The sequence below is a fragment of the Streptomyces sp. CB02009 genome (genome assembly GCF_001905825.1).
GTDB lineage: Bacteria > Actinomycetota > Actinomycetes > Streptomycetales > Streptomycetaceae > Streptomyces.
Genome location: NZ_LIVV01000013.1, coordinates 57672 through 114569, shown reverse-complemented (window position 1 = coordinate 114569; position 56898 = coordinate 57672). Strand labels below are relative to the sequence as shown.

Sequence of the window (56898 nt, the reverse complement as noted above, 5' to 3'; positions counted from 1 at the left end):
GGCCAGGGATCCTCCTCTTCGTGGTCGCAGCTGGTCTGGTTGTCCTCGCAGGCGTACGCGGTGTACGAGGCGGTCACCGCCGGCACGGCGGTGAGCACGGTCGCGCCGAGGGTGGCGGCGACCATCATCTGGCGGAGCTTCACGGTTTCTCCGGTCTGCAGCGGATCGGATGGGCGGCTCACAGCCTCTCCGGCTCGCTGACCCGGTCGCCTCCGTAGAAGTACGCAAGTCATTACGCAAACGGTGGGTGGTGACAGCCGGGCCAGGGCCGCAATCTGGCGTCCCCGGCCTCCGCACGTGCCGTTGCCCAGGCGACAGTAGTGGGGCGCCCGAGCGCGGTACCGCCGTCGCGTGGGCCTGGAACTCCCCCGTCTGCTGACCGGCCTCGTGGCCGCCGGACAGCCGTTGACCCCACGACGTCCTGGCCACCACCGCTCACGCCTCCAGCAAGTGCAGAACCCGGTCCCTCGACCATCTCCGCACCGCTCTGGTCACGTACCAGGTTCTGGCGAGTACGACAGGCTCACCGCGCCGCCCGCATCGAACCCCGCCTCGCTTGCCCGACGGCTGGGGACGCGTCCCGCCCACCCACGTCCGGCCCGCCGCCGACCCCGGCGGCGGGCCGGAGGACTCTCACCGGAACGCGGTGGCGTTCTGCTCCGCCCACTGGGCGAACGTGCGCGCCGGCCGTCCGGTCACCTTCTCGACGACGCCGTTCGGGGTGTTGTACTCGACCGGCGGTTCGGCGAACACCTCCAGCTGGAAGTCGATCATGTGCTCCGGCACGCCCTGCGCCCGCATCGCCTCACGCGCCTGGTCCGGGGTCAGTTCGACGAACTCCACCTCACGGCCGACCGCCGAGCCCAGCGCGGCGATCTTCTCCCGCAGCGAGATGCGCTCCGGGCCGGTCAGCAGGTACTCCTCCCCCGCGTGCCCGTCCTCCAGCAGCGCCGCCGCCGCCACCGCGCCGATGTCCCCCTCATGCACCATCGCGGTGCGCGAGTCCCCGTACGGCCGCTCGACCCGTCCCGCGCGCACCTCGTCCGCCCACTCCAGGGCGTTGGCCATGATCTCGGTCGGCGCCACCACGGTCCACGCGAGACCTGACGCCCGCACGGCCGGCTCCAGAGTCGACTCCGACCAGCCGGCGAGCATGGTGACCCGGCGCACCCCAGCGGCCTCGATCATCGCCACCAGCTCCCTGCCGTTCTCCAGCGGGGCGTAGCCGTCGCCGCCGAAGTTGATCAGGTGCACGGCTGCCACGCCGTCCAGCGCCGACGCGAGCGACGCCGCGTCGGTCAGGTCACCCCCGACGACCTCGACCCCCGGACCGAACATGGCCTCCCCAGGCCGCCGGGTCAACGCCCGTACCGGCGCCCCGGCCTCCCGCAGCGCTCCCACGACCTGCCGCCCGACCGTACCGGTCGCACCCGCCACCAGAAACGTCATGCCGACTCCTCGAATCCTTCGCCACCGGCCTCTCCGGCCACACCCACACCTTGGCCCACGATGCGGACAGCTACGGTCCTCAATGGATCCTGTCGGCCAGCCTCCGTCGGCCGCACGACGGTCGGCTCATCACCGCGACCGGCAACAGCGGCTTCAGCACAACCCCCTGCTCGTCGGCATGGTCCCCTCACCCCGCACCCAGATCATCGCGATGCGGTACGGGGAACAGCGAGTGAGGATCGCCCTTGACCTGGGCAACCACCGGCCCCTGGTCCTCCTCACCAGACACCAGCGGCCGTCCGCCGGCGCAGCGCGAGCCGGCTCGAACAGTGGCTCCGGAACCGTCAGCTCCGCTGGTGCAAAGCCCTGGTCCGCACCGCCATGGAGGCTGCCGAACGGCAGCACACCACCAGCGATGCCGGAGAGAAGACGATCGCCGCCATGAGCCACATCACCTGCTGCTCGGAATTACGCCGGCACCACGAGCGCAAACAGGGCCGAGGACATGAAACAGTCCCAAGCAGGCCTGGCGCCGACCCGGCGACGGAGCAACGTGCTGTGGGCGCTACTCCGGGGCCAGCGACACTACGAACTCACGCCACCTGAGGCGACCGCCCCATAGGGTCTCCCGCCAGTGACAAACCTGATCATCGACGAGAGCCGACCTCTCAGGGATGATCCCATCAGCATGGACCGATGACGCTGAGGAGCCCCTGTGATCACGCAAGGAGTACAGGTCACAGACCGGTGCAGGGCCTGCGGAGGAACGACGACCGTCGATGTCGGTCAGTTCTTCGACGAGGGCATGCTCTGCTGGGGCACCGAAGGACGATGCGCGGACTGCTCGGACGGGTGGTGCGAGCAAGACAGCGGACCCGTCACGCCCGAGAACATTCGACAAGCCCTGCTGCAAGCACACGGGGCGGCGCGGCTTCGCCTGTCCGGAGACGTGCCAAGCCTCGTTCCGGTGCTGCAGGCGCTGCGCAGCGCACGGGAACTGTCCCTGGGCGAAGCACGAACGCAGGCTACGCAGCTCGTCGAGACCGGTCTCATCGGCACGCTCGTCGAGATGGAGATCCTGGCAGTTCAACTTCGGAAACGAGCCATCCAGGTAAGCGTTGAACCAGCGGCATCACCCCGCCCGGACGACAACCGCAACGGCTAGACACCGACATTGAGAAGTCTGGATAGCCCGTTCACCGGGCTCAGCCCTCGGTAGTTCGGCACGCTGGTGACGGCTCTGCGCCACGAGGGTGCCGACGCTGTCCGCACGGGCCGACCCTGCGGTTAAGCTGCTGGTCGGGGCGGTGCGGCCCGGCCGCGGCGCCCGAAGCGACGACCGCGAAAAGAGCGACCATGACCACCACGGCACGCGTGACCACACAGCACGAGGACGGCCGGGTCCGCGTCACCCGCTGGGACTTCGAACCCGGCCAGTCGACCGGCAACCATGTGCACGCCTACGACTACGTCGTCGTCCCCGTCACCGACGGGCGGACGCGTGTGATCACCCCCGACGGGCGCAGCACCCTCTCGGAGCTCAGGGCCGGTGAGTCCTACGCGCGGTCGGCCGGCAGCGAACACGAGGTCGTCAACGCCGGCACCGAGCCGCTCGCCTTCCTCGAGATCGAGCTCAAGTAACCCCTTAGCGGGATCGAGCTGCCCCCACACACGGAGACGCCGCGTCGGGACACGCCCGTATAGAGGCGCCGTATCGAGCGACTCACGCACCGGCGCCACGACGAGCGGCCCGTGCGGAAGCGCCGTGCCCCAGCTCCGGGGAGGAGGGAGGCGGACATCGTGCACAGGATCTGGACGTGCGTGACCGCTCCCCGGAGGAGCGCCCGGCGCCGGCGGAGGGCGGCGTTCGTCCGCCGGGCCACATCCGACCCCCACAGGCACGGTCAGGCACAGCGCCTCCTTCGCAAGCTGGCGCGGCACCGCTGACGGCCGCTCCCCCGGCCCGGCAGGCCGGTCCCACGACGCCCCGCGCCACCAACGGTGCCGGGCGTCGCCGTGTGCGGACGACGCGAGCTGCCCGCGCTTCGTCATCGCCCGCCCGCCGCCATTCGGCGCCTCGGCACCGGCCACTCGCGCGGCGGCCGCGCGCCGGGCCTCAGCGCATCGAGGCCGGCGGGTCCGGGACCGGGAGGGTGCGGCTGTAGGCGTCCAGCGCCGCGAACAGGCCGGGAGCCAGCCAGTCCTGGCCGGTGTCGTCGACCCGGCAGCCCGCCGACCGCAGCCGGTCCGCGATCTTCCGACGGCAGGCCGGATCGGCGTCCAGCCGGATGAAGTTGCGACCGCCCAAGTCGGTGACCTCCCGCTGGTCCCCGGCCTTCACGATGACGGTGCGGTCCGGATACGCGGCCAGCGCCATGCCCAGTTCGAGGAGCACGTTGGGGCGGGCCTGCAGACCCGTACCGGTTCCGTCACCGCCGTCCCCGCCCAGGCCCGGGTGCAGGTTCACCACGTCGTCAGGGGTCATCAGGACCAGAGTGGCCTGGGCGCGGCGGACCGCGTGGCCGATGACCTCGCCGAGGTAGGGCGCGGCGCTGCCGGTCCCAGCGACCAGGGTCTCCCATTCCAGCGGCCTCAGGTCCAGCGCGCGGAGAAACGTGAACACGGCGTCGCGCGCCTGGTCGTCGCGGCCGTGGACCACGAACACGGTGCGGGCGACATCCCCGTCTGCGGGGTCCTGCCGACCTGCGGGTGGCGCACCGGCCGGGGCAGGCGCGGAGCGGGACGCCTCGGGTCGGGATCGACTCGGGTGTGGGTGGGACACGGTGTCGGGTGGCTCGGATCTGTTCGGGTGCGGGTCGGACGTCGCTCGGGGCAGCCCGGGCGGGGTGGGAAAGGGCTCGGGTGGCGGGGCGGGCGGCGGGGGCAGCAGGGCGAGGGCCTGTTCCGCCTGGGACGCGGTCAGTTCGAGGTAGTGGGCCTCGTCGTCGACCCGGGCGAGGAACCAGTCGGCCAGCTGCCGGTCGTCGGCGAACGGCCCAGCCCCGGCGAGGACCATCGGCCCCCGGTCGCGCAGGGTCTCGGCCATGTTCGCGGCGGCGATCGTCCCGGTGCGGTGCAGTTCCCTGAGGGAGATCGCGAGGACGGCGGCCGCGGCGCGCCGCCGGGCGAGCAGCCCGGCCGTGCGGTCGAGGGCTCCGGGCCTGTCGTCCGGCGGCCCGGGGTCGACGTCCGGCAGCCGCACGTCACCGGTGTCGCGTTCGAACACCCTCAGTTCGTAGCGGAGTTTGGCGGCGTGGAGCAGGTAGCGCGCCAGCCGCGGCAAGGCGAGGTCGCCGCGGGACCAGGTCCAGGCGCTCAGCAGGTCGTCGTCCGCGGTGTCCGCGGCGAGGTGCAGGCGGCGTTCGGCCCGTGCGTCGTCGCCGGGACCGGGCTCCCAGAGGGTCACGCCCCGGTCCAGAGCGACCACGTCGGTGCCTGGCGGCACGGGGGCCTGGCCGGGTGCGGCCCGGCACAGGTGGAGCCGGGCACCACCGAGCAGGGCACCGGTCCGGCCACCGCTGACTACGTCCCAGAGCGCGTCGAGCCGGTCCGGTCCCGGCGCCCAGGGAAGGCCGACCGGATCGTGCGGGACAGGCCGGTTCGACGGGTCGACGGTTGATCCGCCCGGGGCGCGCATGGCCCCCGGGGCGAGGGCGGCCGACAGGACCAGCACGTCGTGGTGACGGCGCAGGACGGCCTGGAAACCCTCGTCGGGGCACTCCTGGGTGGCCAGGGGCTCCTCGGCCGGCCCGCCGGCCGTCCGGGGCGCCGGACCCGGCGGCTCCTCGGGCAGGTCGTGCGGCAGGCCCACGCCCGGGATCGGCCGGTCCATCCGGAACAGCGAACGGGCCGCCGACCAGATACCCCGCAGGCCCTCGTAGGCCGCCGCGGCATCCGGGCCCTCGCAGGGCGCGTACAGGTGGACGATCAGCCGCGGTTCCTCTACAGCTCCGGAGCCGACTTCGGATACTCCGGAGCCGACTTCGGATCCGGCTCCAGATCCAGATCCGGCTTCGACTTCGGCTTCAGCTCCAGCTCCAGCTCCAGGTCCGGCTTCGGTCCCCGCCCCGCGTGCAGGGCTCATCCGTCCCTGCCCTCCTCGGGACGGCCACCCGCCGCCGGCCGGGCCTCGGCACCGGACGTGCCGGTGGAGTCGGGGGCGGGGGTGGTGAGCTGGTGGACCAGGTGGTTGACGCGTTCGCGGATACGGGGCGGTGCGGGGAGCCCGGGGGCGGCGGCGCCGGCTCCGGCCCGTAGGACGCGGCCCGGTCCGGCCGCCAGCAGGGCCGCGAACGCCCGCTGGCCGGCAGGCGTATCGGGACTGCCGCCGGCTGCCGCCAGCTCGTCGAGGGCCCGGCCGACCGCCTCCCATCCCTCCGGGGAGAGCCGCCAGCCCAGGGTGCCGGACAGGACGGCGGCCACGGGGCTCGGGACCTGGCGCGAGTATGGGACCCGGCCCGGCGCCGGGTTCGGGCCTGGTTCCGCGGATGGGCGGTGGCCAGGCGTCGGGTTCGAGTACCGCTGCGGGAACTGCTCGGGGTGCTGGTCCGGGTTCGGCACGGTGTCTCCGGTTTCCGTCGGGCTCACGGGGCGGCCAGTGCGGCGGCGATCTGCGGGATGCCGATGCGGTCGAGCACGGGCTGGGGAAGGACGATGGTCAGGGCGGGGCAGAAGCGGCCCCTGCGGGAGGCCGCCACGAAGGACTCGACGATCATTCGCAGCAGGTCCTCGTGGCGGGTGCCGTCCAGACGGGCCAGTCCGGAGCCCACCAGTGGGAGGGCCACCGGCATCAGCTGGCCGTGGTCCCGCAGCGCCTCCCACAACCGGTCGAGGCCGTGGGCGAGTTCGGGTACCGAGGAGCGGGCCACCAGATCGTTGCCCATCCGGCTGTAGGCGACGCCGAAGACCCGGACGCCCGGGAGTCGGAGGACCGCGACCGTGCCGAGCGGGTAGCGGACGAGCTTGCCGCGCCGCTTGTCGGTGCGCGACTCCTTGGCGACCGGCTCCACGCCCCGCAGCGCGACACGCAGGTCGCGGTCCAGCCTGGCCCGGTCCCCGCCGTACAGACGGCTGACCAACTGCCCTTGCACACTGGACTGGTTGATGACGATGTCGAGGTCGGTGGCGGTGTCGAAGGTGTCGGTGAATCCGACCACCAGATGAGTGTCCCGCTGGGTCAGCAGGTCACCGCGGGCGATGACGACGGAGACCGCGGGATCGTCGAACTCCCGCCGCAGCAGGCCGCGGTGTCGGGAGCGGACGCGGGAGCGGAGTTCGGCGACCGTGGCGGCGACCTCCCCGTCCCCCGGCAGATCGGCCGCCAGGTCCTCGGCCGTGCGCAACGCCTCCGGCACCCGGCCGAGTTCGAGGTTGACGCGGAGGAGTGCGCGGCGTGCCTCCAGCCGGACCCGGCACAGGTCCGCGATGCCCTGCCGGGCGAACGGCAGCCGCTCCACGGCCATGAGGGGCCTCCCCCGCCACAGGGCGAGCGCGCTCTCCAGCAGGGAGGCCTCGGTCACCGCGTCCGCCCGCTGGGCCAGCGCCACCAGGTCGCGGAAGTGGTGGGCGTCCACCCGCTCCCTCGGCAGATCCAGCCGGTACGCCGACACCGGGCCGGGTTCCGTGCTGACGACCGCCCGATGGGCCCCGCCGCCGGTGTCCCGGGACAGGGCCTGGCGTAACTGCACGATCCGCTTCTGCACGCTGACCCGGTCGGCACGGCCGACCGGCCCGGGCCCGGCCTCCCACACGTCCCGGTAGAGCTCGTCGACGGTCACGGCCTCGCCGTCGGCGAGGAGCAGTCGGGCGAGCACCGCCAGCGCGGTCGGCGGCACGGCCACCTCAGCACCGTCCACCCGCAGCCGGGTCCGGCCCAGCACTTCCACGTCCACCCCGGCACTCATGACGCCCTCCCCGGGATCGGAAGCGGACCGGAAGCGGATCGGAAGCACGACGGGGATTTCACCGGAAGCACTGCCTGGGGTCTCCTTGCCGACCGGGGGATCGGCGCACGAACAGGGCTGCGCCGACGTGAAGGGTGGGAACGAACGCATGACTGCACACGACAGGGGCGCTGCCGGGACCGGCAGCATCGGCCTCCCGTCACTCAACTTGGTTGAAAGACTACCAAGTTGGGCGCTCCGTACCGGGGATTCCACAGATCTACGCCCATCGGGGGACGGGCGTCCCTCCGCGGGCGGCGTACTGCGCCGGCTCGCGGCCCGGCTCCAGGAACGCCTGCTGGGCGGCACCTCCGTCTCCCTGGGCCCGACCCGCGCCGGATACGCCCTCGCGATGGCCCTGTGGTGCCTGGCGGGGGTCGTCCTCATCGGCGCGGAAACCCGCTTCATGGGGGCCTGGGAGGACGAGCTGCGCAGCGCCGACCGTGTCCCGGCGGTCCCGGGCCAGGTGCTGACCGTGCCGAGGACCGGGGAGTACGGCCTGTACGCGGACGGACCGGCCGGGTCCGCCCTGCCGGAGCTCGTCGGGCCGCGCATCGCACTGGTACCGGAGAGGAAGGGCGCGAAGCCGCCCCGCCTCATCTACCGGTACGACGTCGCGAACGGCGTCGCGTACGCCGTCCGGGACGGGGCGGGGCGGCTGCGGCAGGGCCGGATCGTGGAGAACGGCAAGCGGATCGAGGCCGGCCGGTACGCCCTGCGGATCGGCACGGGGCAGCGGCCGGGCACCGAGCTGCTGATCGCCTCGCGACCGAGCCAGCGGATCGGGGCGGCCGCCTTCGGCGGATCGCTGGCGGGCGGCTGCGCGGTGGCCGCCGTGGTGCTGGCCGGGGTGACCTGGAGCCGTCGGCGGAACGGCCGGCGGCGTCTGTTCGGCTCCGGTGCCGGGGCGCCGGTCCGGCCGGCCCTGACGGTCCTGCTGCCGTCGGCGGCGGCGCTGGCCGCGCTGATCGGCGTGGCCCTGGGAACGACCACGGGCTACGGCTCGTACTCGCTGGTCCAGCACTTCCCGCTGCCCCCGCTGTACGTGGTCGGCGGCGCCCCGGTGCGCGACGTGGCGGTGGTGGCACTGCTGATGGCGCTCGTGCCCTGGCAGCTGTTCCGGCTCGCCCGGCACCTGCGGTCGGCCGGGCGGGCGCCGGCCTCGGCCCTGGCCTGCACGGCGGCCGTGTTCGCGGTGCCCGCCGTGGTGCTCCTCAGCATCCTCACCCTGATCGAGCCGCTGGGGCGGTGGGCGGCATGAGCGACTCCCGCCTCTCCGGGCCCGTCGACCCGTCGGACTCCTCGACACCCTCCTCCGGAGCGACCTCTCCTGCGGACGACACGACCTCTGCGGGCGCCGCGGCCCCTGCGGGCGCCATGACCCCTGCGGGCGCCACGGCCCCTGCGGGCGATCACAGCTCAGGGCCGCACACCGGCTCCGCCGGGACCACGAGCACCACGGCCCCGACGACCGGCTCCGCCACCCCGGCGACCGCACCACCCGTACCGCCCGTCCCGCTCCAGGCGGCGCCGGGACCCGTCCCCGGCCGGCAGCAGGCGCCCCGCCCGTACCCGGGGGCCGTGCCAGGGCAGGGCCCTCGGGCCGGCGAAGGGGCGGGAGCCACCGGGACCACGGACGCCCCGCCGCCATCGACGGACCCGAAGCGGCGCCAGCGGCGGACCTGCAAGCGCCCCGGGACCAAGGCCGTCGCGACTCTCGCCCTGGCCGGTGTCCTGCTCGGCGCCGCGGGCTGCCTGCTGCCGTGGACCGCCGGCCCGGATGCCGACCTCGTCCCCGCCGGCGCCCATCCCACCGTCGGCGTGGTCGGCCTGGGTACGACCCTGGGCTGGGCGGGCGGTGACGCCCGCGTCTCCCTCCTGCTGCTGCTCCTCGCCTTCCCGGCGGTGCTCGCCTGGTACCTCGGCTGGTGCGGCGTCCGCCAGCGGATCAGCGGGGCGGCCGCCGGCCTCGCCGCCCTCCTGTGGACCGTGACGGCCCTGGTCTCCGATCCCGACCCCGCCACCTGGGAGGGCGCGCCGCTCGACGTCTCCCTCGGTCCCGGCGGCTTCCTCACGGCGGCGGGCGCGGCCCTGGTGGTCGCGGCCTCCCTGACGGCCCGCCGCGACCCGCTCAGCGACTTCCTCGCCACGGCCCGGCGGGTCCACTCCCTGTGGCTGCGCGGGGACCGGGTCGAAGCCGTACGGCGGAGCCAGGCCCTGCTCGCGCGGGGCGACCGCACCCTCGGGGACCGTGATCCGGACGTACGGAACCTGTGGTTCGTCCACGCCCTGATGCTCGCCGAACTCGGCGCCGCCCCCCAGGCCGTACGGTCCGCGACCGTGGCGGCGGCCCGCTGGGTGGACCGGGACCGCGCCCGCGAGCACGAGCGCGCACGGGGTCGGGCAGCGGGCACCCCGGGCCCGCGGTGGCTGGTAGCCCTGCACCGCGACGGCGGCACGTACACGACCTGGGCCGTCCTGCTCAATACCGACGCGGTGCCGGTCCTCCTCGGCGAGGCGGCCCGGGTCCTCGTCGCGGAACCGGGCCCGATGGCCCTGCTCCGGGAGGCCCTGCCCGAGATCCAGGCCGCACTCGCCGCGGAGGCGACCGCACATCTGCCCGCGCAGTCCGCGTAGTCCGCACAGTCCGCACAGTCCGCACGATGAGGAGAAGATCATGGACTGGGGAAACCTGTTCGACAAGGGAATGCAGTTCGTCCAGCACGCCACCTACGCGGCGTTGGTCGAGAGCTGGCTGCGCGCCGACGACGAGACGGCCCACGCGATGGTCGCCCGGTACGCGGAGGCCAGCCCGGCCGACGAGCGGGCCCGTCTGGAGGAGGCCCTCATCACCCACGGGACCACCCACTTCGACCTCCAGGCCCGCGCCCGGATGATGCGCTTCTACGGCACCTTCAAGGTCGTCGAGATGCTCTGCCACGGCGGTCTGCGATGAGCGGGGTCCTCCGGAGCGAAGGGACGGAGGACGCCCGTGGGCGAGAGCCGCTGGGATGAGGACGAGGCCATGTCCCAGGAGATGCTGGTCTGGCAGATCAGGCAACGCGCCGAGGCCCTCGATGACGTCGCCGTGCTGGACCGGGCGACCGAGCTCGCCGCGACGCTGGTGGACCACACCCCGGTCGGGCACGAGCGGCGCCGGCTGAGGCTCGCCATGGGGGCCGAACTGCTGGTCCTCCGCTTCGAGTGGGCCGGCCGGTCCCCGCACGACCTGGAGGTCGCGTGCGAGATGGCCGCCCTGATCCCGGAGGCCCCGCCCGGTGAGCTCCGGCTGGCGCCGTACATCCTGAACGTCCGCGCACAGGCGTGGTACATGCTGGGCAACGCGCGCGGAGACACCGCGGCCCTGAGGCAGGTGCTCCAGGTCCTGGACGAACCGCGGCCGCCGGCCGTCCTGGACGCGGGCCACCAGCAGCTGTTCGACGCGCAGGCGTGCAGCCTCCGTGGGCTCGCGGAGCTCGCCCTCTTCCGGCACACCGGCGAGGGCGGCCTCCTGGAAGGGGCGGTCGAACACGCGCGCAGGGCCGTCGAGACCTTCCCCGAAGCGAGCGACCTCCCGGTCGATCCGGGGCCGGCCCGGGCGGTGCTCCGGGTCAACCTCGGTGAGACTCTGCGGTACCGGCACCACCAGAACGGTGCCGAGAGCGATCTGACGGACGCGTTCGACGCCCTGACCCGTGCGCTCGGCGAGCTGCCGGTATCCCACCCGGCCCTGGCCATCGCCCTCACCAACCTGGGCGGGATCCTCCAGGCCGCGTACCACGCCCAGGGCGATCCAGACCTTCTCGTCGCCGCCGTGGACCAGTTCCGGAAGGTCCTCACGGCCACCGGGTCGGCGGACAGCCGGCTGCCACAGCGCCGCTCGAACCTGGTGCTCGCCCTGTTGATGGTCCACGACTACACCGGGGGCCACGAGCCGTTGCACGAGGCCGTCGCACTCGCACGGCAGGCCGTCATCCCGGGCGACTGGTCGGGCGGCCACCTCTCGGCGCACACCGACGTCTACTCCGCGGGCGTGCTCGGGGCGGCCCTCGTCCGGCGCGGCGACCTCCTCCACGAGGCGGCGGACTTCACGGAGGCCGTGGACGTGCTGCTGCGTGCCGCCGCCGTGCCGGCGGAAGGCGACCCGGAACTGCCCGACCTCCTGAAGCTCCTGGCGGACGCCCACTTCGCCCGCTACGACGCCTTCGACGACCCGGCGGACCTCGAAGCGGCGACCGCGACGGCGCAGCGGATGCTCTCGCTCCCCCACATCTACAACACCGACGAAGTGCAGTGCCTGACACAGCTGGCCCGCTTCCGGACACGGGCGGCCGCCCGGCACGCCCCCGGCGCCCCCGACTCGGCACGCGCCCAGCGGGCCGAACTCGACGCGGCGGTCTCCGTGCACCGCCGGCTCGTGTCGCTGACCGGCTCCGACGCCTTCGACGCCGTGGCGCGCGCAGTGGGCCTCTGCGACGCACTCGGCAAGCGGTACCGACTGACCGGCGACCCGCAGGACCTGACGGATGCCCTGGCCCTGAGCGCGGCCGCCGCCCTGAACGAACGGGCCGGGGAGTACGACCGGCTGGCTGCCCTGCGCCTGTACGCAGAACTCCTCTGGGACAAGACCGAACGGGACGGTGACCCCGCCGACCTGCGGCAGGCGATGGAGCTCTGGAAGATCACCGCGGCGAGCCCCCTGCTGACCCCGGAGTCCCGGGTCCAGGACGCCCGGCGGGTGGCGGCGGGTGCGGCCTCCCTGGGTGACTGGTCCGAGGCGACCGACGCGTTGACCGGGGCGGTCGCCCTCCTGCCTCAGCTCGCGTGGCACGGGACGGGTTGGTCCAGCCGGGAGAACGTCCTCGGGAGGCTGGACGGACTGGCCTCTGCCGCGGCCGCCTGCGCGATCCGCGCGGACCGGCCGCGGGAGGCCCTCACCCTCCTCGAACGGGGCCGTAGCGTGCTGTGGCGGCAGGTCCTCCACTTCCGGGCCGACCTGACGGCCCTGCGGGAGGAGCATTCGGAGCTGGTCCGCGACCTGGAGGAGACGCGGGAGGCCATGCGGCGCGGTGGCGGCACCGGCAGGTTCCTGCCCGCGCCCCGGGACGGCGACGGACCGGACACGCGGATGCGCGGCCCGGAGGTGGACCGCCACATGGCGCTCGCCCGCCGGTGGGACGACCTGGTGGCCCAAGTGCGCGCGCTGCCGGGGCAGGAGCAGTTCCTGCGGGTCCCGCCGTTCGCGGGTGTCCCGGAGCACGGGCCGGACCTGGCCGTGCTCAACGTCAGCGACTACGGCTGCCACGCCCTGCTGGTCCGCGGCGGCGCGGTCACCGCGCTGCCCCTCGCGACGACGCTTGACGAGGTCTCCGGACACACGCAGCGGTTCCTCGACGCGGTGGGCTCCCCCGAGGACGGCGACCCCGCGGCCCCCGAGCGGGACGGCTCCCCCGCCGGCGGCGAGCTGCCCGCCGACGTGGCGGCCGACACGCTCGCCTGGCTGTACGAGACGGTCGCGGGGCCCGTCCTCGACGCCTTCGGCGTACCGGACCGGGCACCCGACGGCCGGGACGCGCCGCGGATCATCTGGAGCCCCACCGGGCCCCTGACGTTCCTGCCGCTGCACGCCGCGGGGCTCCACACCACCCGGCACCACGCCGCGCCGCGGACGGTGATGGACCGTGCGGTGTCCTCGTACAGCCCGTCCCTGGACTCGGTCAGGGACGACGGCGGGGTTCCGGGGGTCCGGTCGGTGCTGCCGCCGTCCGGGCGCGGACTGCTCGTCGTCGACGTCGGCGACCTCCCCCACCCGCGCGACCTGCCGGGCGCCAAGGCGGAGGCGGACCTGCTGGAGGAACTCTTCCCGGAGGCCCTCCGTCTGTCGGGCGTCCGGGCCGACCGCGATTCCGTCCTGCGGGGCCTGGACGCCTGTTCCTGGGCGCACTTCGCCTGCCACGGTGCCCAGACGGTGGACGACCCCTCGGCGGCGGGCCTGGTCCTGCACGGGGAGGAGGTCTCCCTCGCGGACCTCAGCCGGGCCAGGCGGACCCCCGCGCGGCTGGCGTTCCTGTCCGCCTGCGACACGTTCCGCGGGGGCGGGCGCGTCGCCGACGAGTCCCTGACCCTCGCGACCGGGCTGCGCACGGCAGGCTGGCACGACGTGGTGGCGGCCGTGTACCAGGCGGACGACGCCGTCTCCGGGCAGATCGTCCACGCCGTGTACGCGGGGCTGGCGGCCGGCCGGCCGGTGCACGAGGCCCTGCACGAGGCGGTCCTGCGCTGGCGGGACATCCTGCCCGTCGACCCGCGCCCCTGGGCGCACTTCGTCCACATCGGCCCCTGAGCCGCCACCGCGGCCGGTGGCGCCGACGAGAGGAGCACCATGCCGTCGCAGGATCCACAGGCAGGGCCGCCCCTGCCGTTCCGCCGTGTCACGGAGGCCGGTTACGCGGACACCGCGGCCCGCACGTTCGCCGTGGACCGGGGACCCGGCGGGGTCGTACGCCTCACCGGGCCCTGCCCCCGGTGCGGGGCGTGGATCTCGCCGCCCGCCGTCGCGGAGACCGTACGCGGCCGGGAGACCACCGGGCCCGGCCTGGTGACGGTGGTGTGCGACTGCGAGGAGCCGCATCCGCAGCGCCCGGCCAACCGCACGGGATGCGGGGCCTATTGGAACCTCACGATCGAGGAGGTACGCCGATGAACTCGCCGCCCGGCGGCGCCGGCACCGGCGCTGGCGCTGGCGCTGGCGCTGGAGCCGGACAGGCCGCGGGGAGCGGATCGGTGCCGGGACCGGTCCCGGTCCCGGTCCCGGGGAGCGGACCGCCGCCGGTACCGGGGAGCGGCACGCTGCCGGTACCGGGGGCTCGCTTGCGGCCGGGGCCCGCGGCCACGGCGGCGGATCTCCGGCGGGCCGAGTTCCTCACCGAACAGCTGGGCCCGAACGGCGAGTTGCGCAGGGTCCGGGTGGCCGCCACCGCCTGGCGGAACGGCCTCGCCGGTCTGCTGCTCGCCCTCACCGGCTTCACCCTGATCACCGGGCGGTCCGACGTCGGACAACTGGCCCGCCCGGCCGGCATCGCCGCGGGGCTCCTGCTGGCCGCGTCGCTGACTGCGGGCGGCGCCGGTGCCTGGCTGCTGCTCCGGGCCGCCCACGGGGTGCCGCGAGTGCTGCCCGCGAACGGGCCCGTCGACCCGGTGGCCCTCGACCACGAGGAGGCCCTCGACGCCCTGCGGGACCTGCGCGCGGGACGGCTCCTCGTCCTGCTGCACACCGTGCTGCTGGCCGCCGCCGTGGCGACCACCTGGTACGGGCCGGCCCGCGAGGACCCGGTGCTGCGGATCCGTACCGACACGCAGTCGGTGTGCGGCACGCCGGGCGCGGTGCGCGGCGACGTCCTGGAGCTGAAGACCCCGGAGGGCCCCCTCGCGGTGGACCTGAGCCGAGTCACGCAGCTGGCTGCGGCCTCGTCCTGCCCGCCCGCCCCCTGACGGGGCGAGCGGGGCTCGACGCCCGACCGCGCACCGCGGCGGCTGCCACTGCTTCCGCACCTCATTGTCCATACGCGCGGCAAGATATCTGGGGGCGGGCCCGTCGGCCACGTACACCGGGCAGTCCGACCGGACCGCCACGAGATCTCCGCCGCGCTGTGGCTGTGCCATCGCGGTCTCCGTCTGGGGCAGTGCGGAGCGTGCGACCGACCCCCAACCGACCAGGCACTTAGCGCAGTTGGCTTCCTCACCGTAGGGTTTGCTGCCGAGGGGGAACCCCTCGCTCGGCGGGGGAAGGGGAACCATGGAGATCTATGCCCACTGGCTTGATGGTGAGCATCTGCGCGTGTCCGGGTGGGATCCGCAGGACACGTCATTGGCCGTGATGCTGAAGATCCAGGCCCTGTTGGGGCACACGGTGGTACTGAGCGACGTACAGGTCATCGACAGCCATGCGGTACAGACGCTGTTCGAGACGGAGGACTTCCGGGCCTTCGTGCGCGGCTGCCCGTCGTTCCTGCGCTGCACCACCGCCGCTCCGGCCGGCAGCGACCCCTTCGCCCTGGTCACCACCGGCCTGCACCGCGCCCTGGAGCCTGGCTGGCTCTCGTCTTCGTTCGACTCGGCGGAGCCCTTGGTCAGGCTGTCCGAAGCCGTTCTGGAGCGCGGCGAGGCGAACCCCGGGCCGCTGTTCGCGCGGGGCACCGCGCTGGGCGCACGGTACGAGGAGGGAGGGGTGATCCGGCGCAGGCTGGAGGCAGTGGCCTGGACCCTGCACCACTTCTCCCGCGAGGCGGGAGTGCCGCTGGGCACGAGCGCCGTGACGCGCCCCTGCTCGTACCACGACGTGTTGGAGGAGGTGGCGGAGCTGCCGGGGCTCCCCGGCCACGACTACGACCCGGTGGAACGTACCCTCGCCTATCTCGACGAGCACGTGGAGCCGTCGCACAGGCACCGCAGGGCCGCGCTCTTCGCCCAGCTCGACGCGACGGACCCGCCGCACAGGACGGCGATGTGGAACACCGCGACGCAGGCCTGGAACGCGGCGGTGCAGCGGACGCTGGGCACTGACGGGGCGTCCCCGCGGTCGCTCCCGGAAGCGGCCGACATCGGGCTCTATCTCGGGCGTCCGACGGACGCGCTCTTCGAGCCTGCCGGCCCCGGAGCCACGGCCCCTGCGGAACACGGGATGGCCCCGGCCAGCCTGGCGGCGGTCGCCGAACTGGGCTGGCAGGACATCGCGAAGATCCATCAGGACGAGGTCGTGACCCGTCGGCGCGACGGCTTCCAGGCGGCGCTGCGCGCCGGGGACGCGGCGGCGGCCGACGATGCCCTCCCCGCGCTGCTCCGGTCGGTCCGGCGAAAGCTGCCGGCCTCCGGCGAGCGGCCCGGGCGGCTGGCCTGGGCCGCGGCCGAGACGGGCCTCGGGCTCGCCGGCGCGGGGCTGGCGCTCGGCACTGGCGAGACCCTCGGTCTTGTGGGGCCTGCGCTGGCGTTCGGCCTGGCGGCCGAGCGGCTGCTTCGGGGCGGCCGCAACCGGTCGCACATCGTCAACACGCTGATGACGGCGGGTGGAAGGGGGACCTGGGCCCGGCGTGGCGAAGCCTGAGAAGGGGGTGGTGGGTGCCGGGCGGTCACGCGGTCGGCGCCTCCGCCTCTGCCCTGATACGTGCCTCAGGCGCGCTGAACTGGTGGGCACGGCCGCCGCGCTCCTCCGAGAGGCAGGGACGTTGTCGGTGGCGGCCGGTACGTTGCGCTCATGGGTGTCTATCTGGTGAGTGTCGCTGCGCAGGACTGGTCACAGCTCGGGGAGGACGGGTACGGGGACGTCGCCGCCGCGCTGAGCACCGAGCTGGAGCGGCGCGGGCTGCCCCCGTACGAGCCGCGGCAGGTCGCGGGGAAGGCGCCGGGCTGGTTCGAGGAGAAGGTCAGCCCGTCCATGGACAGCTTCGTGACGCTGTGCAGGACTCGGCTGACAGATGCGGAGCTGTCGGCCCTCCTCGACTGGAATGTGCTGGTGCCGTTCGCGTTGGAGGAAGAGCTCGTGCTCCCCGTCGGCACCGCGTACTCCGGCGAAGAGACGGTGGTCGCCGGAGCCCCGCAGGTGCTCGCCCTGATCGAGCGGCTCGCCGAAGCCGTCGAACTGCCCGTGGACGCGATACCGGAGGGCGAGAACCTCACACTGAGCCTGTGGTTCCTGGAGGGCGGGGTTGATCGGACCGCCCGGGTGAGGACAGGGCCATGGGCCGAGGACCGGGACGCGGCCTTCTACGTGGCTCTCTATCTGCGCGCCGCACAGTACTCCATACGGCACGACTGCCCCATGACTTACTCCTGAGCCGAGCCATCACGGGCCAAAGGCCACGAGCCAAGAACCGGTGGTATGAGCAGGCACGCCCCCGACCCGCCATCCATCTCGGCGCTCAATGCAGCGGTCGTGGACGGCTCGCGCGAATCGACGACAACTGCCCTCCGCCCCCCTTGGTGTGGAAACCCCACGCCCCCGGCCCTGGGCCTGCTTCATGCCGCTTCTGACGCGCCGCTGCTCGGCGAGTCCGCGGACGGGGCGAAGTGGCCGCTCGAGGACTACTGCGCTGTTGTAGCGCGACGGCGGCTGGGGGCAACGCCTGCTGGTTGCAGTGGCCGATGCCGGGCAGGCTCTCGCATGTGCGGACCAAGGGCTCGCCAGTCGTGCCGGCGAGCCCTGCGATAGCGCCTACGCGCCCGTACAGCTCGTGGAGAGCGGTTCTCACCAGGTCAAGGACCGGCGCCCCATTGGCCCCTTCCGCTGCCGCGGCCGCCGCGATGGTCGACAGAATGCGCGGGAGTCGCGTTCGTTCCTTGGACCCAAGAACAGCACGCAAGTCGCTCTTGGTGTCGGCAAGGATGCCGGCGTTCTCTGTGGAGACGTGGGTTCCAAGCTCTTCCAGCCCCACCAGGAGGGCCGCCAGAGCCTCAGTCGGCCACCCTGGCGAAGCCCCTTGCCCGGTGCGACGAAGCGGTGCCGTCTCATCCGCCATGCGGCACTCGACGCCCCCGGGACCGCTGCCGGCCCACCTCGATCAGGACCTCGTCACCGGACGCGGACCGCATCCGCACTCGGCTGCCGTCCGGGAGCTCCACGGCCATTGTCGTTCCCGCACGGTGCTGAGACATGGCTGCCTCCTGCTCGCGCCGAGCTCGGCACCAGACCGTGAAGCATCGTGCAAGGTATGAGACAGCGCACAGCCCTGCGGCCAGAAGCGAGACTTCCATCGCGATTCCTCCCCTGAGCGTCCAGTGAAGCGCATCGTTCACCGGTGGGTACCGGCATTGCTCAGTACGGGGAGCTGCTCGATACGTGACACCGGTGCCGAAGGAATCTCACGGAGAGCACCCGGGGCCCGACGGCGTCTGCACGGAGTGGTCCGCAGCGCGTGGTTGCCCAGTGGAAAGTGATCGACGCCTTGGTGGAGGTGCTCGCTTCCCGTGGCCGGCAGCGCGAGCTGCGACAGCACGCCGAACTGCCGAGAAGGCCTGGCCCAGGTAGCAGCGGCACAGCGACGTCACCGGGAAGCGTCCAGGCCCCATTCCAGACAGCGCGGCCGAGGAGGGCCACGAGCCATCCGCACCCGCCGCCCCGGCACTGACCCGACACCACGCACCCGCAAACTGCGGTGTGTGGTGACTCGCGGTCGAGCATGCTCAGGCAGCGACAGCGCAGGCAGCCAGGAGCGTCCCGGCGGCAAGGCCGCCCCAGAGGGCAACGGGGCCGTGGGGTGCGAGAGCGGTGAGGGCCGCCGGAGAGACGGCCAGCCCGAACCCTGTGGAGAGCTGGAAGCGGGCGAGGACTCGACCGAGGGCATGCGCCGGGGCGAGAGCGGTGACGAGCGCGGTGGCACTGCCCGCATAGATGATCTCTCCGAAGGTGCACAGCACCGACACCACCGCGACGGCCGGGGCAGCCCAGCCGTGCCCGATGGACACGGCCGCGAGGAACCCGAGGTAGGAAGCGGTCAGCACCGCACCGGCGACCACCAGCACAGACCGCCGGGGGAAGCGGGACAGCAGGACGGTGACGGGGACCTGCAAGGTGACCACCAGCACCGTGTTGGCCACGAAGATGACCGCGGGCCACATGGGGGAAGCGTGCATCTGCGTCACCAGAACCAGAGGCAGCGCGATCTCCGGAACGTTGAGGCAGAAGGCATAGATCACGTTGGCGGCGAGCAGCGCACCCATCCGGGGTGCGGACTCGGCGCCCCCGGCCACGACCGCAGCGGGAGAGGCTGGGCGGGCGTGCACGCGAACGGACCAGGTCAGCGCCGCCGCAACCAGGTAGGCCAGCGCGGTGACGACCGCCAGAGACCGCAACGCGGTAGTACCGCCCGCCAGGCATACGGTGGCCAGGAGGGCACCAGCGCCCAGGCCGGCGTTGCGCAGGGCGCGGGCCGCTGCGAGGGCGGCGTCGCGTTCACGCCCGTGGGCGACGGTCGCGACGAGAGCGGCATGGGCGGCCGGCCACGTCTGGTTGCCGACGCCGAGGAAGAGCGCGGCCATGGTGAACAGCTCCGCACTGCCCTCCGGAGTGGCCAGCAGCAGCACCACTCCCAGCACCCGCACGAGCATCGACGCCGCCACGACCGTGCTGCGCGCGCCCCGGTCCAGCCACCGCCCCACCGCGGGCATGCACAGGAGACCCACGACGATTCCGACTGTCATCGCGATGCCGGCCTCCGGCGCCGGCAGCCTGAGGACCATGACGCCGTACAGCAGCAGGAACGGTCGCAGCAAGCCCGTGCCGATCGCGTCCACGGTGAGGGCGACGGCATAGCGGGGGCCTCCGGAGGCGTGCAGGAGGGCGCGGGGACGGATCTGGGTCCGGGTGGTGGATGGCATAGCGCCCAAGCTGAAGCCGGGCCGCCGACACGGCACGCTGGTTGACGTACATCGTCAACCAACGGCGTCAACGGCTGCCCGGCCCTCGATGATGGAGGGATGACGCTGCGCATCGACATCACCGGACTGCCTCCCGGACGGCTGCGGTTCGCTGCCTCCCCCCTGGCCGAGCTGACTGCGATGCTGCACGTCTTGGCCGAGCCCGCTCACCACCCCCAGCTGGCCGACTGGGCCGACGGCGTCTGGGCCACGATGCCGCCCGAGCTGGCCCGGCAGCTGAGAGAAGCCCAGTTCCTCTGGCGCTCCTCACGAGCCGACTTCCTCGTCCCCGCCCGCCCCCGACGCACCCTCACGGCAGAGCTCGACGACCTGGACCGGATCGACGACGAGACGTACGTCGCCACCGCACTCACCACCACATGCGGCAACAACCGCCTCCACTTTCCAGCACCGTCACCACTCGCCGACCGAGCCGCACGAGCGGGCGCCCTGGACCTCGCCCAAGCCCGCGGGGCACTCCAGGAAGCCTTCGCGGAACGGCTCCTCACCGACCCGACCGCCGTACGAGCACAGATACGCCGCACCCTCGAACACTGCGCCTCGGCGTTCTTCGACACCGCCTGGACCGCCATCGCCACGGAACTCGCCGCCGACCTACGGCAGAAGAACGACCTGCTGACACGACACGGGATCGAAGCAACTCTCGGCTCCGTCTCCAGCGCGGTCACCCTGGCACCCGACGGCAACAGCATCATCGTGGATCAACTCCAGGACAACACCACCACCGCCCACGACCAGGGCGTCACCTTCATCCCCAGCACCTACGGCCGTCCACACCTGGTGGTCATCCACGCACCCGGACGGCCCCCGGTCGTGCAGTACCCCGCGACCCCGCACAACCCGTCACAGCCCATGGCGCAGGAAACCGTCGCCCTTCGACTCGAAGCACTGGCACACCCCGTACGGCTCCGGCTTCTCCGCACCCTCGCCCGCGGCCCGCACACCAACAGCGAACTCGCCCACGCCTGGAAGCTCACTCCCCCGGAGGTCTCCCGCCACCTGGCCGTCCTGCGCCGCGCAGGTCTCCTCACCGCCCGGAGGCAGGGACGCTACGTCCACTACACCCTCGATCACACACACGTCACGACCCTCGGATCCGACCTCCTCGCCGCCCTCATGCGCTGAACAGCTGAACAACTGAACAACTGAACAACGGCAGGCGGCCCAGCCATCGGCACGCCCCAGCCACCTCGCGACCGCCGGCCCTATGGCTACGACGCTCGTGCGGGCCGGCCCAGCTGGCGCGGATGCCACGACGGACGCCTTCACCTCGGGCAGTTCGAGCCCGTCAGCCGTTCGCCGCCCAGATCGCCGCGTTGAGGGCCGTGGCGAAGCACACCCAGCCCAGGTAGGGCACGAGCAGGAGCGCTGCGGCTTTGGACACGCGGCTGAACAGCAGGATCGTGACGCCCGTCGCGACCACCAGGAGAAGGATCTCGATGAGCGCGGCGCCGTAGGCACCCAGCCCGAAGAACAGAGGGGTCCAGCCGAGGTTGAGGGCCAGTTGCACCACCCACCACGCCATCGCCGGCTTCCTGTTCGGCGCGGCCTGTCGCCGCCAGACATACCATGCGGCAACACCGATCGTGGCGTAGAGGACGGTCCAGACAGGGCCGAACAGCCAAGCGGGAGGAGCCCAGGCCGGCAGGTCCAGTGACGTGTAGACCGACGCGGCATCTGCGGAGGCGAGGGCGCCCACCGCCGCGACGGCGTACACCGCAAGCAAGAAGCCGATCAGGGCGGCCCACGCTCTTCCGCCATGTGCGGTCACTCGATCGACCACTTCGGACACCAGGGCTCCCTTTCAACGATCGCGCCGTTCCGACACCTGGGTTTCCGTCCTCCGGCCCCGCTCGGATGCACCCGCCCCGGTCGCTTCCACGCGCACGGAAGCGTGTGGAAGCGGCGTGCTCGGTCGCATGGGGCCGCGGCGCCACGGACGGACCTGCATCTCGGTGCTCCCTGTGTTCCGCTGCCGCCTACTGCCGTCCGGCTCGCTGCTTTTCGGACGGAGCGGGACGCCCTGCGGACGCTCCCGGAGGAGGAGCGTGAACTCCGCTCCCCGACGAGGACAGGGGCGCGGTGGTGAGCCGGGCGTCTCTTGGCGCCGATCAGACCTGGTAGCGCCCCGGGGCGAAGAGGTGCAGATGGTCCGCCACCCATGCCGAGGTCCGCTCCAGGCCTTCCTCCAGGTCGACTGCAGGCTCCCAGCCCGCCCAGGTGCGGGCCCGCGTGTTGTCCGAGAGCAGCCGGTGGACCTCGCTGCCGGAGGGTCGCAGCCGCGCCGGGTCCACGACGACCTCGGCGTCCCGGCCGGAGGCGGTGACGAGGGCCTTCGCGAGGTCTCCGATCGAGATCTCCCGGCCGGTGCCGAGGTTGACGCTCTCCCCCAGTGCCCGGTCGCAGCCCGCCAGCGCCAGGAACCCGGCCGCGGTGTCGGTGACGTAGGTGAAGTCGCGGGTCGGGGTCAGCGAGCCGAGGCGGATCTCGCGGGCTCCGGCGTGCAGTTGGGCGAGGATCGTGGGGATGACGGCGCGGGCCGACTGGCGGGGGCCGTAGGTGTTGAAGGGCCGTACGACGGTCACGGGCAGCTCGTAGGCGTGCCAGTGGGACAGGGCCATCATGTCCGCGCCGATCTTCGACGCGGAGTAGGGCGACTGCGGCTGGAGGGGATGGTCCTCGCTGATCGGGGCCGTGAGCGCGGTCCCGTACACCTCGCTGGTGGAGGTGTGCAGGAGGCGCCGTACGGAGTGGCGGCGGCACGCCTCGGCGATGTTCTCGGTTCCGACGACGTTCGTACGGACGTACGCGCCCGGCGCGTCGTAGCTGTAGGGGATGCCGATGAGCGCGGCGAGGTGGAAGACGGTGTCGCAGCCCTCGACCGCGTCCATGACCCGGCCCGCGTCGCCGACGTCCCCGGCGATGAACTCGACCGGGCCGTGCGGGTCGTCGAGGTAGCGGGCGAGGTGGCCCTTGTCTGCGTAGGGCTTGTAGTGGACGAAGGCCTTGACTCGAGCCCCGCGGTCGACGAGCAGGTCGACGAGGGTGGAGCCGATGAATCCCTCCGCTCCGGTCACCAGGACGGTGCGGCCGGTCCAGTCGATGGTCGTGCTGTTCATGAGGTGAGCTCCCTTGTGGTGGTGGGTTGTCCGGTGAGTCGGATGACGGTCTCCGCGAGCAGGTCGGCGGCGCGGGCGTGGCTTCCCGGGTCTGCGGCACGCCCCATCACGGCGAGCCGCGAGGGGTGGGCGAGCAGCGGGTCGATCAGTGCGGCGAGCCGGTCGGCGGTGGTCTCGGCGTCGGGGAGGAGATGGGCGGCGCCTGCGTCGGAGAGGACCCGGGCGTTGTGTGTCTGGTGGTCGCCGGGGGCGTGCGGGTACGGCACGAGGACGGCGGGTACCCCGGTCGTGGCGAGTTCGGCGATCGTGGCCGAGCCCGCACGGCAGACCACGAGGTCGGCGACCGCGTAGGCGAGATCCATCCGGTCCAGGTAGGGCACCGCCTGGGCGACGGGCCCCGCCCCCGCGTCGATGAGTCCGCGCCGGGTGTCCGCGAGCGCGGCCGGGCCCGTCTTGATCAGGAGATGGACGTCGCCGCGGTGCTGCCAGCGGGCGGCGAGGTCCACGGCGGCGGCGGTGAGGCGGGCCGCGCCGAGGCTGCCGCCGTTGAAGAGGACGACCCGCGCTCCCCCGGGTATCCCGAAGGCCCGCCGGGCCTCCTCGCGCAGGGCCGGTCGGTCCAGGGCGGCCAGGGACGCGGCGATCGGCATGCCGACGGTCCGTGCCCGCTCGCCGCCCGACAGATGGGCGCGGCTGCCGTCGAAGGCGACGGTGAGGTGTTCGGTGAGCCGGGCGGCGAACTGGTTGGCCCGGCCCGGGACCGCGTTGGACTCGTGGATCACGCTGGGCAGCCCGGCCATCTTCGCCCCGACGATGGCCGGGGCGCTCGGGTAGCCGCCCATCCCGACGACGACCTGTGCCTTCTGGGTGCGCAGGACCGAGCGGGCCTGGGCCCCGGAGCGCAGGAGCGCGGCCGGGAGGAGGAAGCGTTTCGCGCCGAGCGCGGGGTCGAAGGGGATCATGTCGACGGTGTGCAGCCGGTATCCGGCCGCGGGGATCAGGGTCGTCTCCAGACCGCGCTCGGTGCCGATGAAGGAGATGACCGCGTCGGGGTCGGCGCGGCGCAGGGCCTCGGCCAGGGCGAGACCGGGGTAGATGTGGCCGCCGGTGCCGCCCGCACCGATCACGACGGAGAGTGGTGTGCGCATGGCCGCCACTCTCGGGACACGGCTTAAGAGGGTTCTAAGAGTCCGGTTTGGCAGGCTTCACGGTATGAGCGACATGAGTGGGACGGGCGTGGGCGGCGCGAGCGGTCCGCGGAGTACCAGCAGGATCCTGGTGGCCGAGGACGAACCGGACGTCCGGGCCGCCGTCGAGGACGGGCTGAGCGTCGAGGGGTACGAGGTCCGGGGTGTCGGCGACGGCCTGGCGGCGCTGTCGGAGGTGGCCGCCTGGCAGCCGGACGCGCTGGTCCTTGACGTGATGATGCCGGTGCTGGACGGCCTCGCGGTCTGCCGGCGGCTGCGGGCGGTGGAGGACCGGACGCCGGTGCTGGTGCTGACCGCTCTGTCGTCGGTGAGCGAGCGGGTGGACGGGCTGGAGGCCGGCGCCGACGACTATCTGGTGAAGCCGTTCGCCCTTGACGAGCTGGTGGCGCGGGTGCGGGCGTTGCTGCGGCGGGCCGCGCCGCCCGCCCCGGGCGGGGACCTGGCGTTCGCGGATCTGACGCTGGATCCGGTGACGCGCACCGGGCGGCGGGGCAGCCGTCCGGTGGAGTTCTCCCGCACCGAGGCCTCCCTGCTGGAGCTCCTCCTTCGGCATCCGGGCCAGGTGCTGCCGCGCGAGGTGATCCTGGAGCGGGTCTGGGGCCGGGACTTCGGGCCCGATTCCAACTCGCTCGCGGTGTACGTGGGTTATCTGCGGCGGAAACTGGAGGCGGGCGGTGAGCCGCGCCTCGTCCACACCGTGCACGGGCTCGGCTACCGGCTGGACGTGGTGTGAGCGGGGTACGGAGGCTGGGCGCCCGCTGGCGGCGCAGGCGGCCGCTCCGTACGCGCCTCGCGCTGGCTGCCTCGGCCGCTGTGGCGCTGGTCGCGGTCGGGGTGTGCGCGGCGGCGTTCTTCGTCATCCGCTACGAACTGCTGCACCAGCTCGACCTGTCCCTCACCCAGTCCGCGACCCGGGTGATCCAGGAGAACCGGGGGGAGGGTCCTCAGGTCGTGGCGGGCGAGTGCCGCTACCTCTCTGCGCCCGCCTGCGCCCAGATCGTCCCTGCCGACCCGGCGGTGGACCCGGGCGAGCCGTATCCGTTGCCCGTCTCCCCGCCCGTACGGGAGGTGGCGGCGGGGAAGCGGGCCCCGTACTACAGCAACGTCAGCCGGTTCGGGCAGCCGCTGCGCATGCTGACCACGCCGTTCGGGGACGGGCTGGCCCTCCAGGTGGCACTGCGGGCGGACCCGGTGGAGAAGGGTGTGCGGCAGGCGGCCGTGCTGCTTGCGGGGGTCGGCGGGGTGGGGGTTCTGCTGGCCGGACTGCTCGGGTATGCCGTGTCGCGCGCGGGCCTGGCCCCGGTGGCCCGGCTGACCTCGACCGCCGAGCGGATCGCGGCGACCCGGGACCCGCGCCACCGCATCGAGCTGCCGGCGGGCCCGCCGGGCCGGCAGGACGAGGTGACCAGGCTGGCCGCCAGCTTCAACACGATGCTCGGGGAGCTGGAGCAGTCGGTGAGTTCCCAGCGCCGGCTGGTCGCGGACGCCTCGCACGAGCTGCGGACCCCGCTGACCGCGCTGCGGACCAACGCGGAGCTGCTGGCCCGCGGCGACCGGCTGACGCCCGCCCAGCGCGAGCGGGCGTCGGCGGCGCTGGGACGTGGCATCCGGGAGGTGACCGGGCTGGTCAACGACCTGATCGAGCTGGCCAGGGACGAGGAGCCGCTGCCCCTCCTGGAGGACGTGCGGATCGTCGAGGTGGCGGAGCACACGGTGGCCACGGCGCGTACGCACTGGCCGCAGACCCCGTTCCTGCTGGATGCGGGGGCGGGGGCGGCGCAGGCGGTCCGGCCGGGAGTTCCGGCGCGACTGGCCCGGCTGCTGACGAACCTGCTGGACAACGCGGCCAAGTTCAGCCCGCCGGGCACCCCGGTCGAGGTGACGCTGAGCACGTACGGAAGCGGGGGCAGCGCGGGCGGGCTGGAGCTGACGGTCCGCGACCACGGTCCGGGAATCCCGGCCGCCGACCTCCCGTACGTCTTCGACCGCTTCTACCGCGCCGAAGCGGCGCGCGCCCTGCCCGGCTCGGGCCTCGGTCTGGCCATGGCCCGGCAGATCGCCCGCGCGCACGGGGCGGAGCTGACGGCGGGGGCGGCACCCGGCGGCGGGGCGCTGTTCACGCTGACGTTCGGTCCGCAGGAACCGCCGCGTGGTGGCGGGCAGTGATGGGCATGGAGAAGTAGCCGGCCCCCTCCCGAAAGCCCCGCCCGGCAGGAGGCCGTACCGGGGACGGGCCGAACGGGTTGGGACCGGGGTCACCAGGCGGGACGGGTATCGCGGAAGGCCGCAGACGTCTGCACGGGGAGGGTGTTCCATCCACTGGTTCGTCAACGCCGGAGCCCGGGGCCCACCCGGAGGCGTGGGCGACGCGTGAGGCCGCCCGTGGCCCGGAGGCCGCTCACTCGGTGTCGCTCGCGATCTCCAGGGCAAGGGCCTGCAGGATCTGTTCGGTGGGTTCTCCGGTCTCCGTCTGGTCGTACGCGTCGGCGACCGTCTCGAAGGCGAGGATGAACCCGCGGACCAGAGCGCTGACCGGCCCGGTGAGCTGTGTCAGCACCGCCGCCCCCACCTCCACCGCGTCGTCGGTGTCGGGAACCAGGAACCGCGTCGGAATGACCTCTCCGAGGAGGTCGGAGACGTAGTCCTGGGCGACTCCCCCGCGCAGGGCGGTGAGCGCCGCGATCGCCTTGAGCTGGATCTCACTCTCGGTCATACGACGAGCGTAGGCATTTCACGTCGGCATCAGCGCGGCCACGCCGATCGACGGAGCGAGCAAAGGGCCGGCCCGTGCGCGGGAGGCCGCACGGGCCCGTGGCCGGGACGGGTGTCAGCCGGGCAGGTGCGGAATCAGCCGGTCCGGGGTCAGGGGCAGCTCCCGCAGCCGTACGCCTGTCGCGTGGTGCACGGCGTTCGCGATCGCGGCCGCCGTCCCCACGATGCCGATCTCCCCGATCCCCTTGCCGCCCATGGGGTTGAGGTGGGGATCCTCCTCGGCGAGCCAGTGCGCCTCGACCGCCTGCACATCGGCGCAGACGGGGACGTGGTAGGAGGCCAGGTCCCGTTCCGCGAAGTCGCCGAACGCGGGGTCGAGCGTGCTGCTCTCGGTCAGCGCCATGCCCAGTCCCATGGTCATGCCGCCGATGAACTGGGAGCGCGCGGTGCGTCCACTGAGCACCCGGCCCGCCGCGAAGACCCCGAGCAGACGCCGGACCCGCACCTCCCCCGTCACGGAGTCCACGTCGACCTCCGCGAACTGCGCACCGAACGCGTGCCGTGCGTACGGGGATTCCCGGCCGGCCTCCTCTGTGGTGTCCACCCGGGCGGTGAGGCCCTCGGGCGGCAGGGGGCCGGAGTGCGCGCGCAGCATGCCGGCCAGGACCGTGCAGGCCTTGTGGACGGCCCAGCCCCAGGACGAGGTGCCCGAGGAGCCGCCCGCCAGAGGGGCCCGCGGCAGCGCGCTGCTCCCGAGCTCCACGCGTACCGAGGCCGGTGGCACGGCGAGCGCCTCCGCGGCGATCCCGGCGAGGACGGTCCTGGCCCCGGTTCCGATGTCCGTGGCGGCGAGCCGTACGAGGTGCGTGCCGTCCGGCGCGGCGTGCGCGGAGGCCGACGAGGGGCTCAGGAGGTACGGGTAGGTCGACGCGGCCACTCCGGTGCCGGTCAGCCGGTCGCCGGCCCGTCGTACTCCCGGCCGCGGGTCGCGCCCCTCCCAGCCGAAGAGGCGCGCGCCTTCCCGCAGGCAGTCCGTGAGACCCCTGCTGCTGAACGGCTTGCCGCTGTCGGGTTCGGTGTCGGGCTCGTTGCGCAGCCGGAGCTCGATCGGGTCGACGCCCGTGGCGACGGCGAGTTCGTCCATGGCCGCTTCGAGGGCGTACATGCCGGACGCCTCGCCGGGGGCACGCATCCATGAGGGTGTCGGGACGTCCAGGGCCACCACACGGTGGCTCGTCCGGCTGTGCGGCGAGGTGTACATGGTGCGGGCCGGGACGGCCGCCTGCTCGACGAACTCCTTGACCGTGGAGGTCTGGGTGACGACCTCGTGGGCGAGGGCGTCGATCACGCCGTCGGCGTTCGCTCCGATGCGGACGCGCTGGACCGTGGGGGCCCGGTGGCCGACGACGGCGGCGAGTTCGCGGCGCGGGAGGGCCAGTTTGACGGGCCGGCCGACGTGCAGGGCGGCCATCGAGGCGAGGACGACCTGGGGCCGCGGGGTGCCCTTGGAGCCGAAGCCGCCGCCGACGTATGCGGACACGACCGTGACGCGGTCACCGGGCACCTGGAACAGCTGGGCGAGGACGTCCCGTACCTTCGTCGCCCCCTGGCTGGAGTCGTACACGGTCAGGGCGCCGTCCTCCCACCACGCGGTGGCGGCGTGCGGCTCCATCGGGTGGTTGTGCTGCGCGGTCATGGTGTACGTGGCGTCGACGCGGACGGCGGACGCGGCGAAGGCCGCGTCGAAGTCGCCGCGTTCGCGCAGGGCCGGGTGGCCGCCGTTGGCCTCCTCGGGTGCGTAGAGGCGGGGATGGCCGGCGGGCGGACCCGGGTCGTGGTCCTCGGTGGCGTAGTCGATCCGCAGGTCCTCGGCGGCGGCGCGGGCGTTCTCCGGGGTGTCGGCGACGACGAGGGCGACGTACCAGCCGCGGTGCGGCACCCGGTCGGTCTGGAGCAGCGTCAGTGTCGGGTCCTCGGCCTCGCCGAGACGGGGCGCGTTCGTGTGGCTGAGCACGGCGTGGACGCCGGGGCGCCGCAGGACGTCGTCCGCGTGGACGGCGGTCACCCTGCCCCGGGCGACGGTGGCGGGGACGGGGACGGCGTGGACGCAGCCGGGCGGGGTGTGCTCGGCTGCGTACCGCGCCGTGCCGGACACCTTCTGGCCGGCGTCACGGCGCACGGCGGGGTCGCTGGAGACGGCAGGGTCGTGAAGGACGGCCTGGTACTGAGGGACGGCGGGGTCGTGGGAGACGGCAGGTCCTTCGTCGGGTGTGGGGGGCACCTGGGGCGGGGGGTTCATGGGCATGGCGGGGGCCGGCTCCTCAGGGGCGGGACGCGAGGTCGGTGAGTACGCGGACGGCGAGGCCGCGGGCGAGCGGCACCTTGAAGGCGTTGTCGCGCAACGGCTCGGCCGCGGCGAGCTCCGCCGCGGCGGCGCGGCGGTACGTCTCCTCCGTGGCCGGCGCTCCCCTGAGGACCTCTTCGGCCGCGCGGGCACGCCAGGGCGCGTGCGCGACCCCGCCGAACGCGAGGGCGGCGTGTCGCACGACTCCGTCCTCGACGGTGAGGCTCGCGGCGACGGAGACGAGCGCGAAGGCGTACGAGGCGCGGTCGCGGGCCTTGCGGTAGGCGCTGTGGGCGGCGACGGGCGGCGGGAGCGTCACCGCGGTGACGAGTTCACCGGGTCGGACGACGCTGTCGTGCTCCGGCGTGTCACCGGGCAGCCGGTGGAACTCGGTGAGGGGTACGGTCCGTTCGCCGTCGGGGCCGAGGAGGTGCACGCGGGCGTCGAGGGCCGCGAGTGCGACCGCCATGTCCGAGGGGTGGGTGGCGACGCACCGCGCGGAGTGTCCGAGCACCGCCAGGTCCCGGTGGACGCCTTCACGGGCGGGGCAGCCGCTGCCCGGCGTACGTTTGTTGCAGGGCTTCGAGACGTCCTGGAAGTAGGTGCAGCGGGTGCGCTGGAGCAGGTTGCCGCCGGTGGTGGCGGCGTTGCGCAGTTGCGCGGAGGCTCCTGCGAGGAGTGCCTGCGAGAGCGCGGTGTAGCGGCTCCGTACCAGCGGATGGGCGGCCAGGTCGCTGTTGCGGACGGTCGCCCCGATGCGCAGGCCTCCGTCCGGCGTCTCCTCGACGCCGTCCAGCGGGAGTCGGCCGATGTCGACGAGGAAGGCCGGGTCCGCCACTCCGAGCTTCATGAGGTCGACGAGATTGGTTCCGCCGGCGATGTAGCGGGCGCCGGGGTGCGCCGCGTACGCGGCGAGCGCCTCCTCGGTGCGCTCGGCGCGAAGGTACCCGAAGGGCTTCACGCGACGACCTCCAGGATGGCGTCCACGATGTTGGCGTAGGCGCCGCAGCGGCAGATGTTGCCGCTCATCCGCTCCCGGATCTCCTCCGGAGTGAGGGGTCCGGGGTCGCCCCCGCCCGGCCCCTCCGGCGGCGTGACGTGTGAGGGGTGCCCTGCGGCGGCCTCGTCCAGCATGGCCACGGCCGAGCAGATCTGGCCCGGTGTGCAGTAGCCGCACTGCAGTGCGTCGCAGGAGACGAACGCCTCCTGAAGGGGGTGGAGGCGGCCTTGCCCGGCGAGACCCTCGATCGTGGTGACGGGCTCGTCGCAGGTGACGGCGAGCAGCAGGCAGCTGTTCATCCGCCGGCCGCCCACGAGGACGGTGCAGGCGCCGCATTGGCCGTGGTCGCAGCCCTTCTTCGTACCGGTGAGGTCCAGGTGCTCGCGCAATGCGTCCAGGAGGGTCGTGCGGTTGTCGAGCCTCAGCTCGTGCGTCGTCCCGTTGATCAGGAGCGAGACGTGCGACGTCTCCGTTCCGTCACGGGGTGTCCCGCGCTCGCTCCCGGCTGCGGCGTCGTCCACGGTGCTCGCTCCTCCGACGGCGGTCGGGGTCATGTGCTGGCCGTCGTGTCCTTCCCGCCTTCCCCGCCTTCCGCCCCGCGAGTCACGGCTGTCGGCCGAACGGCGCAGAGAGCGGTCGGACCGGCGGATCGGCGGCGTCCCCACGGTGACCGGTCAGAGGGAAGGGATCGCTGCTCCGGTGCGGTGACGGGGACGCACGCTCCGTCCGCGGAGGGAGGGGGCGGCGGACTTCACCCGAGCACGTAACGTACGGTACATTCGAGGATCGGATGAGCTTGGCCTGTACCGAAGGTCGATCAGCCGGCGTCGATCGGACAGCCCTCATGGCGGCCTGGTCCGCCTGCTCGAAGGCCGGTTGGCGCGGCGGTTCCGCCAGGCGGCCGGTTCCGTCCGCCGCCACCGAAAGACAGAGGAACCCGGCGCGAGGTGCAGGAAGGATCGACATGGGCGGCACACTGGCGGACGAGATCCGCAGTCGACTCGGAGAGCTGAGCCCCGCTGAGCGCAAGGTGGCGAGGGTACTGCTGGCCGGTTACCCCGCAGCGATCTTCGAGACGGTCGCCACCATCGCCGACCGGGCTTCTGTGTCTGCCCCCACCGTGCTGCGCTGCGCTTCGCGGCTCGGCTACCGCGGATTCCCGGACCTGCAGGCGGCCCTGCGTTCCGAGCTCGAAGCTCGTCACGCCTCACCGATCACTCTGTACGAGAGCGGCGGTTCGGCGAGGAGCCAGGAAGCACCCGTTGCGGAGGAGGGGGAGGGTACCCATCCGGCCGCGGGGCGTTCCCTGGCTCTGGTGCAGCATGCGTTGTCTCAGACTTTCGACGAGATCTCTCCCCATGAGTTCGGGCACGCGGTCACGCTGCTGAGTGACCCTCGTCGCCGTATCCATCTCACGGGTGGGCGCTTCACCCACCTGTTGGCGGAGTATCTGGGGCTCCATCTGATGCAGTTCCGCGATCAGGTCGCCTTCATTCCGGATCGGGACGTGGAGCGCGCCGCGGTCTTGACGCAGCTGTCACGTCGGGACGTGACGGTCCTCTTCGACTACCGGCGCTACGAGGACGACAAGGCCGTCATCGCGGAGCTGGCACGGGAACGTGGGGGCAAGGTCATCGTCTTCACCGATCCCTGGCTGTCGCCGGCGGCGAGCCACGCCGACGTCGTCCTGACCAGCCAGGTGCATTCCGACTCCCCCTACGACAGCCTCACACCCACCCTCGCTCTCATCGAGTCCGTCGTCGCCGCGACGCTGAGCGAGCTCGGCGCCGACGCGCATCAGCGGATGAAGGATGCCGAGGCCGTCGCCAGACGCGCCGGGCTCCTCTGAGGGATGTCGCCAGAACTCAGTCGAGCGCTCCGTTGACGGTTGCCTCGGGGATCGCGATGTTCGGGACGTTGTACTTGTTCAGGATCTTCAGGTAGGAGCCGTCGTCCATCAGCGACTGCAGCGAGGCCTGCACCGCCTCCTTCAGGCCGGCGTGGTCCTTGGCTATGCCGATTCCCATGGGTGAGGCACTGTACTCACCGACCGCGGCGCGTCCCGTCACCGTGGAGAAGGCGTTGCCTTCGTCGGCCGTAGCGGCGACGTACGCGGCCGTGACCTCGTCGAGGTAGTCAGCGACGACCTTGCCACTGCGCAGGGCAAGCTGGGCCTCGGAGTCCTTGGAGAAGGTGAGGATCTCGATCGGCGGGAGGCCGTTGGCCTTGCAGAGCTGCTGGCGCTGCTCGAGGAGCTTCTGGTGGTTGGTTCCGGTCTGTACACCGACCGGCTTGCCGCATGCGTCGGTGACCACGGTGATCTTGGCTGGGTTGCCCTTGCCGACGAGCCAGCCGGGTCCCGCGTTGAGGTAGTCGACGAAGTCGACGGACTTCTGCCGTGCTTTCTTGTCGGTCATCGCGGACATGACGGCATCGAACTTGCCGGCCTGGACGGCGGGGAGGATTCCGTCGAACTTCTGGGCCTTGAAGTCGAACGTCACGCCCAGCCGGGCACCGATGGCCTGCCCGAGGTGGAAGTCGATGCCGGTGATCTGCTTGCTGCCCTCGTTCTCGTACATCTCGAAGGGCGGATAGGGGATGTCCGTCGCGACACGGACGGTCTTCGTGGCTCGGATACCCTCCGGCAGCATGGCGTGGAGCTTCGGGTCGGGCTTGACGGTGAGGCCGGGAATTACCTCGACGGGGCCAGTGGCCGGTGCCGCGGTGGCGGCCGATTCGCCGGTCTGGGTGGTGCAGGCGGTCACGAGAAGGGCGGCGACGGCGGTGAGGACCGCAGTCGGTACGACGTGGGATCGCATGGTGTTCTTCCTTCGGTGATCTCTCGGGTGAGGGCAGGGGCGCCGCGTGCTGCGGCCCGCGGCGGCGTCAGACGAGTTCGACGCGGCGCGCTGTTTCCTCGCCCTGCTTCATGTGTCGGTGTGCGCCGTCCCCGAGCGCTGTGACGAGAGCAGCCACCAGGGTCTCGACGACGGCGAGCGTGGGTACCAGGCTGTCGTAGGGAGAAGGTGTGTCGACCCGGTGCGACAGCACGACGTCGGCATGTGTGCTGGTGGGGGACAGCCACATGTCTGTGAAGACGATGACTTTGCCTCCGCTGTCCTTGGCCAGCTGCGCGATGGCGAGTTTGTCGTTCTCGTAGCGCCGGTAGTCGAAGATGACGAGGACGTCGCGTTTGGTGAGCGCGGCCAGGAGCGAGGTGCGTTCCACGTCTCGGTCGGGGAGGAAGCGGATGTCGTCGCGCAGCTGCATGAGGTGCAGCCCGAGATAGCGGGCGAGGAGGTGGGTGAACCTGCCTCCGACGAGCGTGACGCGGCGGCGTGGGTCGGACAGCAGGGCAAGGGCGCCGGCGAAGTCGTGCCGTGGGATGTCGGTGAGGGTGTGGGTGAGGGCTTTGGTGAAGAGCGTGCTGCTGTAGGCCACGAGACCGTCGGTCGATTGTCCGTGGGCGCTGTCTGCGGCGGTTTCGTAGAGCGAGATCGGCGACGCACTGCGGTCGTCGAGTTCCTTGCGCAGGGCGGCCTGGAAGTCGGGGAAGCTGGTGTAACCGAGGCGTGCCACGAAGCGAAGGACCGTGGGTGCGCTGACGTTGGCCCGTTCGGCGATCGTGGCGACCGTTTCGAATCCGGCGGAAGGATAGGACGCGAGCAGGATGCGGGCGACCTTCCGTTCAGCGGGGGCGAGGATGCCGAGCTTGCGGCGAATGTCGTCGGCGATGGGGCTGGGAACCACGGGTGTCTCTCTTCGGTCCTGCGTGCGCGGGGGGTGTCACGAGCTGTCCGGGGCAGGCCCCCGGCCTCCACCGGAGGCATCCGGGAGGCCTGCCGTGGGTCCGGATCTCGGTCACCTGGGATCGATGGTGATCCTCAGGTCGATCAGGGTCTGCGCGTTGACGCCGTCGGTGGTCCAGGCGGAGAATCCGCCGCTCTTTCTGAAGGTGACGTCGAAGCGAGGACCGGTCTCGAACGTGCTGGCGGTCGCAGTGTTCTGTGCGCGGGTCGCGGCGAGAGCCCGGGCCGTGGTGCGGAAGGCGTACGGCGTGCCGTTCGGGTTGGCGACCGAGTAGAAGACGTCGGTGCAGGCGGGGACGGGGTCGGCGTTCGTGGCGGTCAGGGGCCGCTTGTCCGCCGCGGGCTGGGGGGCCCAGGTGCGGGCGTCGTACTGGTCCCTGTCGGTGAGATAGGTGTAGCGGGCGTTGCGCAAGGTCCAGCCGGCTGCGGCCGTACGGGTACGGGCGTGGCGCAGGTCGAGTACGGCGACGCCGTTGGGTCCCAGCACGGTGAGGTGCTCGCGACTCGTGCCGGGATGGTCGACGACCAGGGCCGTGTTCTCCTCCAGGGCGTAGACGCGGTCGTGACCGGTGTCCGCGGCGAGCCTGAGGGCCCGTCCTTCGCGGCCGGATGTGCCGGTGTGGGTGTCGATGAGTCCGGAGCGCAGGAAGCCGAAGCCGCCTTCGGGGATGTAGGCGAGTCGGGTGGGGTCCTCGTAGTAGCCGGGGGCGCTGCCGTCGCGCAGGCCTTCGTAGGATTCGCCGCCGCTGACCATGTCGGCGCCGGAGGCGATCTGGGCTCCGGCGGAGGATCCGGCGACGACGGCGCCGTGGGCGAGCTTGGCGCGGATGGCGGCGAGGGCCTTGGAGTCGGTGTGCCGGTCCCCGTGCAGCAGGGTGGTGATGTAGCGGTACTGGTCGCCGCCGCCGAAGAAGAAGCCACTCATGGAGTTGATCTGGGCGACCACGGCGTCGGAGTCCGCGTCGGCGACGTGGTCGATGTCGAGGGGTATCCACTGGGCGTCGGCTGCGCCGTGCCGCTTGAACAGGTCGGCGTAGTAGGCGCCGTTGCAGGCGGAGTTGCTGCACAGGTCCGGGTCGCCCGCATGGGGGTCCTGGCTCTCGGGGACCGACGCGGCGGTGATGACGCCGATGCGGGCGGAGGGGCCGCCGGCCCGCTTGATGATCTCCCCGTACACCTGGGTGTTGTCGTCCTTCAGGCCGCCTCCCACGAGGACCAGGGAGCCGCGAGGAGTCTGAGGGCGCTGGCTGAAGGCGTGTGCCGCGGGGGCTGTGGTGAGGAGGGCGAGGGCGATGCTGCCCGCGAGGACGGTGCGGCGTGCCGTGCCGGGTTGTGCGCGCATGGTGGCTCTCCATCGGTGTGGTGGTGGGCTGACCGGGCGGGTCGGTGGTCGTCGTGCCGGATCGCTTCTGGCATCTCGCGGGGGCCGATGCCGGGGGAACCGGTTGGTTACGCGGGGTTGGTCTCGCTGCCGAGGGAGGCGACCAGGTCGGCGAGCATGGCGATGCGGTGCGGGACGCTGGAGACGTCGAGCCATTCCTGGGGACTGTGGTCGGCGCCGCCGATGGGCCCCAGGCCGTCCAGGATGGGCACGCCCATGCCGGCGATGAGGTTGGCGTCGCCCACTCCCCCGGTGGCCGCGGCGCCGAGCGTGACGCCTACGGCGCGGGCGGCGCCGCGGGCGGCGTCGAGCATGCGGCGCGACGCGGGGGTGTCCTCCATCGGCGGACACAGGTCGAGCTGTTCGACTTCGACCGTTGTTCCCGGCACTGCGGGGTGGTCGGCGATCTCCTGGATCGCCTGGGTGACGCGCCGCACGTCGGCGGTGGTGGCGGCTCTGACCTCGATGCGCAGTTCCGCATGGGGGCAGACGATGTTCGCCCTTGTTCCGGCGCGCACCACGCCGACGTTGACGGTGACGTCGTCCCAGTGGCCGTTGAGTGCCTGGATCTGGACGACGAGGTGTGCTGCCGCCAGAGCGGCGTTCGCTCCGCGTTCGGGCTCGATGCCCGCGTGGGCGGCGCGCCCGGTGACCGTGAGGCGGAAGTCGGCGACGCCTTTGCGGGCGATGACGAGATCACCGTTCTCCCGGGCACATTCGAGGCCGAGGCCGTAGTGCATTCCGCGCGCGGTCTGCTCGGTGAGTTCCCTGCTGGCGGGCGAGCCTATCTCCTCGTCCGGAGTGGCGAGGAAGACGAGCTCGTCATAGGTGTCGATGCCGTGCTCGTGGAGGAGTTCCAGGGCGACCAGGCCTGCGAGCAGGCCGCCTTTGTCGTCGCTCACCCCGGGGCCGCCCGCGATGCTGCCGGTGAGGCTGTAGGGGCGTGCGGCTGCGGTTCCTTCTTCGAAGACGGTGTCCATGTGGGCGGCCAGGAGGATCCGCTTGCCGCCGTCGGGCTCGGCGAGCGCGCCCTTCTTCCGGGCGACCAGGGCATCGCCCGCCTGCGATCCGTGCCGGTCGGGAGGGAATGTCACCCGTTCGACGGTGAAGCCGGTGTCCGTGAGCCGGTTCTGCACCCAGTCGGCGACCTGGTTGACACCGCGGGGCGTGTAGGAGCCGGAGTCGATGGAGACGAGGTGTTCGAGGTCGCGCAGGTAGCGGGGCTGGAGGGTGCGGGCGTGGTCCAGGAGGTCTGCGGCAAGCCGCCCCCGCGGGGGCGCGCTCACAGGACCTTGGACAGGAAGGCGCGCGTGCGGTCCTGTTCCGGGTCGACGAGGACGCGGCGCGGGTCGCCTGCCTCCACGACGACTCCTTCGTCCATGAAGACTGCGGTGTCGCCGACCTCGCGGGCGAATCCGATCTCGTGGGTGACGACGACCATGGTCATGCCGTCGGCGGCGAGCTGTCGCATCACGTCGAGGACGTCGCCGACGAGCTCGGGATCGAGGGCGGAGGTCGGCTCGTCGAAGAGCATCAGCTTGGGCTTCATGGCGAGGGCGCGGGCGATGGCGACGCGCTGCTGCTGTCCGCCGGACAGCTGGGCGGGGTAGTGATCGGCCCGATCGGCGAGGCCTACCTGCCCGAGCAGGAGGTGTGCCTGCTCGCGGGCATCGGCCTTGGACACGCCGCCGACCTTCACCGGTGCTTCGGTGATGTTCTCCACTGCCGTCATGTGGGGGAAGAGGTTGAATCGCTGGAAGACCATGCCGATGTCTCGTCGGCGTTCGGCGACCTCGCGTTCCCTGAGCTCGTGGAGCTTGGCGCCGTTCTGGCGGTATCCGACCAGCTCGCCGTCGACGGTGAGCTTGCCGCCGTCGACCTTCTCCAGGTGGTTGATACAGCGCAGGAAGGTCGACTTGCCCGATCCGGAGGGGCCCAGGAGGCAGCAGACCTGTCCGCGGTCGACGCTGAGGTCGATTCCCTTGAGTACCTCGAGCTTGCCGAAGTGCTTGCGGACGCCTTCGGCACGCACCATGGGAGTGCTCATCGACTCTGCTCCTTGCTGTTCCTGCCGAGCCACTCCCTGGTTCCGCCGAGCATGCGCTGGAGCGGAGAGACGTGGCCGGCGCGTGCGGTACCGCGGCCGTAGCGCCGTTCGAGCCAGGCCTGGGGGATGCTCAGGAGGGTGACGAGGGCCAGGTACCAGAGGCTGGCGACGACCAGCATGGGGATGACCTGGTAGTTCTGGGCGTACACGTCCTGGATGTTGGACATCAGGTCGTGCGCGGAGATCACCGATACCAGGGCGGTCATCTTGAGCATGTTGATGCTCTCGTTGCCCATCGGGGGGATGATGACGCGCATGGCCTGGGGCAGGACGATCCTGCGCATGGTGAGCGCGGGGCGCATGCCGAGGGAGTGGGCGGCTTCGGCCTGGCCGGGGTCGACGGACTGGATGCCCGCGCGGACAATCTCCGAGGCGTATGCCGCCTCGTTGAGTCCGAGGGCGAGCAGAGCCGCGATGGCGGGGGTCAGCAGCGAGTTGGTCTCCGCCTGGAAGAACGTGATGTCGGTGAAGGGGACACCGATCTTCACGTACTTGTAGAGGGCGGCCGCGTACCCCCAGAAGATGATCTGGACGAGCAGCGGCGTGCCGCGGAAGACCCAGACGAAGGCCGTGGCGAGACCGTAGAGGACGGGGCTCGTGGACAGCCTCATCACGGCGATGAGTGTGCCGAGCGCCAGGCCGAGGGCCATGGCAGCTGCGGTCAGCCACAAGGTGGTGGCCAGGCCGTCGAAGATGAGGTCGGCGAAGAGGTACTTGCCGACGATCTCCCAATGAAGGTTGTGGTTCTTGGCGAGGGAGCCGACCAGCCCGACGAGGGCGAGCAGCGACGCGACGGCTGCGATCCAGCGCCCGTAGTTGCGGAGGGGGACTACTTCCAGCTCCTGCGCGGCGGGTTCGCCCCGCAGGGCTGCGGCCGGGGTCTTGGTGTCGATCATGTCTAGTCCACCGCCGCGTTCTTGGTGGCCTTCGGGACGGCGATGGAGGCGACGCCGTACTTGTTGTAGATGTGCACGAGGTTGCCGTCGTCGATGAGCGACTGAAGAGCCTTGAGGATCGCGTCGGACAGCTGGGGCAGCTGCTTGCTGACGGCGATGCCGTTGGGCGAGGCGTTGTAGCCGCCGGGGGCGGCGGGGTCGTCGACGAGGTCGAACGCCTTGCCGCTCTCAGCGGTCTTGGCGACCCAGCCGGCAGCGGGCTTGGTCAGCACCTGGGCGACAACCTTTCCGGAGCGCAGAGCGAGCTGGGCGTCGGAGTCCTTCGGGAAGGTCTGGATGTCGATCTGGCCCTTGCCCGCCTTCGAACAGGCGGCCTGATGGCTCTTGAGCAGGTCGAGCTGGTTGGTCGCCGCCTGCACACCCGCCTTCTTTCCGCACAGGTCGTCCAGGTTCACGATCTTGGACGGATTGCCCTCGGCGACGAGGATGCCGGAACCGGACTGCGAGTAGTCGACGAAGTCGACGACCTTCTGCCGGTCCTTGTTGTCGGTGATGGCCGACATCGCGGCGTCGAACTTGCCGGCCTGGATGGCCGGCACGATGCCGTCGAACTTCTGCGGGCTGAAGGCGAAGGTCACGCCGAGCTTCGCACCGAGCGCCTGACCGAGGTCGTAGTCGAGACCGGTCAGTGCGGTCTCCCCCTCTTTCACGTACATCTCGAAGGGCGGGTAGGGCACGTCGGTGGCCACTCTGACCTTGCCCGCCTTCTTGATCTGTTCGGGAAGCATGTCGTGAAGCGTCTGATCCTTGGTGATCTCGACACCGGCGACCGAGACCTTGCCGGCCGCCTGAGGAGCGGGGTCATCACCTCCGCAGGCGGACAGGGACATCAGCGCGGTGGTCGCGACGGCGGAGGCGACTGCACGACGAGCGAGACGCATGTTCATGGGAGTGGAACCTCTCAAAGATTCTTCGCTGGCGCGTTCTGGCTGCCAGCCACACCAGCGAAGTTACAGATCATCCACCTGAGTGGCTAGATGTATCTCACGTTACGTTCACGTAACGCGTGACATCAGCTTGCAATATGCCGGTCGATGGGTGATTTAAGGCGTTTTACTGACGGCACATCAGCCCGCGCCGGCGAAATCTCGGCTTACATCTTCCCGTCCTCAGCGATGGCTTGTATGTTCCGCTACCAACCCGCGCAACCTCCTCGGCAGCAGACGGTTCCGCCCACTGCCGCCGACAGAGCGCCGCGCGCCCCTCAGTCCTTGGAGTGCAGATGACGTCACGCCCCTCCCGCACGACAGCACCTTTGGCCATCGCCCTGGTCGTGGTCGCGGGCGCCCTCACGATGCAGCAGCCGGCTCACGCCGCGGCGAATCGCGTGCGCCTCGGCAACACCGCCGACATGGCCCGTACCTCATGGAACGGCCCCGCCTTCACGATGAACGGGGCAGGCGGAATCGTCGCCGCCTCGATGTCCCGCGCCATCGAGGACATCCGCGGCGGAACGGGCAGCATCGACGTCGTGGTCCTGGCGGGATCGGCACCCACGTCGGGCAGCGCTACTCCCGAGTGCGACACCATCATGGGCCTGACCGGCGTGAACTCCTGTACGACGTGGACTCTCACCGCCGCCGCCGACGGGAACAACAGCCAGGTCAACACGGACGTCCGCAACGCCGAGTTCGTCTACTTCGCCGGCGGCGACCAGTGCAAGTACACCGCGTGGAAGGGGACCTCCCTGGAGGCCTCCGTCGAGTCGGTCGTGGCCAAGGGCGGCGGCTCCGGCGGCGGGAGCGCAGGCCACCACATCAACAGCCCCATCGTCTACGACGCCTGCAACGGCAGCGTCACCAGCGCCGAAGCGCTGGCCAACCCCTATGACCGCTACATCAGCTTCACCACCGGCATGTTCCAGTGGGCCAACTACGGAGGCGTCGTCAACGATTCGCACTTCGTGACCCGCGACCGCATGGGACGGACGATGGCGTTCCTCGCCCGAGCGGTGAAGGACGGTCTCGCCCCGGGCGGCGCGGCCTGGGGCGTCGGCGTGGAGGAAGGGGGCGGCTCCCTGTTCCTCGACCGCGACGGCATGGCCACGCAGTACGGGAAGGACGCCTACGTCGTCCTGGCCGACCATCAGCCCGAGCAGGCCGTCGACAGAAAGCCGCTGTCCTACTCCGGATTCAAGATCTGGCGCCTGGCACCGGGCAGCACGTTCGACTTCAAGAACCGGCCCAGCTGCGGGTACTACCTGCGGAGCGTGACGAACGGCGTCGCCGACGGCAACCTCTACAGCGGTACCCCGGTGACGAACTGCGGCAGCCAGGGCGGGGGCGCCTCTCTGGCTGAGAGCGAGCCCAACGACACCCGGGACGCCGCCGACGACGCGACAGCCTTGGCTACGCCGGGCTCGGTCACCGGCACGATGAAGTCGGCAAGCGACCGCGACTACTTCAAGATCAGCTTGGCAGCCGGCCAGACCCTCACCACGAACTGCGCCATACCCGCCCAGTACGACGCCGACGCCTACCTCCTGGATGCGTCCGGCAGCACCCTGGTGCGCTCCGTCAACGGCGGGGCAGGAGCCGACGAGTCGCTCACGTTCACCAGAACGGCCTCCGGGACCGGGACCTATTACCTGGACCTCGAGGCGTACAGCGGCAGCGGAACCGCCGTCTACACCTGCACGCTGACCAAGAGCTGACACCGAAGGTCGCCCACGCGAGCGCGGTCGATCTCTCGGGAAGGCCCTCCGCCCGGCAAGGCCGGGCGGAGGGCCTTCGTCTTCTACCGGGGGTGCGCCAGGCTCCACAGGTCGAGCCGCGCATCCAGCTCCTCCTCCGTGAGCAGCCCCGTGGCGGCCGCGAGAGCGCGCACCGGCGTACCCGTCTCAAGGCTCTCCCGGGCCAGATCCGAAGCCCGCTGGTATCCGAGAACCGGATTCAGGGCGGTGGCGAGACTTGCCGACGTCTCCACGAACTCGCGAAGGCGGGCCTCGTCAGCCTCGATGCCACGCACACACCTCTGCGCCAGCACCCGGCACGCTGCCTCCAGGCGGTTGAGGGAGTTGAGCAGGTGGTGGACGATCAGAGGCTCGAAGGCGTTCAGCTGAAGCTGGCCGGCCTGGGCGGCCGCCGAAACGGCCGCGTCGGCGCCGACGACATCGAAGCACACCTGGTTGACGGCCTCGGGAAGGACCGGGTTGATCTTCCCCGGCATGATGCTGGAACCGGCTTGCAGGGCGGGAAGGCGGATCTCCGCCAACCCTGCCCTGGGCCCGGAACACAACAGCCTGAGGTCGTTGCAGATCTTGGACAGTCTCAGGGCGAACTGCTTCAGCGAGCTGGAGAGCTGGATGAAGCTGCCCATGGACTGCGTGCTCTCGATGCGATCGCGTGCCGGGCGGACAGGGGCTGAAGCGATGACCGCCAGGTACGCCAAGGCCGATGCGGTGAAGCCGGCGTCGGCGTTCAGGCCCGTACCGATGGCCGTGCCGCCCACATTCACCTCGAGCAGTGCCCCACGGGAGCGCGTGAGCAGGTCCGCGTCGTCACGAACCGTCAGAGCGAAGGCGTCGAACTCCTGGCCGAGGGTCATCGGGACCGCGTCCTGGAGTTGCGTCCGCCCCAGCTTGACGACCTTGGCGAAGGCGCCCCCTCGCTCGGTGAAGGCGTTCGCCAGTACGCTCATCGCGTCGAGGAGGCGACCGGCCGCGCTGTACAGCGCGATCTTCACGGCCGTCGGGTAGGCGTCATTCGTGCTCTGTGAACGGTTGACGTCGTCGTTGGGGTGAAGGTGCTCGTACTCGCCGCGCCGGCGACCGAGAAGTTCGAGCGCCCGGTTGGCGATGACTTCATTGGCGTTCATGTTGGCCGAGGTGCCCGCGCCGCCCTGGAAGACGTCGACCACGAAGTGTTCGTGGTGGCGCCCCGCGCGAATCTCACGGCATGCCTCGACGATGGCGTCGGCGCGCTCCGTGGGGAGGACACCCAGCTCTCGGTGCGCGAGGGCCGCCGCCTCCTTCACCGCGGCCATGGCGACCACGAGTTCGGGGTGCGAGGACACCGGCCGACCGGTCAGGGGAAAGTTCTCCAGCGCCCTGAGCGTGTGTATGCCGTAGTAGGCCTCGGCCGGAACGCCTCGGTCACCGATGAGGTCGTGCTCCTCGCGCAGCAATTCCACTGTGCACCTTCTGTCGGTCGGCCTCGGACAGGACCTCCCGGCCCTTCCGAAAGTATCGTTCATTACATCTCGACGGCACAAGCATAAGACTGGACTTCCTGTTACATCCAGAGCGTCGACTCAGAGGAACCGGCAGCGGAGTGAGCATCCGCGCGCGCCTCCAGCGCGGAACCGGTACAGAACGACGATGCGATGTCCCGCCCCCTCCGGAGAGATTCATGTTCGATCAGCACGATCCCGCCCCGTACGACGCCCTGCTGCTGCTCTCGTTCGGCGGCCCCGAGGGCCCGGACGACGTGGTCCCGTTCCTGGAGAACGTGACGCGCGGCCGAGGCATCCCGAAGGAACGGCTCAAGGAAGTGGGGCAGCACTACTTCCTCTTCGGCGGCGTCTCCCCGATCAACGACCAGAACCGCGCGCTCCTCGACGCGCTGCGGACGGACTTCGCCGACGCCGGCCTCGACCTTCCCGTCCACTGGGGAAACCGGAACTGGGCCCCGTACCTCACCGACACCCTCCGCGAGATGATCACCGACGGCCGACGCCATATCGCCGTCCTCACGACCAGCGCGTACGCCTCCTACTCCGGCTGCCGCCAGTACCGCGAGAACCTCGCCGACGCGCTCGCCACCCTCGAGGCGGAGGGGCTCCCGCTGCCCCGGGTCGACAAGCTCCGGCACTACTTCAACCACCCCGGCTTCGTCGAGCCCATGGTCGAGGGCGTCCTCGCCTCCCTCGCCGAACTCGACCCGTCCGTCCGCGCCGGCGCCCACCTCGCCTTCACCACCCACTCCATCCCCGACTCCGCCGCCGACTCCTCGGGACCGGTCACGGAGCACGGCGACGGCGGCGCCTACGTCCGCCAGCACCTCGACGTCGCCCGGCTGATCGCCGACGCCGTCCGCGAGCGCACCGGGGACGACCACCCCTGGGAGCTCGTCTACCAGTCCCGCAGCGGAGCCCCCCACATCCCGTGGCTCGAACCCGACATCTGCGACCACTTGGAGGCGCTGCACGGCGCCGGGGCGCCCGCGGCCGTCATGGTCCCCATCGGCTTCGTCTCCGACCACATGGAGGTCCTCTACGACCTCGACACCGAGGCCACGGCCAAGGCCGCCGAACTCGGCCTGCCCGTCCGGCGCTCGGCCACCGTCGGCGCCGACCCGCGCTTCGCCGCCGCCGTCCGCGAGCTCCTCCTGGAGCGGGCCGCGCACGAGCGGGGGACCCGCGCCGAGCGGTGCGCGCTGGGCGCCCTCGGCCCCTCCCACGACCTGTGCCCGATCGGCTGCTGCCCGGCCAGGACGGAGCGCCCGGCGGCGGCCGGCGCCGACAGCGAACTGTCACGGCGATAGGGGGCGGAGCTCCTCCGTGACGTGTCGCGGAGGAGCTCCCACCCAATGACCTGGAGTGCGGAGGCCATCCGGGGAACGGCACCACAAGACCGGACGAGTGAACTCTCCTCTCGACGCATCCATGAGGAACGAAGGGGTTGAAATAGGGCCACAACGTCACTCTGAATCAGTGAGGTGGGCAACATGTCCGCAAGCCCCGTGTTCCATCCCGGCAGCTACACACCCGCGGCGGGCGAATACGTCTGCGACTGCGCGGCAGAGCACCGATGGCGGATCGACATGGCCGGACACCTCTTCCCGGCGTTTCCCCCCGGCTGCCTCGGGGTCGGATGGCGTGTGACGCCGGAAGCGGACGACCCGAGCACCCCGCTCTCCTCGATCTGAGGGCCATGGCTCCGCAAGCGTGCGCTCCTCCACGTCCGGAGCCGGCCCATCAGGTCACCCCGCACATGAGGTGGCTGTCGCACACGTGTCGTAGACCCATCCATTCGGCAGGAGGCTGTCGTGTACTTCGTCGGACTGATCGTGGTGACCATGCTGATCGGCGCGTTCGTTCTGGGGTCCCGACTCCAGACGGAGGCGACTCCCCCGCCCCGCCCCGAGGACCAGCCGCGGCGCCCCCTGACGGACCGGCTACCCGGAGCGACGTACGAACACCGTCGCTCGGTGGCCGTTCCCGAGAGCAGCCAGGGGCAGCGGCTGCGCCCGCATCAGCTGCGCGGACGTACGGAGCGGGTTCCCGCCACCGAAGACCGGTGACCGCCTGGCACAGGAAGACCAGCCGGGGTCGCGCCCGCTGTCGGCCGGAGCCGACCGTCGGGCGCGACCCGGGTCCCTGCGGGCAGTACGGCCTCAGGGGGCGGCCGCTCCGCCGTCCGTTCGTCTGCCGGTGCCCCCGCTCAAGGGCGTTCGGCGAGGAATGTGTGGGTGATGCCTGTCTGCCATCCCGGCTGCGGCAGACAGCGCACCCGTACGAAACCGGCCCCGCGGAGCCTTTCGCAGAAGGCGTCCGCCGTGTCGAAGTCCAGCACGCTGCGGAACAGGTGCCGGTAGAGGGCGGCGTCTCCGTGGAGACGCCCCCAGGGGCGTACGAATCCGTTCATGACCGCCGTCCAGACGAGGCGGTGCGAGGTTCGTCCGCTGAGACTGTACTCGTGGACGGCCAGGCGTCCGCCGGGCCGGAGCACGCGGTGAACGGTGGCCAGCACGGCGTCCGGATCCGAGACGTTGCGCAGCAGGTAGGCGGCGAAGACCGCGTCGTACGGGCCAGCCCCCTCCACCTGATCCATGTGCTCGACCGGGGCGTGCACGAAGGACACGTCCCGCGGCCACGGCTTGCTCCGAGCGCGGGCGAGCATGCCGGCGGAGGCGTCGACCCCGATGAGGGTGGCGGCGGGAGCTGTTCGGAGCAGGGCCGCCGTGGAGGTGCCGGTCCCGCATCCCAGGTCCAGCAGGGTCATACCGGCGCCTCGCCGCGGGAGCCCCAGGCGCCGCGCCGACCGGAGGAGGTGAGCCGAGTACCCGGGGCTGGCGGAGGTCATGCGGTCGTAGGTCGGCGAGGCGTGGTCGAACGCGGCGACGAGGTCCCCGTCACGCAACAGGCTCATGCGCATCCCTCCGGTGAGAATCTTCGTCCAGCCTCCTGCACGGGGTGCGGCCCGGCCGCGAGGCACGCCGGGGGATCCGACCGGCCCCGGGGGTGTTCCCGGCGCCCAGGTGGCCTAGCGACGGCTGCATCCGCGGACAAGGGCGGTAGTGAACTCCTGACGCACCGCACTGCCCGACGCTCGGCAGCAAGGGAACCGACATGCGCACTCTCGACCCCCCGACCGTCGACCGGGACGTCCCGGCGGCCCTCGCCCTCGTGCTCGACGACCTGCTCGGACGGCGCCTCGAAGAGGCGCGGGCCCTGGAGGGGATCTTCGCCGCCGACATCGCCGGGCGCGTGGCCGCCTTCACGGCGAGGGGTGGCCGACGCCGCAGATCCCAGCTGCTGTGGTGGGCCATGCGCGCCTGCGGCGGAGGCGGGGACGAGACGGAGACGGCGTTGCTGACGGCGGCGGCCGTCGAGCTCGTCCAGACCTGCGCCCTCGTCCATGACGACGTCATGGACGGCTCGTCGATGCGGAGGGGTGAGCCGGCGGTCCACGACGCGGTGGATCGGCAGTACGGGACGTCCGGGCGTCCCCGCCCCCTGGTCACGCTCGGCGGTTCGGCCGCGATCCTCGTCGGGGACCTGGCTCTGACCTGGGCAGACGACACGTTCGCGGAAGCCCTGCTCACGTCTCCGCACTCCCTGACGCTCGGGAGGCAGTGGCGTGCCATGCGGACCGAGATGATCGCCGGGCAGTATCTGGATCTGCACGGACAGGCCACGAACGCCCACTCCCCCGGGCGCGCCATACGGACCGCGATCCTCAAGACGGCGCGGTACTCCGCCGTACATCCACTGGTCATCGGCGCGTTGCTGGCCGGAGCGGGCCCTGAGACGGTCCGCGGTCTGAGCCGGGCCGGCCTGTGCGCGGGCATCGCGTTCCAGCTGCACGACGATCTGCAAGGGGCGTTCGGCGATCCGGGCACGACCGGTAAGCCGGCCGGGGACGACATTCGGGCGGGCAAGGCGACCTACCTCATGGCGGTGGGTCGCGAGATGTGCGCCCGGCGCGGCGACAGCGACGGCATGCGGCTGCTGGAGACCGTGGTGGGTTGCCCCACCGCGACCGACGAGCAGGTGCGCCAGGTGCTGGACCTGCTGGTCGCCCACGGGGCCCGTGCGCACGTCACGGCGAAGGTCGAACGGCTGTGTGAGCGTGCCGTCAGGGTCCTGCGAGGGGCCGCGCCGGTTCAGCAGCCGGCCGAGCACGTCGCCCGGCTGCTCCTCGACGCCGGCGGTGTCCGTCTCCCCGGGCATTCCGCCGTCGGCTATCCCGGCGACGCGGGGAGAACCGACCCCGGGCGTACCGCGGTCCTGACGGGACGAGCCCGATGAGAAGGCTACCGGGTAGGACCGACCACGTCGTCGTGGTGGGAGCCGGCCTCGCCGGCCTGTCGGCGGCCCTGCACCTGCTGGGCTCAGGACGGCAGGTGACCGTCGTCGAGAGGGACGCCGGCCCAGGGGGACGGGCGGGCCGGATGGAACTCGGTGGCTATCGCATCGACACGGGGCCAACCGTCCTGACGATGCCCGACATTCTGGACGAGGCGTTCGCGGCCGTCGGGGACTCGCTGGCCGACGAGGTCGACCTCGTTCCGCTGCACCCGGCCTACCGCGCCCTGTTCTCCGACGGAAGCAGCATCGACGTCCACACCGATGCCCAGGCGATGGCCGCCGAGGTGGAGCGGTTCGCGGGCGCTCGGGAGGCCCGGGGCTACCTGAGGATGCGGGACTGGCTGAGCAGGCTGTACGCGGTGCAGATGCGCCGCTTCATCGATGCGAACTTCGACACCCCCGCCCAGTTGATCCACCCCGACCTGGCCCGTCTCGTCGCCCTCGGCGGACTGGGGCGGCTGGACCGGGCCATCGGCTCCTTCCTGAGGGACGACAGGTTGCGCCGCGTCTTCTCCTTCCAGTCGCTCTACGCCGGGGTCCCGCCCTCGCGGGCGCTGGCCGCCTACGCGGTCATCGCCTACATGGACACGGTGGCGGGGGTGTACTTCCCCCGGGGCGGCATGCACGCGGTGCCCGCGGCCATGGCGCACTCCGCCGAGCGGGCCGGGGCGCTCTTCCACTACGGCCAGAGGGTCACCGCACTCGAACGGTCGGGGGCACGCGTCACCGCCGTCGTGACCGAGCACGAGCGGATCGCCTGCGACGCCGTCGTCCTCACCACGGAACTCCCCCTCGCGTACCGGCTCCTGGGGCGTACGCCCCGCCGTCCGGGCCGGGTTCGCCACTCCCCCAGCGCGGTGATCCTGCATGCGGGGACCGACCGCACCTGGCCCGCACTCGGGCACCACACCCTCTCCTTCGGCTCCGAGTGGTCCCGCACGTTCGACGAACTCACCCGGACAGGAGAGCTGATGACCGATCCCTCGCTCCTCATCACGCGGCCCACGGCCACCGATCCCGCCCTCGCCCCGCCCGGCCGCCATCTCCACTACGTCCTCGCCCCCTGCCCCAACACCGACGTCGGCCTGGGCGCGGCTCACTGGGGCGACCTGGGCCCGGCCTACCGGGACAGCCTCGTGGCCGAACTGGAGAAGCGCGGGCTGCACGGCTTCGGCGCAGCGATCGACGAGGAGTGCCTGGTCACGCCGGCGGACTGGACCGCCCGGGGCCACACGGTGGGCACTCCCTTCTCGGTGTCCCACACCTTCACGCAGACGGGGCCCTTCCGACCGCGCAACCTGGTCCGGGGCACGGAGAACGCCGTGCTCGCCGGTTGCGGGACCACGCCGGGAGTGGGCGTCCCCCCGGTACTCATCTCCGGAAAACTGGCCGCGCAGCGGATCACGGGAGCGGGGTCCGCGGGGCGAACGCGGAGCGCGGTGCGCACGACCGGTCGGCGCGACAGGGCGACCGATGACGACACGTGAGCTCAACGCATCAGGAGTAACCGATCCCCCGCTCCGCGCCGCCTACACGGAGTGCCGCAGACTGAACGCCCGCCACGGCAGGACGTACTTCCTCGCGACGCGACTCCTGCCCCTCGACCGACGCAGCGCGGTCCACGCCCTCTACGGCTTCGCCCGGCGGGCGGACGACATCGTCGACGACACGCACTCCGCCTCCCCCGCCGAGCGGGCAGCCGCTCTCAACGCCCTGGAAGCGCAGTGGCACCGCGCGCTGCGCGGCGAACGCGTGACCGAGCCGGCGGTGGCGGCCGCGGCGCACACCCGCGCCCGCCTCGACATCGCCCCGCGGCACTTCGAGGACTTCCTGCGCTCCATGCGCCGTGATCTGTTCGTGCGGGAGTACGCGACGTACGCCGATCTGCGCGACTACATGCACGGCTCCGCGGCCGTCATCGGGCTCCAGATGGTGCCGGTCCTCGGGACCGTCGTTCCCCGGGAGCAGGCCGAGCCGTACGCGGCGGCGCTCGGCGTCGCCTTCCAGCTGACGAACTTCCTCCGCGACGTGGGAGAGGACCTGGACCGGGGACGGGTCTACCTGCCGGGTGACCTGCTGGCCGCCTCGGGCGTCGACCGGGAACTGCTGCGATGGAGCCGGCTCACCGGCTGTCGCGACCGGCGCATCACCGAAGCCCTGCGGGCGGCCGCCGCCCTGACGCACGAGGTGTACCGCGAGGCGGAACCCGGCATCGACATGCTGGAACCCGTGTCGGCGCCCTGCGTGCGCACCGCGTTCGTCCTGTACAGGGAGATCCTTGCGGTGATCGAGGAAGAGGGCTACGCGGTCGTGCACCGGCGCGCCGTGGTCGGCGCGCGCCGCAGGGCGTCGATCGCCCTGCCCGGTCTCGCCGGCGCGCTGGCGGCGCGCGCCGGGCGGCGGATCCGGCGCCGCCGTCCCGCGGCCCGGGTGTCCTCCGTCCCTCCGACCGGTACGACGGGGACGAGCGGAAAGCAGGAACACGTGACGAGGGACGCCCGATGAGAAAGCTCCGTCAGCGCGGGGGCCGGACCCGACTGCCGCTCACCGTCCGGCACGCCCCGGTGCCCTGGGAGGACCAGGAGTCCACGTGGAGGCAGGCGCGCCCCGCGGCGATCGCCGCGGGACTGCGGCGGGCCACGTCCCGTCCCTCGGGGAACTGGTACGTCGTGGGGGCGAGCCGTGACGTCCGCACAGACCGGCCGACCGGCCGGACCGTGGCCGGCGTCGAGATCGTGCTCTGGCGTGACGGGCACGGCGAGGTGTGCGCGGGCTCAGGAATCTGCCCTCACCTCGGGGCCCCGCTGAAGGACGGCGCGGTGCGGTGCGGGACCCTCATCTGCCGCTGGCACGGCCTGGCCCTGGACGGATCGCCCTTCGCCGGCTGGGAACCCTGGCCGGCCCACGACGACGGCGTGCTGGTCTGGGTGCGCCTGGACCGCGTCGGAGGTGAGGAACCGACGGAGCACCCCGTCGTACCACCGCGTCCCCTCGCCGGGGACGCGATCGCGGCCGTCTACACCGGCGTCGGCGCATGCGAGCCCCAGGACGTCGTCGCCAACCGCCTCGACCCCTGGCACGGGGCGTGGCTCCACCCGTACTCCTTCGTCGATCTCCAGGTCGTCTCGACTCCGGCGGACGACGCCCCGGACGCCGAGGACGCCCTGATCGTGCGCGTGTCGTTCAAGGTTGCGGGACGCGCCGTGGTGCCCGTGACCGCCGCATTCAGGGCTCCGGACCCACGGACGGTCACCATGCGGATCGTGCAGGGCGAGGGGGCGGGCTCCGTGGTGGAGACCCATGCCACCCCGCTGACCCCCACGGCGGCCGGTCTCCCCCGCACGGCGGTGGTGGAAGCGGTCATGGCCACGTCGGACCGTCCCGGCTTCGCCGTCGCCCGCATCCTGGCCCCTTTGCTCCGGCCCGCCATGCGGTCCACGGCCGGGCGGCTGTGGCGGGACGACCTCGCCTATGCGGAGCGCCGCTGGCGACTCCGGAGCACAGGCCGGTTTCCCGGCTAGGAGTCATCTCGCGGAACACGAGAACCTGGGCAGTCCCAGCAATCGATTCAGCGCGCAAAGCTGCCACGGGCCCCCGACCGGGCGAGGAACCGAAGGGGTGCCGAGCGGCCCGTGACGGGAACGGTCCACAGGGTCTGGCCGCGCAGACCCCACCGTCGGAGGTGGGCGTTGGCCGCGAGGAAGCCCGTGGTCGCCGCCCGTTCCATGAGAGCCACGGGGTACTCGGTGCGGACCAGGTCCCCGGCGACCGTGACGGTCGGATCGGGCGTGTCCACGGTCGGGCGCCTGTGGTGTCCTGCCACCTCGAAGAGCGGGCAGTCGGAGCGGAGTTCGTGGCGTTGGTCGACGATCACCGCCGCTCGTGTCTCGGGCCACACGGCATGAAGCCGCGTGATCAGGTCACGGGCGGTCCGGTGCGGGTCGGCGGCGGGGTCCACGGCGTAGGCGTGGAGTTCCACCACCGATCCGCCGGTCCTGGCGGCCCATCGGGCGGCTTCGCCCTCCCAGTGGTCGAGGACGCTGATGTTGTCGAGGGGCCCGTATCCGCTGGTGCCGAGGAAGCCGGGCCGGTCGGGGCGCACCGGCCGGTCGAGCCAGAGGCGGGAGACCAGGAAAGGCGGAGCCGTGCGCAGTGCGCCGACCATGGAGCGCCAGGAGGTGTCGCAGAGCGCGGGGGACGCCTCGACGACGGCCCGCAGGCCCTGCGTGTCGGCGGCGAGGACGACCGCGTCGACGCGCTGCGTGCCGTCCTGAGAGGCGACGAGGTGTCCGCCGCCGTTCGCCGGTGTCAGTTCCCGCACGCTCGTGCCGGTCAGGATGCGGACCCCGTGGCCCTGGAGGTAGCGGGCCAGGGGGTCCCACAGTGCCTGTGGGTACGGCTCGTTCGGCACGTCGAAGAGGAGCCCCTCGGACGAGCCGAGGAAGTAGATGTGGAACATGAGGACGAGTTCGGCGGCGGAGAGTTCGTCCGGGTCGGCGAAGAAGCTGCGGGAGAACACCTCGAACGCGAGGTGTTGGGCCGCGGTCGGGAAGCGGATGTCGTCGAGGAAGGCGCGGGCGCTGATCCCGTCGTAGCGGTGATAGACGTCGGGGATCCGTACGTCGAGCAGGGGCAGCGCCGCACGCGCGTTCATGCGGCGCAGGTCACGCCAGCCGAAACTGGGGCTGCGGGCCACGAAGCCGAGCGCGCTCCACGGTGGTGTGCGTGGTACCCGGGCGAAGCTGTCGTGGAGTCCTGAGCTGTGCTGGAGCGGGTAGTCCGGGAGGCCGGTGAGCGTGCTGAGGCGGGGGTCGACGCGACGGATGAGGCCGCGCAGGTTGTAGTACTGACGGAAGAAGGCGTGAAACCCCCGGCTCATGGTCACCTCCGAGCCGTCGCTCAGGCGGTCCGACCAGCCGGCCAGGCGCCCGCCGAGGCTGGGCTCCCTTTCGTAGAGGGTGACCTCGACGCCGCGCTCGGCGAGTACCGTCGCCGCCGCGATGCCGGCGATTCCGCCGCCGATGACGGCACAACGCGGGCGCCGGCCGGCCGGCGGCGTGCTGCGTCCCTCGGGGGCGGGCACGACGACCGCCCTGCGGTCCCGGCCACGGGGGGCGGAGTCTTGTGGAGGGAAGCGCATGACGGGGACTCGCTCTCGTGACCGGGTGCCGCATCAGGTGCGGCGGGTGAGGAAGGGCATCTCCGCGGTGGTGCGGAGCATGGACAGGACGGGGGTGCGCAGGCCGATGCGAAACTCCTCCAGCGGCCCCGTACCGCCGTCGAGGAAGCGCAGGAGTCGCTCGGTCGGCACCTCGTCGAAGAGCCGTGTGAAGAAGTCGGGGCCGGAAAGCCGACCGGTGTCGATCCCCCTGAGGAGGATGGCGTCCATCGTGAGTGACCGGCGCGGGTAGGCGCGTGGAGGCAGGGGTTCGCGTCCCGCGTGTACGAGGGACGCCGCCGTCCGTGTCTGGCGCTGGATGGCCGCGAAGGCGTACCCGGTGGAGGGCCGGACCGCTCCCCCCGCGGCGCCGATACGGAAGGTGCTGCGGCCGGCTCGTGGGGCGTGGCGCGCGTCCGTCATCGCGATGCGCCCGCGCTCCACGGCGCGCACCTCGAAGTCGCCGAGCCCCAGGAGGGACCCGGTGTAGTGCCGCAGCGCGTCGTCGTAGGCGTCGTCGGACAACGGGTCTCGGCTGAACTCGGTGTACTCCACCAGGGCTTCGCACGGTGAGGTCGGCAGGACGTAGCCGAACGAGAGACCCTGGGGCGGCTGCGGAGTGCGAAAGTCCATGAGGTCGACGAAGTCGGGGGTGAAGACGGGCCGCTCGGTACGTACGAACCATCCCTTGAAGTGCTGTACGAGACCGACACGGGCCGGGGGCGCGGGGTCGGGGGGACGGGAGTCGAAGGCCCACCGGGCACGGATGCGGTGCTCGGTTCCGTCCGCGCCGCGGCAGGCGACCGTGACGCCGTCGTGGCGGTCGGTGATCTCGTCCGCGACGCCTTCGACGCGGCGCAGCGCGGCAAGGCGTGGTCCCAGCGCGCGCGCGAACGACTCGGAGGACAGCATCTTGTAGCGCATCCCGCCGAGGTCACGCGGCAGCGGACGGCCTCCGGGCGCACGGACCCGTACCCGGTGCCACGAGGCGGTCAGCCAGGCGTCGTACGCGCCGGTGCCCTGCTCCCAGTAGCACCAGGTCCGCGGTGGGGGGCGGAGAGGTCCCGGTGGTGCGTCGATCAGCACGACGGCGGGGGCGGAGACACCGGGAGGAGGACTGAGCAGCCGCCATGCGAGCGAGAGTCCGGCAGCCCCGGCTCCGATGACGACCACATCGCACTGCACGGAAGCCTCTTCCTCTCGGCCGTTCATGACGTCGTTCGGCGCTGTGGCTTGCGACGCGCCGTTCGCAGAGGTACCCGGCCGTCGGCCGGGCACACTCCCGGCTACTGCAGGAGGACCAATGCCTCGCGGCGCGCCGCCTCGGGGGACCGCTCGTCCTCACGCCCGCGAGGGGTTGCGGTGGGCGATGGAGGCGTTCAGACCGGTGGCGAAGAGGCACCATGCGGCGTAGGGCCACAGCGCACGGGCGGCCGTGCGATCACTCCGCGTGGTCCGGCGGATCAGCTGCACGTTGCTGACGTCCAGGAGCACCGTTCCGACGAGTGCGGCCCACGGATTCCTCAGCCGGAAGAACAGCCAGTTCCAGCCGGCGTTGAGCGCCAGGTTCGTTCCCAGGCTCGCGAGGAACCGCTGCCGGTCTCGCCCCTGAATGCGGCCCGAAGCGTGTCCGCCGGCGAACGCCAGCGAGGCGTACAACGGTGTCCAGACCGCTCCGAAGGCCCAGGGCGGCGGCTGCCAGGCGGGCAGGCGCAGAGACCGGTACCACTCGGTGTTCGGCTCCACGGCTCTCGATCCGGCGGCAGCCGCTGCCGCCACCGCGATCGCGGACACCGCATACCGGCGAACCCGCTCGGTTCTCGAGGTCGGGTGGGTGGTGTCCCTCGCGATTCGCATGGGACAGGTGTGCCCGCTGGGTGCCGTCTCCTCACCTAGTACGTGGACCTCACCGCCGGTCTTCTCCGGCGCTGCTCACGCGGCGCTGCTGCGACCGATGACCGCCTCCATCGCGGCCTCCACCGGCACCCACACCGTTACCGGCCACTCCTCCGGCCCCGCGTCCTCGTCACTCATACTGCCGGGCGGTTCGTCGTGTCGACCGGGCGGGCGCGAAACCGGCGTGCGGAAGCGTGTTGCCGCAGCGCGACGATCCTGTGCGCCGTTGGGACGCCTGCCGAGGTGGGCAGTGTGCAGGCAGCACCCTTGATGAGGAGGTCTGTCGTGGCCAGCGGGTTTCAGCACGCGAAGGTCCAGGCGATGTTCGAGGCATTCGACACGGACGGGAACGGCTACCTGGAGGGATCGGACTTCGAGGCGCTCGCGGAGCGGTGGGAGCAGCTTCCGCGGGTGGCCGCCGAGCCGGAACTCGCCTCGCGTGTGCGCACCGTGATGATGAGCTGGTGGGAGCACCTGTCAACCAGCGGCGACGGAGGCCGTGTGCAGCGGATCGGGATGGCCGAATTGATGGCGGTGGTGGATCGCCTTCCGTCGATGCCGCAGGCGGTCACGGCGACCGCGGACACCATCTTCGACGCAATCGACGAGAACGGGGACAGCAGGATCTCCCGGGGCGAGCATAAGCAGCTGATCAACACCTGGCACGGCCGGTCCATCCCGACGGGGGATGTCTTCGACCGGCTCGACCAGGACGGCGACGGCTACCTCAGCAGGCCCGAGTTCGCCGCGTTGTGGACACAGTTCTGGATCAGTGACGATCCAGGGGAGCCCGGCAACCTCATGTGCGGGCCCGTGACCGGCACCCCGTCCGTCTGAGGACTGCGGGAGGCGGCTGGTGCGCTCGGTGGTGGCACCGTCGGCACGTCGTACAGCTGGATCCCGCCAAGCCGCCCTGGGGATTCGGCTATGACACCGTCACCGATACGCCGGTCGGGCTCCTGGCACGCCTGACTGTCGGATGGGCGCTTCCGGCTCCGCAGGGCGAACGGCCCGCACCGGATCCGGTGCGGGCCGTTTCTCCACCCGAGAGCCTGCCGGAGGGGGGAGGCCGGCAGGCTCTGCCCGAAGCGCTGTCAAGCGCTCGTCACCCGCGTGCCCCGCAGACCGGATCCCACACCCCGGGCCGACCAGGACTCCGGAGAGAAGGCGACCGCCGGACGGAGCAGGCCCTGCTGGCGAGCGAGCCCGCCCCGGGAGCTCAGGTCCTCGGGGCTGCGAGGCCGGCGGGAGTGTGGGGGATCAGGCGGGAGACGTCATAGGCTGCGGGGAACAGGTCGGCAGCGATGAGCAGGAGCTGCAGGGGCTGATCGCGCAGGTTCGTCACGGTCGTCTGGTAGCGCGGGTGGCCGTAAGGCGCGGCGCCGAACAGCAGGTGCAGGCCGGCGACGTCGGTGAACGTCAGGTGCTCCAGGTCCCACAGCAGGTCGGTGACGTGGGAAGGCAGCCGGTTCACAGCTGAGTGCAGCGGGGGCAGGGCGTGGAAGTCGATCTCCCCGTGCGGGCTGAGGCAGGCGGTGGTGCCGGTGATCGTGGTGGTGATGTTCATGCTGGGCACGCCCCCTTCCGGGGGTTGATGAGCCCACAGACGCAGCGCCCCCGTCTTGGAAGAAGGGGGTGGACGACGATGGCGGGATCCAGGTGCCCGGAGTGGGGGCAACTCCCACATCCCAAAGGCGGCCGAGGTGAAATGGCAGCCGGTCTCTTGTCCTTGGAGGGTCCCACACTCACCCGCATACGCCAAACAGTAAACAGGCCACAACGGTTGCCGTAAGACAAGAATCCAGCCAGTGGGAGGCGGATCGCTTCCTTGTCACCCCGGCTGAGACGCGGTCGGTGGGCAGGCTTCCTGACACGGATCGGCACGGTTGCGACGGTCGCCCTGTCGATGTCAGGGGCGGCGCAGGGCTGGTAGTACGTACGGGGCCGCTCGAACAGCGGCGGCCGGTGTCATCCCCCGCTGCTAGGCCAGGCTCGGGGTGTCGGCCAGGGCAAGGCGAGCAGTGATGCGCTTGCCGATGGCTTCCCGTTCGATGAACAGTTCCTCGGCGACCGCCTTGATGATCTCCATGCCGTGCTGCCCGACACGCCCCGGGTCAGCACTCCGGGCGGCGGGGATGACCGGATCGCTGTCCCACACCACGACGTCCACCCGGTCGGCACTGACGCGCAGCTCCATCAGGACGGGGCCGGGGGCGTACTTGTGGGCGTTGGTCACCAGTTCGCTGGCTACCAGCTGGGCCAGTTCCCGCGTCCGCTGCGACACGTGCAGAAGGTGCTCGGTGCGGGCTCGGTCCAGGAAGGCGGCGACGTGACGGCGGGCGTCGGCGATACAGCCCCCGCCGTTGTCCAGGGCGTAGCCGGCGCGCATCAGGCAGCCGTCGGAGGGAGGCTGGTCATCGCTGTCACCGCCGGTGTGGGATTTCACTGATTTCGTCCTTCCCGTCCACGCGACGCAGCTACCCGCACGGATGATCCTTAAATCGCCACAAGCCGCCCATGGAGCTGTCCGGGTACATCCAGGGGTCACTCAGGCGGGGCACAATCGTCCGCGCACGCGTCCCACCAGGCGAGCCTGGGCGGAGTTGAGGAGTCCATGACCAGCAACGGCACAGCAGACCGAGCCGGGCGCCCGTCCGCCACACACCGCATGGTCGGCGACGTTCGCATCGTGTCCCTTCAAGGAGAGATCGACCACACCACCAAAGACATCCCGCAGGACGCACTGCTGCACGGGGACAGCCCGGATCTGCCACCATACGTGGTTGCGGATCTGGAAGGCGTGTCTTTCCCGGACTCAAGCGGCCTCGAAGACGCCCTCCGCCCCTGACAGGCGCC

Annotated in this window: 51 protein-coding genes (1 of these 51 cut by a window edge); 24 read left to right on the top strand and 27 right to left on the bottom strand. The window is 71.8% G+C overall.

Annotated features, from left to right (window positions below):
• On the bottom strand, positions 1–182 hold the beginning of the coding sequence (locus tag AMK27_RS43155; RefSeq protein WP_198956008.1) for a DUF6426 family protein. Its footprint begins 613 nt before the window's first position; the window shows 182 of its 795 coding nt (coding positions 1–182); it begins with the start codon at positions 180–182; its stop codon lies beyond the left edge, outside the window.
• Positions 183–633: 451 nt separating this feature from the next.
• Positions 634–1449 carry an NmrA family NAD(P)-binding protein gene (locus tag AMK27_RS37710; RefSeq protein ID WP_073918573.1) on the bottom strand — a complete coding sequence of 272 codons (816 nt, stop codon included), beginning with the start codon at positions 1447–1449 and terminating at the stop codon, positions 634–636.
• A gap of 715 nt (positions 1450–2164) precedes the next feature.
• Between AMK27_RS37710 and AMK27_RS37705 the strand changes: the two genes are divergently transcribed.
• Both AMK27_RS37705 and AMK27_RS37700 read left to right on the top strand, forming a co-directional pair.
• Positions 2165–2614: a hypothetical protein gene (locus AMK27_RS37705; protein WP_241847732.1), complete on the top strand. Its 450-nt coding sequence runs from the start codon at positions 2165–2167 to the stop codon at positions 2612–2614.
• Between the two features lie 191 nt (positions 2615–2805).
• Positions 2806–3090, top strand: coding sequence for a cupin domain-containing protein (locus AMK27_RS37700; RefSeq protein ID WP_073918570.1), 285 nt, complete (start codon positions 2806–2808; stop codon positions 3088–3090).
• 475 nt (positions 3091–3565) lie between these two features.
• Here AMK27_RS37700 and AMK27_RS37695 read toward each other — a convergent pair whose 3' ends face one another.
• The 3 genes from AMK27_RS37695 to AMK27_RS37685 all read right to left on the bottom strand — a co-directional run bounded on the left by AMK27_RS37695 (position 3566) and on the right by AMK27_RS37685 (position 7352).
• A complete protein-coding gene (locus AMK27_RS37695; RefSeq protein ID WP_241847731.1) occupies positions 3566–5533 on the bottom strand; it encodes a CATRA conflict system CASPASE/TPR repeat-associated protein in 1968 nt (655 codons plus the stop codon).
• Positions 5530–5871 carry a CATRA system-associated protein gene (locus AMK27_RS37690; protein ID WP_073918564.1) on the bottom strand — a complete coding sequence of 114 codons (342 nt, stop codon included), beginning with the start codon at positions 5869–5871 and terminating at the stop codon, positions 5530–5532. The genes AMK27_RS37695 and AMK27_RS37690 overlap by 4 nt, the downstream gene beginning before the upstream one ends.
• Positions 5872–6032: 161 nt before the next feature.
• Positions 6033–7352 (bottom strand): macro domain-containing protein, encoded by a 1320-nt coding sequence (locus AMK27_RS37685; RefSeq protein ID WP_073918666.1) that lies wholly within the window; start codon positions 7350–7352, stop codon positions 6033–6035.
• Positions 7353–7500: 148 nt separating this feature from the next.
• On the opposite strand from AMK27_RS37685, the gene AMK27_RS42825 reads away from it, so the two are divergent.
• The 8 genes from AMK27_RS42825 (at position 7501) to AMK27_RS37645 (ending at position 17220) form a co-directional block, all read left to right on the top strand.
• Complete coding sequence (locus AMK27_RS42825; protein ID WP_158076957.1) at positions 7501–8652, top strand: hypothetical protein; 1152 nt, start codon at positions 7501–7503, stop codon at positions 8650–8652.
• Positions 8649–10028 (top strand): hypothetical protein, encoded by a 1380-nt coding sequence (locus tag AMK27_RS37675; RefSeq protein WP_143204927.1) that lies wholly within the window; start codon positions 8649–8651, stop codon positions 10026–10028. The genes AMK27_RS42825 and AMK27_RS37675 overlap by 4 nt, the downstream gene beginning before the upstream one ends.
• Positions 10029–10068: 40 nt before the next feature.
• Positions 10069–10347: a hypothetical protein gene (locus AMK27_RS37670; protein ID WP_073918557.1), complete on the top strand. Its 279-nt coding sequence runs from the start codon at positions 10069–10071 to the stop codon at positions 10345–10347.
• A gap of 69 nt (positions 10348–10416) precedes the next feature.
• A complete protein-coding gene (locus AMK27_RS37665; protein WP_143204926.1) occupies positions 10417–13734 on the top strand; it encodes a CHAT domain-containing protein in 3318 nt (1105 codons plus the stop codon).
• A gap of 39 nt (positions 13735–13773) precedes the next feature.
• Complete coding sequence (locus tag AMK27_RS37660; protein ID WP_073918552.1) at positions 13774–14094, top strand: hypothetical protein; 321 nt, start codon at positions 13774–13776, stop codon at positions 14092–14094.
• A 167-nt stretch (positions 14095–14261) separates the two neighbouring features.
• The gene (locus tag AMK27_RS37655) at positions 14262–14882 is read left to right on the top strand and encodes a hypothetical protein (RefSeq protein WP_079188762.1); all 621 of its coding nucleotides are present in this window, start codon (positions 14262–14264) and stop codon (positions 14880–14882) included.
• Positions 14883–15228: 346 nt separating this feature from the next.
• Positions 15229–16491, top strand: a complete 1263-nt coding sequence (locus AMK27_RS37650; RefSeq protein ID WP_143204925.1) for a hypothetical protein — start codon at positions 15229–15231, stop codon at positions 16489–16491.
• Between the two features lie 150 nt (positions 16492–16641).
• A complete protein-coding gene (locus tag AMK27_RS37645; RefSeq protein WP_073918547.1) occupies positions 16642–17220 on the top strand; it encodes a hypothetical protein in 579 nt (192 codons plus the stop codon).
• Positions 17221–18566: 1346 nt separating this feature from the next.
• Here AMK27_RS37645 and AMK27_RS37640 read toward each other — a convergent pair.
• A complete protein-coding gene (locus AMK27_RS37640) occupies positions 18567–19760 on the bottom strand; it encodes an MFS transporter (RefSeq protein ID WP_073918544.1) in 1194 nt (397 codons plus the stop codon).
• A 99-nt stretch (positions 19761–19859) separates the two neighbouring features.
• Between AMK27_RS37640 and AMK27_RS37635 the strand changes: the two genes are divergently transcribed.
• Positions 19860–20945, top strand: a complete 1086-nt coding sequence (locus AMK27_RS37635; protein WP_073918542.1) for a helix-turn-helix domain-containing protein — start codon at positions 19860–19862, stop codon at positions 20943–20945.
• 163 nt (positions 20946–21108) lie between these two features.
• On the opposite strand, the gene AMK27_RS37630 is transcribed toward AMK27_RS37635, so the two are convergent.
• The 3 genes from AMK27_RS37630 to AMK27_RS37620 all read right to left on the bottom strand — a co-directional run bounded on the left by AMK27_RS37630 (position 21109) and on the right by AMK27_RS37620 (position 24087).
• Positions 21109–21612: a TspO/MBR family protein gene (locus AMK27_RS37630; RefSeq protein ID WP_241847730.1), complete on the bottom strand. Its 504-nt coding sequence runs from the start codon at positions 21610–21612 to the stop codon at positions 21109–21111.
• A gap of 319 nt (positions 21613–21931) precedes the next feature.
• Positions 21932–22939 (bottom strand): GDP-mannose 4,6-dehydratase, encoded by a 1008-nt coding sequence (locus tag AMK27_RS37625; protein WP_073918536.1) that lies wholly within the window; start codon positions 22937–22939, stop codon positions 21932–21934.
• Complete coding sequence (locus AMK27_RS37620) at positions 22936–24087, bottom strand: UDP-N-acetylglucosamine--N-acetylmuramyl-(pentapeptide) pyrophosphoryl-undecaprenol N-acetylglucosamine transferase (RefSeq protein ID WP_073918507.1); 1152 nt, start codon at positions 24085–24087, stop codon at positions 22936–22938. The genes AMK27_RS37625 and AMK27_RS37620 overlap by 4 nt, the downstream gene beginning before the upstream one ends.
• A 73-nt stretch (positions 24088–24160) precedes the next feature.
• Here AMK27_RS37620 and AMK27_RS37615 point away from each other — a divergent pair, with 73 nt between their 5' ends.
• Both AMK27_RS37615 and AMK27_RS37610 read left to right on the top strand, forming a co-directional pair.
• Positions 24161–24880, top strand: coding sequence for a response regulator (locus AMK27_RS37615; protein ID WP_198956012.1), 720 nt, complete (start codon positions 24161–24163; stop codon positions 24878–24880).
• Positions 24877–26313, top strand: coding sequence for a sensor histidine kinase (locus AMK27_RS37610; RefSeq protein WP_073918504.1), 1437 nt, complete (start codon positions 24877–24879; stop codon positions 26311–26313). The genes AMK27_RS37615 and AMK27_RS37610 overlap by 4 nt, the downstream gene beginning before the upstream one ends.
• A 232-nt stretch (positions 26314–26545) precedes the next feature.
• On the opposite strand, the gene AMK27_RS37605 is transcribed toward AMK27_RS37610, so the two are convergent.
• The 4 genes from AMK27_RS37605 to AMK27_RS37590 form a co-directional block, all read right to left on the bottom strand.
• On the bottom strand, positions 26546–26860 hold the full coding sequence (locus AMK27_RS37605) for a hypothetical protein (RefSeq protein WP_073918501.1): 315 nt from the start codon (positions 26858–26860) through the stop codon (positions 26546–26548).
• Between the two features lie 114 nt (positions 26861–26974).
• On the bottom strand, positions 26975–29164 hold the full coding sequence (locus AMK27_RS37600) for a xanthine dehydrogenase family protein molybdopterin-binding subunit (RefSeq protein WP_241847729.1): 2190 nt from the start codon (positions 29162–29164) through the stop codon (positions 26975–26977).
• Between the two features lie 16 nt (positions 29165–29180).
• Positions 29181–30164 (bottom strand): FAD binding domain-containing protein, encoded by a 984-nt coding sequence (locus AMK27_RS37595; protein ID WP_073918498.1) that lies wholly within the window; start codon positions 30162–30164, stop codon positions 29181–29183.
• Positions 30161–30724, bottom strand: coding sequence for a 2Fe-2S iron-sulfur cluster-binding protein (locus tag AMK27_RS37590; RefSeq protein WP_389818039.1), 564 nt, complete (start codon positions 30722–30724; stop codon positions 30161–30163). The genes AMK27_RS37595 and AMK27_RS37590 overlap by 4 nt, the downstream gene beginning before the upstream one ends.
• A 443-nt stretch (positions 30725–31167) precedes the next feature.
• On the opposite strand from AMK27_RS37590, the gene AMK27_RS37585 reads away from it, so the two are divergent.
• The gene (locus tag AMK27_RS37585; protein ID WP_073918492.1) at positions 31168–32052 is read left to right on the top strand and encodes a MurR/RpiR family transcriptional regulator; all 885 of its coding nucleotides are present in this window, start codon (positions 31168–31170) and stop codon (positions 32050–32052) included.
• A gap of 16 nt (positions 32053–32068) precedes the next feature.
• Here AMK27_RS37585 and AMK27_RS37580 read toward each other — a convergent pair whose 3' ends face one another.
• From AMK27_RS37580 to AMK27_RS37550, 7 genes are all read right to left on the bottom strand, one after another.
• Positions 32069–33022: an ABC transporter substrate-binding protein gene (locus tag AMK27_RS37580; protein WP_073918490.1), complete on the bottom strand. Its 954-nt coding sequence runs from the start codon at positions 33020–33022 to the stop codon at positions 32069–32071.
• Positions 33023–33089: 67 nt separating this feature from the next.
• A complete protein-coding gene (locus AMK27_RS37575) occupies positions 33090–33953 on the bottom strand; it encodes a MurR/RpiR family transcriptional regulator (RefSeq protein WP_073918487.1) in 864 nt (287 codons plus the stop codon).
• A gap of 111 nt (positions 33954–34064) precedes the next feature.
• Positions 34065–35354, bottom strand: a complete 1290-nt coding sequence (locus tag AMK27_RS37570; RefSeq protein WP_073918484.1) for a cyanophycinase — start codon at positions 35352–35354, stop codon at positions 34065–34067.
• A 107-nt stretch (positions 35355–35461) separates the two neighbouring features.
• A complete protein-coding gene (locus AMK27_RS37565) occupies positions 35462–36679 on the bottom strand; it encodes a M20 family metallopeptidase (RefSeq protein ID WP_073918481.1) in 1218 nt (405 codons plus the stop codon).
• Positions 36676–37440 (bottom strand): amino acid ABC transporter ATP-binding protein, encoded by a 765-nt coding sequence (locus AMK27_RS37560; protein WP_107425771.1) that lies wholly within the window; start codon positions 37438–37440, stop codon positions 36676–36678. Before AMK27_RS37560 ends, AMK27_RS37565 begins: the two co-directional genes overlap by 4 nt.
• Positions 37437–38396: an amino acid ABC transporter permease gene (locus AMK27_RS37555; protein WP_073918476.1), complete on the bottom strand. Its 960-nt coding sequence runs from the start codon at positions 38394–38396 to the stop codon at positions 37437–37439. Before AMK27_RS37555 ends, AMK27_RS37560 begins: the two co-directional genes overlap by 4 nt.
• A 2-nt stretch (positions 38397–38398) precedes the next feature.
• The gene (locus AMK27_RS37550) at positions 38399–39343 is read right to left on the bottom strand and encodes an ABC transporter substrate-binding protein (RefSeq protein ID WP_073918474.1); all 945 of its coding nucleotides are present in this window, start codon (positions 39341–39343) and stop codon (positions 38399–38401) included.
• A 335-nt stretch (positions 39344–39678) separates the two neighbouring features.
• Here AMK27_RS37550 and AMK27_RS37545 point away from each other — a divergent pair, with 335 nt between their 5' ends.
• Positions 39679–41109 carry a pre-peptidase C-terminal domain-containing protein gene (locus AMK27_RS37545; RefSeq protein ID WP_241847728.1) on the top strand — a complete coding sequence of 477 codons (1431 nt, stop codon included), beginning with the start codon at positions 39679–39681 and terminating at the stop codon, positions 41107–41109.
• 83 nt (positions 41110–41192) lie between these two features.
• Here the strand turns inward: AMK27_RS37545 and AMK27_RS37540 are convergent, their stop codons facing one another.
• Positions 41193–42587 (bottom strand): aspartate ammonia-lyase, encoded by a 1395-nt coding sequence (locus tag AMK27_RS37540; RefSeq protein ID WP_073918471.1) that lies wholly within the window; start codon positions 42585–42587, stop codon positions 41193–41195.
• 218 nt (positions 42588–42805) lie between these two features.
• Here AMK27_RS37540 and AMK27_RS37535 point away from each other — a divergent pair, with 218 nt between their 5' ends.
• From AMK27_RS37535 to AMK27_RS37525, 3 genes are all read left to right on the top strand, one after another.
• A complete protein-coding gene (locus AMK27_RS37535; RefSeq protein ID WP_073918468.1) occupies positions 42806–43939 on the top strand; it encodes a ferrochelatase in 1134 nt (377 codons plus the stop codon).
• Between the two features lie 183 nt (positions 43940–44122).
• On the top strand, positions 44123–44323 hold the full coding sequence (locus AMK27_RS37530; RefSeq protein WP_073918466.1) for a hypothetical protein: 201 nt from the start codon (positions 44123–44125) through the stop codon (positions 44321–44323).
• 120 nt (positions 44324–44443) lie between these two features.
• Positions 44444–44698, top strand: coding sequence for a DUF6479 family protein (locus AMK27_RS37525; protein ID WP_079188759.1), 255 nt, complete (start codon positions 44444–44446; stop codon positions 44696–44698).
• 140 nt (positions 44699–44838) lie between these two features.
• Here the strand turns inward: AMK27_RS37525 and AMK27_RS37520 are convergent, their stop codons facing one another.
• Complete coding sequence (locus AMK27_RS37520) at positions 44839–45546, bottom strand: class I SAM-dependent methyltransferase (protein WP_073918653.1); 708 nt, start codon at positions 45544–45546, stop codon at positions 44839–44841.
• A 200-nt stretch (positions 45547–45746) separates the two neighbouring features.
• Between AMK27_RS37520 and AMK27_RS37515 the strand changes: the two genes are divergently transcribed.
• From AMK27_RS37515 to AMK27_RS37500, 4 genes are read left to right on the top strand one after another with little or no spacing between them, the layout of a single operon-like run.
• On the top strand, positions 45747–46928 hold the full coding sequence (locus AMK27_RS37515) for a polyprenyl synthetase family protein (protein ID WP_073918461.1): 1182 nt from the start codon (positions 45747–45749) through the stop codon (positions 46926–46928).
• Positions 46925–48475: a phytoene desaturase family protein gene (gene crtI / locus AMK27_RS37510; RefSeq protein ID WP_073918458.1), complete on the top strand. Its 1551-nt coding sequence runs from the start codon at positions 46925–46927 to the stop codon at positions 48473–48475. Before AMK27_RS37515 ends, crtI begins: the two co-directional genes overlap by 4 nt.
• A complete protein-coding gene (locus tag AMK27_RS37505) occupies positions 48462–49493 on the top strand; it encodes a phytoene/squalene synthase family protein (protein WP_073918455.1) in 1032 nt (343 codons plus the stop codon). The genes crtI and AMK27_RS37505 overlap by 14 nt, the downstream gene beginning before the upstream one ends.
• On the top strand, positions 49490–50509 hold the full coding sequence (locus AMK27_RS37500; protein ID WP_073918452.1) for a DUF5914 domain-containing protein: 1020 nt from the start codon (positions 49490–49492) through the stop codon (positions 50507–50509). Before AMK27_RS37505 ends, AMK27_RS37500 begins: the two co-directional genes overlap by 4 nt.
• Before the next feature lie 47 nt (positions 50510–50556).
• Here AMK27_RS37500 and AMK27_RS37495 read toward each other — a convergent pair whose 3' ends face one another.
• From AMK27_RS37495 to AMK27_RS37485, 3 genes are all read right to left on the bottom strand, one after another.
• A complete protein-coding gene (locus AMK27_RS37495) occupies positions 50557–52128 on the bottom strand; it encodes an FAD-dependent oxidoreductase (protein ID WP_073918449.1) in 1572 nt (523 codons plus the stop codon).
• Between the two features lie 33 nt (positions 52129–52161).
• Positions 52162–53331 carry a lycopene cyclase family protein gene (locus AMK27_RS37490; protein ID WP_241847727.1) on the bottom strand — a complete coding sequence of 390 codons (1170 nt, stop codon included), beginning with the start codon at positions 53329–53331 and terminating at the stop codon, positions 52162–52164.
• A 156-nt stretch (positions 53332–53487) separates the two neighbouring features.
• Positions 53488–54003: a TspO/MBR family protein gene (locus AMK27_RS37485; protein WP_073918442.1), complete on the bottom strand. Its 516-nt coding sequence runs from the start codon at positions 54001–54003 to the stop codon at positions 53488–53490.
• Between the two features lie 324 nt (positions 54004–54327).
• Between AMK27_RS37485 and AMK27_RS37480 the strand changes: the two genes are divergently transcribed.
• Positions 54328–54879, top strand: a complete 552-nt coding sequence (locus AMK27_RS37480; protein ID WP_073918439.1) for an EF-hand domain-containing protein — start codon at positions 54328–54330, stop codon at positions 54877–54879.
• A gap of 382 nt (positions 54880–55261) precedes the next feature.
• Here AMK27_RS37480 and AMK27_RS37475 read toward each other — a convergent pair whose 3' ends face one another.
• Both AMK27_RS37475 and AMK27_RS37470 read right to left on the bottom strand, forming a co-directional pair.
• Positions 55262–55609 (bottom strand): STAS domain-containing protein, encoded by a 348-nt coding sequence (locus AMK27_RS37475; RefSeq protein WP_073918651.1) that lies wholly within the window; start codon positions 55607–55609, stop codon positions 55262–55264.
• Positions 55610–56023: 414 nt separating this feature from the next.
• Positions 56024–56488 (bottom strand): ATP-binding protein, encoded by a 465-nt coding sequence (locus AMK27_RS37470; RefSeq protein WP_073918436.1) that lies wholly within the window; start codon positions 56486–56488, stop codon positions 56024–56026.
• A gap of 168 nt (positions 56489–56656) precedes the next feature.
• Here AMK27_RS37470 and AMK27_RS37465 point away from each other — a divergent pair, with 168 nt between their 5' ends.
• Entirely contained in the window at positions 56657–56890 is a 234-nt protein-coding gene (locus tag AMK27_RS37465; protein WP_073918433.1) for an STAS domain-containing protein, read from the top strand.
• The last annotated feature ends 8 nt before the right edge of the window (positions 56891–56898 follow it).

Coding starts and splice junctions, on each gene's coding strand:
- AMK27_RS37710 (WP_073918573.1), bottom strand. CDS start 1,449: ATGACGTTTCTGGTGGCGGGTGCGACCGGTACGGTCGGGCGGCAGGTC.
- AMK27_RS37700 (WP_073918570.1), top strand. CDS start 2,806: ATGACCACCACGGCACGCGTGACCACACAGCACGAGGACGGCCGGGTC.
- AMK27_RS37695 (WP_241847731.1), bottom strand. CDS start 5,533: ATGAGCCCTGCACGCGGGGCGGGGACCGAAGCCGGACCTGGAGCTGGA.
- AMK27_RS37685 (WP_073918666.1), bottom strand. CDS start 7,352: ATGAGTGCCGGGGTGGACGTGGAAGTGCTGGGCCGGACCCGGCTGCGG.
- AMK27_RS42825 (WP_158076957.1), top strand. CDS start 7,501: ATGACTGCACACGACAGGGGCGCTGCCGGGACCGGCAGCATCGGCCTC.
- AMK27_RS37675 (WP_143204927.1), top strand. CDS start 8,649: ATGAGCGACTCCCGCCTCTCCGGGCCCGTCGACCCGTCGGACTCCTCG.
- AMK27_RS37670 (WP_073918557.1), top strand. CDS start 10,069: ATGGACTGGGGAAACCTGTTCGACAAGGGAATGCAGTTCGTCCAGCAC.
- AMK27_RS37665 (WP_143204926.1), top strand. CDS start 10,417: ATGTCCCAGGAGATGCTGGTCTGGCAGATCAGGCAACGCGCCGAGGCC.
- AMK27_RS37660 (WP_073918552.1), top strand. CDS start 13,774: ATGCCGTCGCAGGATCCACAGGCAGGGCCGCCCCTGCCGTTCCGCCGT.
- AMK27_RS37645 (WP_073918547.1), top strand. CDS start 16,642: ATGGGTGTCTATCTGGTGAGTGTCGCTGCGCAGGACTGGTCACAGCTC.
- AMK27_RS37640 (WP_073918544.1), bottom strand. CDS start 19,760: ATGCCATCCACCACCCGGACCCAGATCCGTCCCCGCGCCCTCCTGCAC.
- AMK27_RS37635 (WP_073918542.1), top strand. CDS start 19,860: ATGACGCTGCGCATCGACATCACCGGACTGCCTCCCGGACGGCTGCGG.
- AMK27_RS37625 (WP_073918536.1), bottom strand. CDS start 22,939: ATGAACAGCACGACCATCGACTGGACCGGCCGCACCGTCCTGGTGACC.
- AMK27_RS37620 (WP_073918507.1), bottom strand. CDS start 24,087: ATGCGCACACCACTCTCCGTCGTGATCGGTGCGGGCGGCACCGGCGGC.
- AMK27_RS37615 (WP_198956012.1), top strand. CDS start 24,161: ATGAGTGGGACGGGCGTGGGCGGCGCGAGCGGTCCGCGGAGTACCAGC.
- AMK27_RS37605 (WP_073918501.1), bottom strand. CDS start 26,860: ATGACCGAGAGTGAGATCCAGCTCAAGGCGATCGCGGCGCTCACCGCC.
- AMK27_RS37600 (WP_241847729.1), bottom strand. CDS start 29,164: ATGCCCATGAACCCCCCGCCCCAGGTGCCCCCCACACCCGACGAAGGA.
- AMK27_RS37585 (WP_073918492.1), top strand. CDS start 31,168: ATGGGCGGCACACTGGCGGACGAGATCCGCAGTCGACTCGGAGAGCTG.
- AMK27_RS37580 (WP_073918490.1), bottom strand. CDS start 33,022: ATGCGATCCCACGTCGTACCGACTGCGGTCCTCACCGCCGTCGCCGCC.
- AMK27_RS37570 (WP_073918484.1), bottom strand. CDS start 35,354: ATGCGCGCACAACCCGGCACGGCACGCCGCACCGTCCTCGCGGGCAGC.
- AMK27_RS37560 (WP_107425771.1), bottom strand. CDS start 37,440: ATGAGCACTCCCATGGTGCGTGCCGAAGGCGTCCGCAAGCACTTCGGC.
- AMK27_RS37555 (WP_073918476.1), bottom strand. CDS start 38,396: ATGATCGACACCAAGACCCCGGCCGCAGCCCTGCGGGGCGAACCCGCC.
- AMK27_RS37550 (WP_073918474.1), bottom strand. CDS start 39,343: ATGAACATGCGTCTCGCTCGTCGTGCAGTCGCCTCCGCCGTCGCGACC.
- AMK27_RS37545 (WP_241847728.1), top strand. CDS start 39,679: ATGACGTCACGCCCCTCCCGCACGACAGCACCTTTGGCCATCGCCCTG.
- AMK27_RS37535 (WP_073918468.1), top strand. CDS start 42,806: ATGTTCGATCAGCACGATCCCGCCCCGTACGACGCCCTGCTGCTGCTC.
- AMK27_RS37530 (WP_073918466.1), top strand. CDS start 44,123: ATGTCCGCAAGCCCCGTGTTCCATCCCGGCAGCTACACACCCGCGGCG.
- AMK27_RS37520 (WP_073918653.1), bottom strand. CDS start 45,546: ATGAGCCTGTTGCGTGACGGGGACCTCGTCGCCGCGTTCGACCACGCC.
- AMK27_RS37515 (WP_073918461.1), top strand. CDS start 45,747: ATGCGCACTCTCGACCCCCCGACCGTCGACCGGGACGTCCCGGCGGCC.
- crtI (WP_073918458.1), top strand. CDS start 46,925: ATGAGAAGGCTACCGGGTAGGACCGACCACGTCGTCGTGGTGGGAGCC.
- AMK27_RS37505 (WP_073918455.1), top strand. CDS start 48,462: ATGACGACACGTGAGCTCAACGCATCAGGAGTAACCGATCCCCCGCTC.
- AMK27_RS37500 (WP_073918452.1), top strand. CDS start 49,490: ATGAGAAAGCTCCGTCAGCGCGGGGGCCGGACCCGACTGCCGCTCACC.
- AMK27_RS37495 (WP_073918449.1), bottom strand. CDS start 52,128: ATGCGCTTCCCTCCACAAGACTCCGCCCCCCGTGGCCGGGACCGCAGG.
- AMK27_RS37485 (WP_073918442.1), bottom strand. CDS start 54,003: ATGCGAATCGCGAGGGACACCACCCACCCGACCTCGAGAACCGAGCGG.
- AMK27_RS37475 (WP_073918651.1), bottom strand. CDS start 55,609: ATGAACATCACCACCACGATCACCGGCACCACCGCCTGCCTCAGCCCG.
- AMK27_RS37465 (WP_073918433.1), top strand. CDS start 56,657: ATGACCAGCAACGGCACAGCAGACCGAGCCGGGCGCCCGTCCGCCACA.